The organism is cf. Phormidesmis sp. LEGE 11477 (assembly GCF_015207105.1).
GTDB lineage: Bacteria > Cyanobacteriota > Cyanobacteriia > Phormidesmidales > Phormidesmidaceae > Phormidesmis.
Map to the genome: position 1 here is coordinate 1 of NZ_JADEXO010000020.1, position 57,671 is coordinate 57,671.

Here is a 57,671-nt window from a genome sequence, read left to right on the forward strand (position 1 = left end):
ATTACTCTGGCGGACAAACAGAATACAGCCGCTAGCGCTACTCACTGCCAACACACCCCGCCCGTTGGGCACCCCTCCGGTGGAGGGGATTTACTTCAGGCTTATGCATTTTGTTGCCGAGGTAATATCTCTAGTTATCTATCTCTAGATATCTACAGACATCCATCTCGCTTGCGGTGTGTAACCCAGCTTTTGATATAGGCTAAGCGCAGCGATATTATCTTCAAATACCTGTAAGTTGACCTGCTGATAGTTCTGCTCTTTTGCCCATTGATGAGCGTGTCGCATGAGCGCGCTACCGAGACCTTTGCGACGGTGGGCGGCTTCTACATAGAGTAAAAAAACGTAGGCTTGCCGGTGTCCGTTGCGCTGATCGATAGATTCGCCTAGCCAAAGGCAGCCCACAGGCTGGTGCCGCTGCAGTCCTGGCAATCCCCCTGATAGAAAGGATTGAGGGCCGATCAGCCACCACAGCTTAGAGCTAGCAGTGAAGTGGCGATTGACGGTATCGGCTAGATGGTCACCGGTTTCGGTAGCGCCCAAATCGCGATAGGCGCGCTGCATAAATTTGACTAGGCGAGCTCTATCTAATGTAGAGCCAGATTCTAGCCGATATCCGGGAACAGCAAAGGAGCTAGGCACTAAGTAGTTGGAAAAACTGCGATGTCTACACTTACGCCCGTATGGTCAAGGAGTACGGAGATGGGTTCTTCTATCGGCGCAGGGGCCATCATATCGCTGGGTAGAAAAATTCTGGCGCTGACGGCTAGTAGCGCAACTGCAAAAATCAGTACGATAAACAGCGGTGCAATATATTGACGAAAGAAACCCATGGCGGCGCGACTTAATTGAAGTTATGTAAATTCCTACTTTCATCTTAGCGGGTTAGCTTCGCCAAATTCTAGCCATCTTCGACCCCAGGGCGAGGCGTCGAAAAGGCAGGTCGTTTGGTGAGCTGACGTAGCCAGAAACCACTGATTACCGCAATGGCTAAAGAGAGCCAGCCAGTAAGCGATCGCAACAACAAAAACCCACCCACCGCAAACATCGACCCAAACAGTACTAGCCCTGCCGCCACTGCTTTTTGCCCGTCTAGAGCCAGATTCTGCAATGGCTTTATCCCCGTGCGCTGCTGCTGCTTTTGCCAGCCTGGTCCCCCAGGGCGAACCTTCGCATAAAAGCGATCTAACACCTGATCGCTCTCTGCTGGCGTCAATAGCATCGTCACTACCCATACCAGCGTTGTTACAGCAGTAATAATCATTAGCCGCAAGCCAAACTCCTCTATCACCAGCCAGCTCGGCCCCGCGCTGGTCACCAACCCAACCAAGAAACCAACCACCACCGCTGCTAGCTCAGCCGCCGCGTTGATTCGCCACCAAAACCAGCGCAAGATCAAAACCAGCCCCGGCCCGGTACCGACAGCGATGACTAGCCGAAAAATCGTCGCGATATCGTTCGAAACGAAAGCGGCCATGCCGCCTAAAATCGCTATCAGGATCGAAGCTATCCTGCCTGCTAGCAGCTTCTCACCAGTCGTCGCGGTCGGGCTCAAAAACCGAACATACCAGTCAGTCGTGAGATAGGACGCACCCCAGTTAATCAAGGTTGAGACTGTGCTCAAGAAAGCCGCGATTAAAGAAGTCACCACCACACCCAAAATCACGGGTGGTAGATAGTCCACCAGCAGTAAAGGGTAGCCCAGCTCTTTATCAACCAGATCTGGATAGAGCACAACGGCGGCGAGGGCTGAGATGATCCAGGGCCAAGTCCGTACGACGTAGTGTAAAACGCTAAATAACCAAGCGGCTTTTTCAGCATCCGCCGTCGTTTTCGAGGCAGCTAGTCGCTGAACGAACTCACCGCCGCCATCGCTGCGCCGAAAAGACCACCACTGCAAAAAGCCATAGGCCAGAAAAGTGCTGGAGGGAATCGCCGCCAGAGCGCTCCATTCAATTCCTTGATCGAACCGCAGCGGGGTAAAAGTCAGCAACTCAGGGTTGCTGGCGCTGAGCTGTTCAACCAGCGGGCGCATACCGCCGACTGCATTGACAGAGACAGCCGCAACCACTAGGGAGCCGAGCAGCGCCACGAAAAATTGAAAGAAATCTGTAGCAACTACATTCCAAAGACTAGAGAAGGCAGCGTAGAAGATGACAATGACCGTAAGTGCGATCGCGCTCCAAACCTTCGGTCCGCCTACCGACGCATCCGTTCCATCCCACACTTGCAGCACCGCCATCAGCTTCATCATCGCCAGCATTGCATAGCCAATGCCCAAGCAGTTAATCGGCACCGCGAACAAAAACGCCTTCACTCCCCGCAGCACCGCCGCCCGCTCACCGCCATAGCGCAGCTCAGTTAGCTCCGCGTCCGTGACAATCTCTGAGCGTCGCCACAGCCGCGCGAACAGATAGATCATCAGCACATGGGCAAAGCCAAAGCACCACCATTCCCAATTACCCGCAATCCCGCGATTGGCCACAATCCCAGCAATATAAAGCGGCGTATCCGCAGAAAACGTCGTCGCTGCCATACTGGTGCCTGATAGCCACCAAGAGAGCGATCGCCGCGCAGCAAAAAAATCTATCCGCTCCGGGTTCAGCACTCGGCGAGAGACATACGCACCCAAAACCAGCGTCAAAATTAGGTAGCCAATAACAATCAGCCAGTCGATAGGTTGCATAAGCTCAGTATCCGCAGTCTCTGTGTAGTGCTAGCAGTCTAGTACTGAAAAGACAAGGAATGTTCGAGACTGTTGACTCATCACAAACAACCAGTTCAACTATGGAACTCTACGCCAACGCTCCTTACGCCAACCCTCTTTGTATCTGTTGCACAATGGTTTCATCTTTTATGTTGGCATCGTCCGCTAGCAAAAAGGCTTTGCTCAAAATCAACGATAGCGTTTTATCGCCCTCAAAAGGCAGGAAAAATGACTCGGCGTGAGCGTTATGACTCCTTACAATGCATAAGTATTGATCGTTAGGTTCCATCAGAATATTGCTGCTGCCTAAGTGAATTTTATAGGTACGGATATCGCCTTTAACGATCAAGAAACGGTCTTGAAATGAGCAGCGATCGCGAATTTTCTTTAACTTAGGGACCAAGTTCTCTAACGCCTGCCGCCGGGTTTTCGCAGTGGCAGAAAGATCGCCAAAAGAATAGCTATGCCAGTAGGTTTGGTGCTGATGCCGATTGCCGCTATCAATCCAGTTAGGGTCATTACCAACGCTAGCAACGCCTACAAACAAATCGATATCTCGCATCGCTTCGGTGAAAACGATGGCCGGAATATTAGATAAGCCGAGCGGTTCTATCGCTGCCGGGCTATTAAGAAGCTGAAAGCTGGTGTGATCGGTTGCTACATGCCAAAAAGTACCTGCGTCTGTCGAGTCCTCGCCGTACTCTTCACCCACGCCTTCTACTCTAAATTTTGCTTGGAGATCCCAATGAGGCAGCATTAGAACAGCCGAACTGTCCAAGTTGCAATCTATCATTAGCTGCAATGAGTACCGCCAACCTCTGCGATCACACAGTGCCTTGAACTGATGCTGCTTGAGGATATGGGCTGCAAAGCGGTTGGAGTATGTGCGCGTGGCCTCCTCTGCCGGGGTGAGCAAATAGACCTCTCTGTGCGCTTGCTTAAAGGGCTGTTGGATCTGATATTCCCACAGTTGGCGACGCCATGCCTGGATGGTCTCACTATCGGAGGTGATGGGGTGCCAGAGGCTGACTCGGGTGGTATCATCCAGCTCAGAAATGGGTTGCCCTTCGAGGTTAACTAGCCGATCCGTCTGCCAAATACCTACGGTGTGAGAGGTTTCTTTTTCCTCTGTGCCTGACTCAAACTGCCAGAGCAGCCGTCTTGCTAATGTTCCAACTAAGGGATGATCTAAATAGCGCGATCGCCAGGTTGCAAAGTCCCAGGTTCTGGGCTGAAGATAAATCGATTCGATGCGATCGCGCTGTACAGGCAGCATACGCCTGAGTTCTTTGACGGTCTGCTTTAGATTCTTCAGCGCCTCAGCAGAGTGATCTTTAACCGCCTTAGGAACAGATTTTTGTGATTTTCCGTCGGGTCGAATCCAGCTAATAACAACCCGGTTAGTATCTCTTACTCGTAGCTCAGCCGTATAGTCGCCTAGCGTCTCACGAAGAATCCCGACCTCTGTCAGGCCATAGGTCGGTACAGACATTTCTTCAATTTCTATCCAAGTTAGGCCCTCTCGCTCGGCAACCTGGGTTAGAGCTTTCTCTATTTGTTTCTGAGCGGGCGTGAACTTCACCTTCGCTTTGAGTAAAGATAGCTGTTCTACGGCCTGCGGAATTTGCATTCGTCCCAGCGCCATAACGCAGACGTTGCCAAGACTGATTCTGCGCGAACCGTGCTCGTTATTCTTGCTATAAGCAGCATTGGCCAGGCTCCCGATGGCTTGGGCTAGCTCGGCATTATTTTGCTCAGCACCAAGCCACATTAGCCATTTGAAAATGTAACTGTTGTAGTAGAAGCTGTTCCGCCCTTTTTCGTTCAAAACAATTGGCTGCTGCTCTACCAATGGAAGCCAGCTGAGCAACGCTCGCACAAAAGAGTCTTTTCCGATAATTTCTAACTCTGATGAGACAGCTTTCAACCACGTCTTGGAAGGTTTAGATCCTGGTGCTCTATTACACTGATTCAACAAATGTACCCAGGCAGCTCTTACTTCAATTGGACAGGCTCTAACATATTCAGCGGCTAGGTCAGATTTACTTGTTCTAATTACCTGCGGCATGGTTTCTAGGCCAATAGATGTCAGAACATACAAACCGGCCTTCCAAGCGTATCCGTCTAAATCATTCACTAAAACAGAGCCACTTGCATCGAGATTGGTATATATCCTCTCTATACTTTCTTGCAGGGCTAGTGTCAGGGGATGAGCTTCTAGATAGTGATTTAAGATAACTGAGATGCCGACGTAGCTCGCATGTCTGGCCGTTTTGTCTGACAGGGGTAGAGAGGAGATATGAGATAGCCACTCCATTACTTGTGGGTAGGTAAAAGGTAGCTTCTGGCAGGTTATCCGAGCCATGTCATGGAGAACGTAGCTAATGCTATCAACCCCCTGGCGACGCCCTTTTGTTTCATCTGTCTCAACTCGCGGTAGGTCTGTTTCTATCTGCCTGCGATACCAGCGCTTTATTTCGAGCGAAAGTATAACGTTGTTTTTGGGTGAGAGCGAACGGAGCTGGTCAGCTAGCTTTTGACAATCTTCATAGGCAGAAGGGAAAGAATTCTCAATTTTCTTAATCAGTACATTTCTGTCTTCGGTAGAGCCCGAACGGAGCTGGTCAACTAGCTTTCGTTGACATTTATGGGCAAAGAAGAAAGAGTTTTCAATTTCCTTAATTAGTGCTAAGCACTCTTCTTGGCTCAGCGTAGCGTCTTCACTCATCACTACCCACCTACCAAAGGAACAAGCTTTAAGAAGGCAACAGTCGTCTCAGGTGCTACGACAATTTCATCATCTAAGGCGATTGCCTGCTCGTCATTGACTAGAACAATAAAGCCATTGCTTTGAAAGGATGCGATCGCCTGCTCGAACTGCGCTTCCCAGCTAATCCTTCTAGGCGCTCTCAGCTTGTACCCGTTCAGCATTTTTTCTGTTCCTGACGGCTGTACAAGCCCTGAAAAATACGCTGACGGCTCTGTATTGTAATCCTTGACCTCTTGGTACACCCGCGAGCGAATCAGCTCTCGCACTGTGATTGTCTCAGTCAAAAAATCCAGTACAAATGTAGGTTCTTTCTCATCTAGCGTATTCACATCACAAATATTCAGACTATTAGACACGTTCTACAAGCCTCCTTAAGACGTTACTTACACTGATTGAGGCAGCCTCAACATCAAAACAGTACATTTGAACTCTCTCCCATATTCTAGCGGAGGGATTAAGGAAAGGTAGCTAAGCAGTCGAAGCTTCGCTATCTTCAGCTATGCGATCACGTATCAACGCTTCAGTACATCCGTTTAATCCACAAGATAGGGCGTTAGCTGAGTAATTACTATGTGCTGTCAAAGTTTGCCAGTCACAACGATTAGCTTTTGAGAATCTATTCAGAGTAGGGGCTTTAAAGCGTAGTCACGAGAACCACGTTTGAAGATGGGCATATTAGTGCTACTCCATCTATCGAAGCACATGGCTATCAATCCCTACGAACCTGAGCTAGCAAAGCGAAAAAAGGCATTTGAAATCGCGTATGCCCAGCTTAGTAAGCACATGCATAAGTTAAGAAACCATGGTGCCGAATTTCGCCAACAAATGGAAGCAGCGGATGAAGCGCTAAAAGATTACAGAGCAACAGGCTATGCACTTGCTGAGTGGATAGAGCGGAAACCAGAAGGCTAATAGCCCTAATAGCTGCTTTCCCGAACGAATTTCGCAACCTGCCCTTTGACGTAGAATAAAGGCTATCGCTTGCGAGCATGTCGGCATGGATAGAATTGTGGTTGACCCACTGATTCACTTTGGCAAACCCTGTATCGCCGAGACGCACATTCCCGTTCAGAATGTGCTCGAACTACCCAATGAAGAGCTATCTTTTAGCGATATCATCCGCGACTACTATAGTGAGTAGTGAGCTGCAAACGGAGGATATCCGCGCTTGCCTTCAGTATGCGATCGCATCACTGCAAAACTCTGAAAAAGGCATCAGGCATGACTGATCGACTAGACCGAATTGAAGAAGGACTAGAAACCCTCAGTAACACCATCAACTTGTTGATAATTGAGTTCATTCAGCCCAGCGCCCAGCAAGCTCGCGCTAACTACGAACGGCTAGATCGCCTAGAGGCTGCATTGGAGAGAACAGTCGATGGACAATCTGTTAATGAACAGCAAATCGCGAGGAATGCCGAAGCCTTCTCGGTTCTGACCGAACGGGCTATCGAGAGCGATGACCGATTTAATATTCTGATTCAAGAGATGCGTGCAGATCGGCGTGCTAGTCAGCAAGCTACCCAGGCGCTGCTATTAGCGATGGCGAACATCAATGGGCGCGTAGAAGATTTAGAGCAGGCCAGCTAGAACAGAGATTTCAGTGTTGTGTAATCAGATTGTTTATCCCCTACTGACATCGCTTTAGCTCAAAATGGTGCTTCACCTAGGGGTCTTATCTATCCTTTTTAATCAGACATGCCAAGGCGTTTAGTTAGGCTTGATAATCACGCTGATTTATGACTGAAAAGGCGCGATCACACACCCCTCTATCAACAAAACGGTCATCTAGCTGAGAGGCGATCGCCATCTGTTGTTCGATCTTAGCCATCCACACCTCACGGCCATAGATACCCGCTTTGAGATCGGAGACACGAAAGTCTTGGCCTATCTCATCCCAGTAAACATGCTCCCCGCCTAGATCGACGGCTTCTAGCTGAGCCTCGGTTGCTTCGAGCGGCACCCAATCATTACCCCGTCGTATCTGACCATCTCTAATAGGCGCACTGGCCAGATGCCAGCAGAGCCATCAGCAAACTCCACCACTACCGCCTTACGTTCACGGTCGTAGTGAGCACTGGTCGCTTTATTGTGCAGCATAATATTTTTTGGCCCCTTCTGTGAGTATCTCTAGATTATCTCTGCAAAGTTTGAGTGCTCACCTAGTATGCTTTGCTATCGTCTTCATCCGCTCATCTTTAGCCAGTCGCATCTCCGTTGGTTCAGAGCCAGAGATATCTATTTTTACTTCTAACAAGCGATCTCTAGTAACGACATGAACGTGTATCGGAGGATGGTCACCGGGGTAACCCAAAATACGAAGATCACCTGTTTGCAAAAGTATCGGCACTACACTCTAAACGTTTGGGGTATGGGTACCTAGTTGCACATGAAAGCTCTCGGAACACGTTCGGACGCCGTTAGCGACCTCTAAGATAGTACATGCTAACTGCTCCAAAATTCTTCATTTTTGGAACAAGTAGATGCGTTGACGTAGCGAGAAAAGCAGGTGCTGAGTACTGCTAGTAGAACAAGTAAGCAACAGCGCTACTCAACGTTTCTATATATGTTCTCTTAGCTTCGCTACCATCTCCGTACGAGCGGAAACACCTAACTTCTTGAACATTCGCTTGAGCGCCTGCTTGACAGAATTCTGCGTAATCCATAGTTCTTTCCCAATCGCCGCATTGGTCAATCCTTTGGCCACTAAGTCTACGATTTCAACCTCTCGTGGTGTCAGCCGCTGAAGCAAGATGTTCTGGGCTGTAGCGGAAAGCGATCGCACTTCTGCAAGCCGCGCTGAGAAATGAGCACAGACCGCGCCTAATGCTGCTAGGTCTGATCGTCCAAAAGAGGGAGCGTTACCAATCCGCGCGAAATTTACCGTCCCAACTAAGCGACCTTTGCCGACAATCGGCCCCGTCATTATGTGCTCGTGATTATGGGTTGAACAGCACCTTTTATACAGCTCGCTTTGCTTCCAACCACCTTGTGGCAGAACAATCGCTTCATGGGCCGGTGCATGGTAATGGCGAACGTAGCGTAAGACCGGATCGACCGATGCACCATACTGCTGATAGCGCTCGATGAAAGTGTCTGAGACGCCCTTTGCATCAACACTTTTCAGTTTGTTTTGTTCATTTAATAAATAGATCCCCCAACGCTGTACGCCAAAGCAATCACTAGCGATATCCATAAATCGGTATCGCAAGACTTCTTCAGTAGGCGCGGTTGCGATCACACTGAAGAATGAGTGTAAGTCAGGGGGCATGATGTCGCTGAAGGTGTACCCACTTGAGGTCTATTCAACCTCTAGGCCGAGTTCTACGATCGTTTCACAACCGCAGACTATGAGCAACCGCGTACTATGCCTCCACTACAAATTGGCTTCGTGATTTACCCAGGCGTTATTCAGCTCGACTTGACCGGGCCTTACCAAGTTTTGTCTTTCCCACCGAATACGCAGACTCATCTAGTTTGGAAGGACTTGTCCCCCGTCGAAAGCAATGAAGGGCTAGTGCTCACGCCGACCACTACCTTTTCAGACTGTCCGCCATTGGATGTCATTTGTGTACCAGGTGGTGGATTAGGACAGCTTGACGCGATGAAGGACAAGAGCGTCCTAGCCTTTATAAAACGGCAGGCGGATGTTGCTCAGTATGTAACGAGTGTTTGCATAGGATCTATGATTTTAGCCGCAGCGCAAGTGCTAAACGGATATCGTGCGACTTGTCATTGGGCCTTTCGAGATCAGCTCGCCGCGCTAGGTGTAGAAGTTGTCCCACAGCGAGTAGTTGTGGATCGCAATCGAGTGACAGGTGCAGGCGTCACCTCTGGTATCGACTTTGCGTTCACTCTTTTGAGCCTGCTTTGCAATGAAGAGACCGCACAGGTAACTCAACTGATGATGGAGTACTCTCCAGAGCCCCCTTTCACCGCTGGAACACCGCAGACTGCTGGAAAAAAAGTGATAGCCTCTCTCATGCAGGAGGGTCAATCGTTCGTAGACGCATTTTGGAATCAGACCAGAGAGACGGCTAGTCAGCTATCGAAGTAGATGAACTTTTATCTGCAAAGCAGATCGGAGTTATTGTCGATTGCATCCGCGCTTTGCTGTATCTTTCTCATTGACCATCTTCATCATCTCTAACAAGCCTATGGTTACGGTCTTCCGCCTCGGCGGTATCCTCTATCTGGTGTACACCCGCGACCATCGCCCACCCCATGTGCATGTCAAACCTAGCCCAGTTCGGCCTGAGTGGGAGCTACGCATCTATCTTGGTAAACGAGAGGACGGTAGCGAAGATGCGTATGGTAGATCGCTAGGTGATGCCGAGATCCTGTCAGGTAAGCTCAAAGCTTCTAAAATAGAAGCATACGTCGAAATTCTAGTCGCAAATCTCGATCAGGCATGGGAAATTTGGGACTCAATTTACGGAGAAGACACATGACGCTCAGCCCTCTAACTTATGATGCCGTAATTTCAGCGCCAGAGGCTCTGCCAAGCGATCTAACCAGTGCCCGCTACGATGCAAAGACCAATGAGATTGTAGTTACCTTCAAAGATAACAAAGTTGTCCGTGTGCCTACTTCCGAGTTTGCAGAACTAGCTTCTGCTACTGCCGCCGATTACGAGTTTCTAGAGGGTACGCGCGCAGGCGTTACTTGCCTGAGCAAAGAGATTGACTTTGCCGTGGCCGCTGACTGGTGGCGAGAACAAGCAGGCTAGATTCAGCCATAGCCAGGGCGTCATATCTTTAATATAGAAGTTGCGGCAGCAAGCTAAGAATCTGCCGGGCGCAAATCGAGCCCGACAGTCTCAAAAATAACCGTCTTGCTCAATCTCTTCGATTACCTGGAGCCCGCGAGAGTCGCCTACACCTAAGATCGCAGAACGAGCATCCTCTTTAACGCCAAACTCATCGTCTTCTGCAAACGCCTCGATCAGCGCATCGATGGCCGTCGCATAGACCACATTTGACGGCAGTTCCGCGCAGATCTGTCCGATTGCCCAAGCACAGTTACTGCGAACCGCAGCGACGGCATCGCGGCGCAGTCCACCAATCAGAGCGGGCATCGCCTTAATCATGCAGTCATAGTCAATTTTGGGCGTTTGACCTAGCGCACTTGCCGCCCACAGGCGCACCGCCGCGATGTCATGTTTGAGCGCATCAATTAGCGTATCGATCGTCCTGGCATCATGGCTGTTGCCTAGCGCCCAGATCACCCCTTTGCGGACATAGCCATTCCAGTCTCGATGAAACTGAGCCATCAAAGGCTCCACGGCGGTCGAGCTAGTGTTGTGTCCTAGGGCATTGGCTGCGCTCACTCGCACCAGAGGACAAGGATCACCCAATAGACCGATTAAAAAGGGAATGGCCCGGTTGTCTACTATTTCACAGAAGGCCCTGGCACCTAGCATCCGCTGCTGACTATCAGGATGATATAGCAGCGCCAGCATCACATCCGCGTCCGGCTTCGGCTCATTTTCCTCCCCAGCAAGGGCGATCAGATCGAGCGGATCGTGCGGGCTAGCGCCGCCAATCTCAGCTTCTAGAACGGATAGCTCATCGTCGTATATGTTCACTGCACTTTTCGCTGCACTGTTCACCATATTGTGCTCACTGCATCGTCTAGATCTCTGCAAACACCCGACGCGCCGCAGCAATCGTTTGCTCAATGTCTTCGTCAGTGTGCGCTAGTGAGGTAAAGCCGGCCTCAAACTGAGAAGGTGCCAGGTAAATGCCCTCCTCTAGCATGCCTCGATGGAAGCGACTGAACTTCTCTAGATCGGAGGTCTTGGCATCGTCGTAGTTGTGGACAGGCGAGCCTGTAAAGAACATGCCGAACATGGCGCTGATGCTGCCTCCTGTCACCTCGTGGCCAGCATCGCGAGCGGCTGCTAGCAAGCCTTCGCTGAGCTTTTTAGTGATTCGTTCTAGCTGATCGTAAGCACCGGAGCGACGCAGAATTTCGAGCGTTTTGATCCCGGCGGTCATCGCTAGAGGATTGCCAGAAAGCGTACCAGCTTGATAGACAGGGCCAGCAGGTGCAATCATTTCCATAATTTCGCGGCGACCACCGTACGCGCCAACAGGCAGGCCACCGCCGATGACTTTACCCAGCGTCGTCAAGTCAGGCGTGACGTTGAACTTTTGTTGGGCACCACCATAGGAAATGCGAAAGCCAGTCATTACTTCGTCAAAAACCAACAGCGCACCGTTGTCTTTGGTGATTTCTCTGAGACCTTCGAGGAAGCCAGCGTCTGGCACGACAAAACCAGAGTTGCCGACCACAGGCTCTAAGATTACCCCAGAAATCTCATCGGGATTTTCAGCAAAGAGCTTTTTGACCGCTTCTAAATCGTTGTAGGGGGCGTTTAGCGTATCAGCGGTAGCCGCTTTAGGAACGCCTGGAGAATCAGGCAGGCCGAGTGTCGCCACGCCAGAGCCAGCCTTGACCAAGAACATATCGGCATGGCCGTGGTAGCAGCCTTCAAACTTGATGATCTTGTTGCGGCCTGTAAAGGCACGCATCAGGCGAAGCACGGCCATACAGGCTTCTGTACCAGAGTTAACGAAGCGAACCATCTCGACGCTAGGAACCGCATCAATCACCATTTCAGCCAGCACGTTTTCTAGCTGGCAAGGCGCACCAAAGCTAGTACCGTTATCGAGCGCGGCATGGAGCGCTTCTAAGACCTCTGGATGAGCGTGACCGCAAATCGCAGGCCCCCAAGTACCAACGTAATCAATGTACTTATTCTCGTCTACGTCCCAAACGTACGCGCCTTTGACCCGTTTGAAGACGATGGGCTGGCCGCCGACAGAACGAAAAGCCCGAACGGGAGAGCTGACGCCACCGGGCATGAGAGACTGGGCTGCTGAGAAAATCTCGTCAGACTTGGTTGTTTTTAAGGTCGTGGTGCTAACCAAAGCGCGCTCCTGAATTGAGTGTTTAAAAGCAGTGTTTTTTATCGTAGCGGGTTGGGTTCGCTTTTGTTTTTGAATGGTGTCGTAATGTTACGACTCTATTAATTAGGCAGGTTCAACTGGGCAGATGCTGATTGAGCTAAGAGATTGAGCCAGATATTGATCCCGGATCAAGATTGAAGCGATCGCACTCAGTTCAATGCCCACTCAGCCTGTAGCATGGAGACTATATTTTTGCTAATTCTCGACAAGCTATGACTCCGTTTGTGGGCACTGTTCCAATTGATCGAATCCGCTTTAATCAGCAGGGGTTAGTGCCTGCGATCGCCCAAGACTATCTAGACGGCACCGTGCTAATGATGGCTTGGATGAACGCCGACGCCTTGCAAAAGACGATGGAGACAGGCGAGGTCTGGTACTGGAGCCGTTCGCGCCAAGAGCTGTGGCATAAGGGCGCAACCTCTGGCCACATCCAAAAGGTGAGGAGCTTGCGCTATGACTGCGACAGCGACGCGCTACTGGTGACGATTGAACAGATAGGCGATATTGCCTGCCACACCGGAGCGCGCAGCTGCTTTCATCAGATCGAAAATCCAGAGGGCACTCAGGTGTTGCCACCGCCTGCGGATACGCTCTCACAGGTGTTTGGTGTGATTCGCGATCGCAAGCAAAACCCTCAGCCAGGCTCATATACCAACAAGCTTTTTGAGGGTGGCGACAATAAAATCTTGCAAAAGATTGGCGAAGAAGCGGTCGAGGTCGTCATGGCCTGCAAAGATGATGAGCCCGACGAGATCGCCGGAGAAGTGGCCGATTTGCTCTATCACACGCTCGTGGCGATCGCCCACCACGATGTCGATCTAAAAGAGGTCTATCGCAAACTGCAATCGAGACGATGAAGCGACCAAAAGCTGAGATGAGCGATTGAGTCAAGGTTTAAGCCAACGCTGAGGTTGAATAGCGTAGACAATTGATTGCATAATGAGTGCAGAAAATTTAGTACAAGTGAACTATTTAGAGGTAGAAAGTGGTTCTAGAGCAGGCTGAGCAAGCACCTATCCCAAAAACTGGCACCCAAAAAGCTGACCAGACGCCCGATCAGAAGATCGAAAAGAGGGCGGCTGAACTGCGATCACAGCTGCAAAAAGCCAGCTACGCCTACTACGTGCTTGACGCCCCCGACCTGCCAGATTCTGTCTACGATCGGCTTTATAGAGAGCTACAAGATCTAGAAGAGCAATACCCAGCACTACAGACAGCCGACAGCCCCACCCAAAGAGTCGGAGCCGAGCCCGCCGAACAATTTACCTCCGTTCGCCACAACATCCCGCTCTACAGCCTCGAAAATGCCTTCGACACCGAAGAGTATTTAGACTGGCAGGCCCGTTGGCAGCGGCTAGAGCCCGACGTGGGCGAAGCAACTGCTGTCACCGAACTCAAGATTGACGGTAATGCCCTCGCGCTGACCTATGAAAATGGCATGCTCACACGCGGCGTTACCCGTGGCGACGGCGTTGTCGGCGAAGATATTACCCAGAACGTTCGCACCATCCGCACGATTCCGCTGCGGCTGCATACAGAAGCCGGGCAGACGCCGCCACCCATTGTTGAAGTGCGTGGGGAAGCCTTTTTGCCGCTAGACGTATTCGACGATATCAACCAAAAGCGCGAGGCTGAAGGCACAGCGCTATTTGCTAACCCCCGTAATGCCGCCGCCGGAACGCTGCGTCAGCTAGATGCCAAAGTCGTGGCTGAGCGCCGACTCGATTTCTTTGCCTATACGGTGCTGATGCCCGCTGGCTCAGGTGACTTCAGCGCACCGACCGACCAATGGGCCGCCCTGGAATTCTTACAGACGCTTGGATTTCGGGTCAACCCGAATCGGAAGCGGTGCCAGTCGGCCACAGAAGTCGCTAGCTATTACGACGAGTGGGAAGAAAAGCGCCACGATCTGCCCTATCTCACCGATGGCGTGGTGGTCAAGCTCAACAGCTTTGAATTGCAGGATCGCTTGGGCTTTACTAACAAATTTCCGCGCTGGGCGATCGCACTCAAATACCCCGCCGAAGAAGTCCCCACTATTCTCAATGACGTGACAGTTCAAGTGGGCCGTACCGGAGCCATTACCCCGGTGGCCGAACTCAATCCGGTTCAGCTAGCAGGCACTACCGTATCTCGCGCTACCTTGCACAATGCCGATCGCCTCGCCGAACTAGATTTGCATCTGGGCGATACGGTGATTGTCCGCAAGGCCGGAGAGATTATTCCCGAGGTCGTTCGCGTACTGCCCACGCTGCGGCCCACAGACGCGATCGCCTATCAGCTACCTGCGAACTGTCCTGTCTGTGGCCAGCCTGTGGTCAAACCCGAAGGCGAAGCCGTCACTCGCTGTGTCAATCAATCTTGTCGGGCCATTCTCAGCGGCAGCTTACGGCACTGGGCGAGCCGCGATGCACTAGATATCAGCGGCCTCGGAGAGCGGCTGGTGCAAAGCTGGATTGATCAGAGTGTGGTGAGCTCGATTGCCGATCTGTACGATCTAACCCTAGAAGATCTGCTGCCACTAGAGCGGATGGGCAAGCAGCTAGCCAATAAGCTCTTGCAGGCGATCGCACTTTCAAAGCAGCGGCCTTGGCCAAAGGTGCTCTACGGGCTAGGCATTCGGCTAGTCGGCAGTACCAACGCTCAGATTCTGGCGGATAGCTTTCCGTCGGCAGCAGCATTAGCAGCGGCGGATGAGAGTGCGATCGCCCAGATCTACGGCATTGGCCCAGAGATTGCCCAATCTGTCCGGCAGTGGTTTCAGCTACCGGCCAATCAAGAATTAATCGCTAGGCTCCAGGCGGCGGGGCTGCAGCTAGCGGCGACTACTCAGCCAGCCAGCCAGCAAACCCAGCCCTTAGCAGGGAAAAGTTTTGTACTCACTGGCACCTTACCCACCTTGAAGCGGGCTGAGGCAAAAGCTCAGATTCAAGCGGCTGGTGGCAGGGTAAGTGGATCGGTCAGCACCAAAACAGATTATGTTGTTGTCGGTGAGAATGCTGGGTCTAAGCAGGCCAAGGCAGATGAACTCGGATTGACACAAATTAGCGAAGCAGAGCTGATCGAACTACTTAAGGATTCTTAAAAAGGGTGCTTAAACTGATTTTGAAGCCTGGATTTTAAGCCTGGATTCTCAGCTCAGTAATAACGCTAATGAGCTAATTTAACTATTGGCAGATTGAATTAGCCAGTTGACTATCTATGCGGATCTTGCAATCAGCGCCCTACTCACTATTCTCGTCTTTGTTTAACCAGAGATTGTTCAGGCAGGGGGCATGGGGCCTAGGAATAGGGCTGTTGCAGGCGGTGCTCGCCCTCTCTCCTCAGTCAGCTAGGCCGGGCCAGGCCGCCGAAAAGATCGTCTTTTCTCTCGGTTCGGGGATTGAACGCTCTCTTTCTGTTGATTCTTTGGCGCTATATGCCGAGGAAGGTGTCATCACTGAAGAACTTGCCGCCTATCTACCCTATCTACAACAAGTTGATCCAGCTACTTTGAACCAGGTCCGTGAGATCTTAACAGAGCGGGTAGATACAGATGTGACCGCCGTTGCCCAGTTCAGCTATACCGAACAGGGCGAATATCTCCTGCAGCAAACAGGGGACGTTTTTCGGACCGGGGCACGGCTATCAGGCGCACAGGGACTGCGGGGCGCAGCGATCCTGGCAGCAGCCGACCTAGAAGAAGGGCTGACACTGTTAAACGTGATTCAACGGTTTCCGACCCCGGTGCTGCGGATAGATATTCGCAAAGGCATTGCGATCGCACAGCTGTTCGACGAGGCTTTTCAACAGTCAGATACCGCCCTGGAGCTAGTCGAACAGATCTCTCTAGCCAGAGCGACTGAGGATCTACCCGGCGATACTTCTGGCATTAGGCTGACACAGCTAGTCACAGAACCAGGCCCTTTTAGAGTCAGGCGTCAGCCAATCCGAGTCAAGGCCAGCAATCGACCAGTCGATATCTATACTCCGATCTTATCTACTGACTTGTTTGATCGCTCTATGCAGATGAGTGATTTTGTTTGGCCAGCCGTGGTGATTTCTCACGGTCTGGGCAATGACCGTAATACCTACGCCTACCTGGCAGAGTTCTTGGCTGAGCATGGCTTTGCCGTGATCAACATTGAGCACGGCGGCAGCAGCGATGAACAGATTTCGGCGCTGATTTCTGGCCTGAGAAACGAAGTCGTAGACACCGATGAATTCGTCAGTCGCCCTCAGATGATCTCAGAAGTGCTAGACGAACTAGAACGAAGAGACGACTTTCTAGAGAAAGGGAGTGGACGGATTGATTTCAACAATATCGGCGTTATTGGACAATCTTTTGGGGGCTATACGGCCCTTGCTATTGCGGGTGCGCCGCTCAATCTTCGGCAGCTACGAGCAGACTGCCCGCTCACATCGCTGAGCTTTAACGTTTCGCTGCTGCTCCAGTGTCAGGCGGTCGAACTGTCCGAAGAGAACAGTCTCAACGAAAATCTCAACTTTCGCGATCCTCGTATCCGAGCGGCGATCGCCATCAACCCCATTACCAGTAAATTGTTTGGCCAGGAAAGCTTAGCCGAAATCGACATTCCGCTGATGATGATTTCGGCTAGCAACGACACAATCGCCCCGGCCCTGCCCGAACAGATCCGGCCTTTTACCTGGCTGACGAAGGCCCCTCACTATCTGCTGGTCATGCAGGGGGCGACTCACTTTTCCACCATTGGCATTACCGGCACAGAAACTTTCGAGCTGCCACCCGCCGTTGTCGGCCCCCATCCTGAAATCGCTCAAGACTATACTCAGGCGATGAGTCTGGCATTTCTAAATACCTATCTCAAAGACGAAGAACAATACGCTGCGGTGCTCACCAGCGCCTTTACCACTCGCTTTAGTGAACCAGAAATTCCGCTTAGCCTGATCTCAGAACTTACACCCGAGCAGCTAGCCGAGCAGCTTAGATAAAGACTTTCATGATCCACGGTTTTATCAATCTCAACAAGCCAGTCGGCTGGACCTCACACGATTGCGTTGCCCGTACGCGCGGGCTTTTGAACACCCGAAAAATCGGCCATGGCGGCACGCTTGACCCCCTAGCAACCGGCGTTTTGCCACTGGCGGTGGGGCGAGCGACGCGGCTATTACAGTATCTGCCTGGCGGCAAGGCGTACCGAGCAGTCATTAGATTTGGTCTGACGACTACCACCGACGACCTAGAGGGAGACATCGCCGAACAGCGAGATGCCAGTGAGCTAGAAAAGGCGGCGGTAGAGGCGGCGCTGCCTAGATTCATTGGAGAAATTGAACAAACTCCACCGATGTACAGTGCCATTCAAGTAGACGGACGGCGGCTATACGATCTCGCTAGAGCTGGCAAAACAGCGGCGGTGCCTAAACGGCTAGTGACTATTGAGCGCCTAGTCAGCCAAAGCTGGAAAGCAGGCGCGCAGCCGGAGCTGACAGTAGAAGTCACTTGTGGGGCTGGTACGTACATTCGCTCTCTCGCTAGGGATTTAGGCGAGGCCGTCGGTACCGGGGCGACCCTAGCAGGATTGACGCGCACCTACAGCAGCGGGTTTGAAATTGCCGATAGCATTGGTTTAGAAGAGTTGGAGCAGGCGATCGCACAGGGCACTTTCACCCCTGTTCCAGCCGGAAAAGCCATGGCGCATTTGGATGCGATCGCCCTGCCGCCAGCATTAGCTCGGCGCTGGCAGCTTGGGCAAAAGCTAGCAATTACAGCAGACATTCCTATTCCCGCACCGATCAGCGGCAGCGCCGACTATCCACCCGTCCGCATTCTAGAAGCAGCAACTCAAACGTTTCTAGGCATCAGCGAAATTCGAGTGCTACCTACAGATCACTCATCAACAAATAGCGCCAGCAAAATTCTGGCACCTAAGCGAGTGTTTTTAACAGCAGACTGACGGCACTCATGTTTGTAACTTTTGTTCACACAGTGCTCAACTATTACTTACAAGGTAGAAGATTACGATATGATTAAACTTACTTTTGTAACTGCGTTTGGAAATAAAAAATGGTAACGCTCAAAATCGTCGTATATCTCACGGTTTCATTCTTTGTGGGCCTCTTTATCTTTGGATTTTTGAGCGGTGACCCTGCCCGCAACCCCAGTGGTAGAGATTTCGACTAATCCACAACTCACTAATCTACAATTCTTAGAAATTGAAAACTCAGGACTTAGCGCGACGTCGTTTTTTAGTCCTGAGTTTTTTAGTGAGGATTTTATCAGCCGAAGGCGCTGTGATCGTGCAGGGTCATAGGCACTTTGACCATCTAGACGTATATTTTTAGCCGAGTATGAGGCCAATTGTTAACGTGGTTGGTTGGCAATAGTCAATTCTCATAGCGGTGTGAGAGGGTGTATTGGTCAGTATTGAGAGCAAGGGGGCGGAGCGCAGATGGTTCATATCAACTTACCCCCTCAGCCTCAGCCAGTTGCCGCCATCGAAGCGATCGCAAAACCAACCCAAAGCCCACAGAACTCCATAAATCGATACCTTGACCAGCAGCAGGCGAAGACTGAAAACACTGCGATCGCCGCTCCCAAGGCTCATTTATCGAAGCTGATAGATGGACTAGAGCAGCAAGATCTCAGTCGACAAAAGCCAAGATTGCTATCACCTATCGAAGCAGTTCCTTCCACACCGCTCGCTCAGACTACGACAGATCAACTCCCTGTCGTAGCGCCTAGCGTAGTAGATACCGAACCTGAAGAGAGTTTAGAAACCGAAGAGGGTCTAGGAACCGAAGAGAACGCGGAAATCCAAGACTTAGAGCCCGACGAGAATTTGGGAACCGAAGAAGGCTCAGAGCCTGGAACCATCTTCTTCCTAGAACCGAACGAAGCTGAAACGAATGAGCAGCTTTCCGACGAAGAATTTATTTCGCAGCTATCGCTCACAGCAGATTTTCAAGCCTATAATCCCGCAGCGCAGGTGATCACAGCGCGAGGCGACGTTCGTTTGCAAGTCGGCGATTCTATTATTGAAGCCGACCAGGTCTGGGTCAATCTGACTAATCGCTTTGCCCTAGCAGAAGGTAATGTGCTGCTAACAACAGGCGGACAGCTAGCGCGGGGCGATCGCGCTGAATACAACTTTATCCAGCAGGCAGGGGTAATCGGCGGCGCAGTTGGAACGCTATTTCTACCTGATATTGAGGAGGATTTTGCATCGCCTTTAGCAGGCAACCGTCGCTCTCGGCGCGTTTTTGATCCGGTTAGCCGAGACCCAACGTTCGACGTTATCAATGATGGCAATGTTCAAGTTGGAAGCCGGGCCGACAGCCAGCCATCCGATGGCGATGGCGAATTAGACGGCAATGGACAGCTAAATCAGCTTCGGTTTGAGACTGACGAGCTTTCTTTTGGCGTAGAAGGCTGGCGAGCGGAATCGGTGCGGATTACTAACGATCCCTTTTCTCCACCCGAGGTAGAGCTGCGCGCCGATGGACTGCTGTTACGCAATCTATCGGCGACTCAAGACGAGCTCTTGCTAAAGCGACCGAGGCTGGTCTTTGATCAAGGACTAGCGCTGCCTTTGTTGCGATCGCGCATTCTGATCAGTCGAGGCAGCGGCGTCAACTCCGACGATCTTAATCCGGTGCCGATTGTGATTGGTGTGGATGGACGCGATCGCGGCGGGCTGTATATTGGCCGTCAGATTCCGCTGATCACTAGCCGCAGAACCCGATTCTCGATCACGCCTGAATATTTCGCGGCGCAAGCAGTAAGCGGCAACACGAGCTCACCCGTGGATCTAGAAAATTTTGGCGCTACTGTCAAGCTAGACAATCGGCTTTCACCCACCACTCGGCTTAGCGGCAGAGCCGAAGTCACTGGCCTTGACTTTGTAGACATTACAGAGGATATTCGCGCCCGGCTGAGCATCAATCAGGCGATCGCGCGGCACAGGCTATCGCTCCAATACAGCTACCGCGAGCGTCTCTTTAACGGGTCGCTAGGATTTCAAGATGTTCAGTCGAGCGTGGGAACGGTCCTAGTCTCACCGACCTTTACGCTTGGCAGCACGGGGCTCAAGCTTTCGTACCAGGCCAGCGCTCAGGTGATCAACGCTGAAACCGATCGAGAAGATCTGCTGCTTTCGAGTGGGTCTGATACGGGCCGAGTCACCCTCGGACGCTATCAGGGTAGTATTGCGCTCAAGCGCAGCTTCAACCTTTGGCGCGGCCAGCCCAAGCCCGCCACTCAAGAAGAAGGGCTCCGGTTCACGCCGCGTCCGGTCGTTCCTTATCTCGATCTCAATACAGGCATCCGCACTACGTCCACTCGCTACAGCAGCGGCGACTCGCAAAACAGTCTGCTAGCTGATATCGCCCTAGAAGCTCAGCTCGGCCACTTCTCACGTAACTTTGGCGACTATACTCGCTTGCTCTTGGGCTATTCTCAGTCTTTTATTGGGGACGCAACCTCGCCTTTCTTGTTCGACCGGGAGGTAGATCGCAACATTCTTTCGGTGGGCATCGCCCAGCAGCTATACGGTCCGATTATCGCCGGGTTTGAGACAGCTTTTAGTATCGATTCTGGCGATGCGGTTAGCACCACATATTCTTTAGAGTACAGCCGCCGCACCTATGGCATCCTGCTTCGATACAACGCCACCCAAGAGGCGGGATCTATCGGTCTTCGGCTCAGTAACTTCAACTGGATAGGCGACACTGATCCCTTTGATACGCCCCGGATTAGAGAGGTCGAAGCAGGCGTAATCGAAAGTTTTTGACCCCAAGGACTTGCCCCAAGGCCAGACATCCCTTTCGATCAGAAGGTGCGACTACGCCTAAGCATACTTGCCCATTGTCAAAAGATCAGGCTAAATGGTAAGGGTATTTACTTGTTTAAATCTGCTGAACGCTTTAGTCAGCTCATATATCGATCAGCTTACATCTGGCATCTATCACGCCGCTGAGAACCACGCTTATCGGCCAAAACGGCTGAGATATACCGCAGGTATCGGGGCGTTTGCCACATCGATCGGTCTTTCGCAGTAGGAAGTCACTTCTTGGAATAGGCAGCATTTCTTATGACTCTAGCCACATTTTCCACATCGATAGAGGCACAGCAGGCCGCTGCTCTCTTAGAAAGCTATCGCTTTGAGGTGGGCAATCATGATGCTCGCCAGTGGGTTTCTCTGTGGCTAGAATTCTATCGCCCCGTGTGGATCCGCGATGCGGTGGTTGAAGCGCTCTATCAGGGCCGCTACAAATCGCGCTCTGTCAAACAGATTCTAGAGCTGTGGGAGCGACGCGGACAGCCGGTTCGTCATGCTACTCACGAGTTTGAAGCGGCTGTCTGTCGTGAGTTTGGCGAGGTAAAACTGGTGACAACGCTGCCTCAATCTGCTGTTGAATCGAGTCAAGCGAGTCAAGCAGATCTAACCGAGGAACGTGCCAGAGAACGCGCCAGAGAACGCGCCAGAGAACGTGCTGGTCGCCGTGTTCACCAGTCATTGTCCGCGATCGCCGCCCATTCATCAGCTTCCAAATCATCAACGTTGGCTTCAGCAGAGACAGGCGCTGTAGCCGATACAACTAATACTGAAGGAACTAACGCTAACGAGTCAAACGGCTACAGCGCTAGTAGACAGCAATCGACGTCCGGCCCAGCAGAGACGGCTGATTTATTGCGATCGCACAAACAGCAAAACGGCATCCCCTTCTCCTCAGCTAGAGCCATTCAACCGTTCAAGCCAACCTTGCCCTTCTCCGCCCAGACCCTTCGACTAGCGAAGAAAAAAGCGTTTGCCGCTACCTAACTAGTGCTGGCATTGACCGCTTCTAGATTCAATCAGTTTTCGGCGGCTTTACGCCTAGACGAATCTCCGAACAAAAAGAAGCAATTCGTAGACCATCGGCTAGCTCCGTCATGCCGGTACGCATACGTAAGTTGTCATTGATGAACCACACACGCTCTGTAGATTGCGCCTGATCGTCTTCAGTCACAATCGTTAGAACGTCGTCTTCTAACGTGTAAGTACTTTTCTTTACGCCTTGCCCCGGTCCACCACTGCTAACTAGCCTTCCACGACTCGATGTAGGTGAATCTGGCACAAAAGGCACCATCAAGGTCGTTAATACCGAGGGCTTAGTATCGCCTTCGACGGTGCTACTCTGCTGAACTTGCAGGCCACACAGCGGCTCAGCCTGACTGTCATCGCCTCTTTCCAAGCTTTCGCACAGCGATCGCACCTCATCAGCGTCAGACGCTAGAAATGCGACTTCCAAATCAGACTTTCCCGCCTTGGACTGCTGAGTCGATAAGGCGTGAGTCGTGCGCTGAGAAAACCATCGCCCGGCCAATTTTTCAAAAAAGTTCACAATTTCCATAGGGTCACTTCTGATAGCGCTGAAAATCAGTCTACAGTTCTTTACTTCCTTTAATTTTACGCATAAGTGGCAGCGCTGCCGTTCTAGCGCAAACAAAGCTAAATTCTATTCTTTCCCCGTGCTTCGGGCTCTGTAGCGCCTTTGTAGACACAGCGAATGATAAGCTAGCCAGTGGAAAATAAAACAGATATTAAGAGCGCCTACGCCATGACCGGATCGAACCAAACCCCGCTTCTATTACGGGCAGCCCAAGGCCAGTCGGTTGAACGTCCGCCGGTTTGGATGATGCGTCAGGCAGGCCGCTATATGAAAGCCTACCGAGACCTCAGAGAAAAGTATCCTTCCTTTCGCGACAGATCGGAGATTCCCGAAGTTGCCATCGAAGTCTCGCTTCAGCCGTGGAAAGCATTTAAGCCCGACGGGGTCATTCTTTTTTCAGATATCGTCACGCCGCTACCGGGCATGGGCGTGGGGATGGATGTAGCCGAAGGCAAAGGCCCGGTTATTGACGAGCCGATTCGCTCCCAGGCCCAGATCGATGCGCTCACTACGCTTAATCCTGACGAGTCGATGCCCTATATTCGCAAGATTCTAGGAGCTCTGCGTGAGGAAGTTGGCAACCAGTCAACCGTCCTAGGCTTTGTCGGTGCGCCTTGGACGCTAGCGGCCTACATCGTTGAAGGCAAAGGGTCTAAGACCTATTCTGTGATCAAGCATATGGCCTTTTCTCAGCCTGAGATGCTGCATAGTTTGCTCAGCAAAATCGCCGACAACATCGCCATCTATGTCCAGCATCAGATTGACTGTGGCGCGCAGGTGGTTCAGCTCTTTGATTCTTGGGCTGGGCAGCTTAGCCCACAAGATTACAGAACGTTTGCGCTGCCTTATCAACAGCAAATCGTTCGCCAGGTAAAGGCAACTCACCCAGATACGCCGTTGATTTTGCTTGTGAGCGGTAGTGCAGGTGTGCTAGAGATGATGGGCGAATCGGGCGTAGATATTGTCAGCGTGGACTGGTCGGTAGATATGGCCGATGCGCGGCGGCGGCTAGGGCCAAACATGATGGTGCAGGGCAATGTTGATCCAGGGGTGCTGTTTGGATCTAAGGAAATAATTCGTGATCGCATTATCGACACCGTCCGCAAAGCTGGCAGCAAAGGTCACATCTTGAACCTGGGTCACGGCATTTTGCCCGGTACGCCCGAAGAGAACGGCGCGTACTTCTTTGAGGCAGGCAAGCAAGTAAATGAGCTTTTGGCAGCGGCTGTTTAGTGGGCTACCGCAGCGGGTGCTACGGCTTCAAGGACGGGGAACTCGATAGTTTCATCTTGAGAAAGCGCAAAGAGAGGATGCCGTTAGTCGAGCTTTGTCAAAAAAGATGAAGAGATCAGGCAGCGCATTTATCTTTGCTGATATCAGCGATATTATGCGAATGCAGCCCTCCAATCTGAGGGGGTGAAGCGAACCTTGAAAACCTGATTCTTTCGTTGCCCCCCTCAGATTGCCTGCTGTACATAGCGTATAGGCGTTTTCCACAGGCCGCTATTGAGATTAACTCTTGATAGTTAGAGGGGTTGACCGACCCCCTCAGATTTTGGCTCTGGAGAGCCTGTCTATAAAGGGCTCTAGAACCATAGGGTTCAAATTCCACTACCCCGCGAGGGGACGGAAACTGCAGGGTCTTTTGCAAACTTTTCCTGCTGCTTTTTGTTCAAATTCCACTACCCCGCGAGGGGACGGAAACGCGGGCGAATGGAAGTACGTAGCGTGTGTACGTACAGACTGTTCAAATTCCACTACCCCGCGAGGGGACGGAAACGTGTACACAACGCCATTCACAGGCATTGGCATAAAAGAACGTTCAAATTCCACTACCCCGCGAGGGGACGGAAACGAGCAAGAATGGGTTCACCATTCTCACCAAGATCAACGTTCAAATTCCACTACCCCGCGAGGGGACGGAAACAACATGCCATTTTCTCGCGTGTTCATTTCTGTAAGGTTCAAATTCCACTACCCCGCGAGGGGACGGAAACCCTAAACATATTTTTCAATGCTTGAGCTAGCTTAGGGTTCAAATTCCACTACCCCGCGAGGGGACGGAAACTGTCCATTGGCCTCTAAGTACAATAGTGTAAGAGCCTCGTTCAAATTCCACTACCCCGCGAGGGGACGGAAACTTGCATTACCGTTAGGCAGATAATCACAGTCCTCGCGGGTTCAAATTCCACTACCCCGCGAGGGGACGGAAACTTGTTACTGTTTCAGTAACAGTCCCTGTAGCGCCGCGTTCAAATTCCACTACCCCGTGAACATACAAGGGGATAGAAACTGAAGAAAAATGAGAACGCAGAATGCGCGACGAGGAATCTAAATCAATACGTAGCTAGCCATCATCTCGGGCCGCTATCTTGTCTCCAGCATTCATCCCTGCCGCTCGTGGCTTGACTGAAAACAAAAATCAGCTTATCTTCAGTCTTACGGCTGCGATGCCTATCACAGTCATTTCTACAGAACTCAATTTTGCCGAGCGCCATCGGCAGGTGCGATCAACACCGCACCGATGGCTAAACCCCCACACTGATTAGGCAGTCTGGAGGCATAGGGTAAACTTTACCCTTTAGCCGCCCCGATTTGCACCATGCGCGGGGTGGCTTTGCTCTTTTGGGTTCTGGTTTCCTCTCAAATCTACACAAAAAACCCGGAGACCAGACCTCATGTTTATCCCTGCTTCAGACGCTAGCGCGTCTACAGTGCCTGCTACACCAGCATCCACAGCGCCATCTACAGCCCCATCTACAGAGCCACCCACGCCATCCACAGTCCCCACCACCGAACTCGTGCGGCATCTGCTCTTTGGTAGCCCAGGCGCAGTCCACTCCACCATCCGCAGCCTGCACAAGCTAGGCTACGCCGAAGTCAACGACTGGAGCCAGCCAATCTCTACGGGCAAACCCAATGAGGTCATGGCTATCTTGACTAGACGAGTGACTTTAGAGTCAGCGTATTGGCTAGCGGCCTGCGTTACTGACCCACCCCGACCTCCGTGACGGGGTGGGTCTCGGTGTTTGCGCTAAAGCCGATCAACCAATCGGCCCAGGCACCACAGATGCCTTGGGCTTTTCCGTGTCAAAATAATCAAGCCTTCTATCACAAGACTCATGCGTATCTTCATGACTGGCGCAAGTGGCTGCATCGGCCACTACCTAGTGGAAACCCTGATCGAAAACACTGACCACGAGCTGTTTTTGATGATGCGTAATCCGGCTAAGCTGCAGGTGCCTGTAGACCAGCGCCCTGGTGTCCATGTATTGCAAGGGGACATGCGCGAGGTGGCTCAGTTCTCCGATCTGCTGAAGACGATGGATACGGCCATTTTGGTGGCAACCTCGTGGGGCGATCCAAAAGAGAGCTATGAGATCAACGTCGAGAAGACGCTAGAGATCATGTCTTTGCTAGACGCTGAGCGCTGCCGGCAGGTGATTTATTTTTCTACCGCCAGCATTCTAGATAGAGACAATACGCCGCTCAAAGAAGCGGGTGAGATTGGCACAGACTATGTGCGGACCAAATATATCTGCCATGAGAAAATGCAAGAGTTGGCGATCGCACCCAAAGTCACCACCGTTTTTCCTACCCTGGTCTTTGGCGGCAGCGAGACCAAACCCTACTCTCATATCTCCGGCGGACTGCCCGAAGTCGCCAAATACATCGGCCTAATTCGCTTTCTGAGCGCCGACGGCAGCTTGCACTACATCCACGCCAAAGACATCGCCAAAGTTGTCCGTCATCTAGTTGACAATCCCCCCGGCCCAGAAGATAGCCGAGAAATCGTGATTGGCAACCCGGCTAAGACTGCCGATGAAATTGTCGAAGAGATTGCCACCTACCTAGGTAAGCCACCGATCTTTCGCATCCCGCTATCCTTTGGCCTTGCCGATCTAGTCATCAAAGTCTTCAATATCCGCATGGCCGAATGGGACCGATTCTGCATGGATTACCGCCACTTCACCTACGAAAATCCGGTCACGCCCTCTAGTTTTGGTCTAGAAGACAGCTATCCAACCGTGAAAGATGTCTTTCAATCAGCAGGCGTGACGCCAAAGACCTCCTGAAAATCAAAGAGCATCTTTAAAGACTCAAGGGCCAAGCTAGATAGCAACGACAGATGGCTATTTAGAGTAGGTCACAGCAGCCCATGTCGATTCAAAAGATCTACGATGTCTTTCTTCTTCAACTGAGAATAGTTTTCTAACCCGGCTCGCTTGGCGATCTTGAGCAGTTGCGCCCTCGTTAAACCTTTAGCGCCAGCCTTGACTCGGTACGAAAACGGACCCGGTAGGTTGACAGAGGCTCTTTGAGTCATCGAGTGCCAGTGAACAGGGCCAGCCTCGACGTTAGCCGAAACACCTCGATCAGATAAGACCACAGACACGCCGGGCAGCAGCTTAATCTTTTTTCTTAAACGAAGTCCCATGGTGATTCGCCTGTAATAGATCAACTGTAGTGATTCAATTGTAGCTACACTTGCACTGGGCAAAGCTCCAGGCCCAATCGCGAAAAAAGGCGCTATTTCACTAAACTGCTATAGTACATTTGTCTAGACCTAGATACGACGCGGCGCTGTTCTATGGCGATTATCTCCTCAAAACAATCGGCCTCTGATGACGGTGCTAAAAAGAAGAGGCGGCTGCCAAAAGATCCGGAAACGACTGCGCCCATCCAATCAGAAGCCGCTAACCGCGAGCCGTCAACTCCTAAAAAGACGAGCTTATTAAAAGGGGAGGCGCGAACCACAGAACTAGCGCGCCACGAAGACGGCATTCGCCCAGAAGCCATTGACGACTACATCGGGCAAAAGGCGCTCAAAGAAGTCCTTAGCATTGCGATCCAGGCGGCAAAATCTCGACAAGAACCGCTCGATCATCTTTTACTCTACGGTCCGCCAGGACTCGGCAAGACTACGATGGCGCTGATCCTAGCGCAGGAGATGGAGGTTGACTGCAAAATCACAACAGCCCCAGCCCTAGAACGTCCGCGTGACATTGCCGGGCTGCTAGTAAACCTAAAGGCAGGCGATGTCTTGTTTATCGATGAAATTCATCGGCTCTCACGGGTAACCGAAGAGATTTTGTATCCGGCGATGGAAGATGCCAGATTAGATATCACCATCGGCAAGGGGCAAAGCGCTAGGACCAGGAGCATTCCACTCCAGCCGTTTACGCTAGTAGGGGCCACCACTCGGGTCGGCGCACTGGCATCACCTCTGCGCGATCGCTTTGGCCTGATCCAACGCCTGCGGTTCTATGAGGTAGACGAACTGACTAAAATCGTGCTACGGACTGCTGATGTGCTCAAGACAGAGGTTCTACCCGACGGCGCAGAAGAAATTGCTCGGCGCGCTCGGGGCACACCGCGTATTGCTAACCGTCTGCTAAAACGAGTGCGCGATTATGTGCAAGTCAAACAGCTAGGGCCAGTCAATCGACAGACAGCCGCTGAAGCACTAGAGCTATTTAATGTCGATCCCTGTGGACTAGACTGGACGGATCGCCGACTGCTGAGCCTGATGATCGAAAACTTCAACGGCGGCCCGGTGGGCCTCGATACGATGGCGGCCTCTACAGGCGAAGATCCTCAGACTATCGAAGAAGTCTACGAGCCATATCTATTGCAAATTGGCTATTTGCAGCGAACGCCTCGGGGCCGAGTGGTCACCTCAGCGGCCTGCAAGCATCTTGGCTATCAGGTGCCACACAATCGCTTCTTTATGCCCGATGCGCCACTATTCAACCTGATTGACGCTGAAGAGGTTACCTAGGCTTAAAGCGGCTACGAAGGTTTACACTTGTTGACATCAAGCCTTTTTACGTGACAAGTCCAGCCTACTGATGACACAAAAAATGCACCACCACCGCTTCACAGTAGGGTTTAGCGTTCAGCGCTTTATCATTGGCCTCTGCGCGGTCTTGTGCTTGAGTGGTGCGATCGCAAGCATGGCTGCGCCTGCACCAGCGCTAGCAGAAACAGCCGCTGAGATTAGGATGAACCGGCAAAATACCGCCGGTCTAGACGCGGCAAATCTAGACTGGGGAAAAATTAGCGAGCTGAGAAAGGCGGCGTTTGCGGCGACGCAGGCCGGAGAGTTTGATCAGGCAGAAAAGAAGTGGTCTGCTCTCATAGAGCAACTGCCGGAAACAGCAGCCGTGTGGAGCAATCGCGGTAATGTCCGGGTGCGGCGCAATGATCTAGAGGGTGCGATCGCCGACTACGACCAAGCCATCACACTAGCCCCCGGCGAACCCGATCCCTATCTCAACCGGGGGGCGCTGCGAGAAGCCATGGGTGAATGGGAAGATGCGATCGCCGACTACAACCAGGTTCTACAGATCGATCCAGATGATCCAGCTGCCTATAACAACCGAGGGAACGCAGAAGCTGGCCTAGGCGAATGGGACCTAGCCGTTGCAGATTACCAAGCGGCAATTACTTTGCAGCCTAGCTTTTCTCTAGCTTATGGCAACTACGCTCTAGCGCTCTACGAAATCGGAGAGACCCAAAAGTCTTTGCAGATTATGAAAAGCCTTGTGCGTAAGTATCCTAGCTTTGTAGATATGCGAGCCGCACTCACCGCCGCGCTATGGGAAACCGGACAGCGGGGCGAGGCCGAAAGCAACTGGGTCGCTGTTGTTGGCTTAGATACCCGCTATAAAGACCTCAACTGGGTCAAAAATGTCAGGCGCTGGCCCCCGAAGATGGTAACGGCGCTAGAGCATTTCCTCACACTCTAAAAGCTTCAAACGCCTAGCTCATAAGAGCCTTACGCCAACTTCTTTGAGCTTACTTAGGAACGTAGGCGTACTGAGTAGAGGTGAAATTGACAACACCACTGTACGTAGAAAGTATCAGCGTATGCACGGATCTACGTAAATCCCCGGCAAGCTAACATTACTAGACTCTGTGCATTCACAGACAATGGCTACGTGTCACTGGTATGACTTGTTACCCCCTATTTATGACTTTTCGAGGCAGCATACTGCTTTACGTGACAACCTAGCTAGCTACTAGCGAATGCATTAGGCACCAAGCTGTAAACGGCTCAATACCGACTGTAGAACTTCTTTAGGAAATAAGTGCAGCTACAGACAGACAGATAAGCGCTATTGATCAAACGCTGTATATTTTTTATCTATTTCTGTCAGTTCGACAGAGAGTCATATATAAGCATCTTCAGGTTCCATCCTTTAGATCTATCCAATCTTCGTAGAATCGAGCAGAAAATCCTAGGTCGAAAGAAATTGTCTATACATGTAACTGGAGAAGCCCTTGTACCTTGCAGAATTACGTCTCGCAGAACAATCAGTTCGTCCAGCACGAGCAGACACCACAGCGCCCTATTCAGCAGCAGAAAGTTAGGGAAATTGAGCGCAAAATTAGAAGAACACTCGACTTATCGACAGTCTTAGGGACAGTCGTTGTTGAGATAGCGGCCCTATTTAAGGCCAGTCAGGTCGTACTTATACAATCTGACCGGACGCTTGAAACATACCAACAGGCCACTCGCTATTGCCAGAACCAATCACTGGCTTGGCAGTCGCGCTTTACTTTTTTTCAAGCTGATTTTCCTTCGCTGCTCGAACAGCTATGGCAGGGACAGCCCGTCGATCTATCGCGGGCAGGTGAGCTGACTCAAGCGCATGAGCCAACCGATAAACTCACTGATGGAGCCACGCCGACCGCTTCTCTGTCGGCTTCTCTGCCGGCTTCTCTGCCCACCTCTTTGCGCCAAGATAGACAGCGCTGGCAGTCCCGCTGGTCAGGTAACTGGCTGTTAGTCCCGATCGAAAACGCGCTGCCCGCGATGGCTAGTCGCACGCCCTGGCCCATCGTACGAAACGCTGCTTTGAGCAATGCTGCTCAGTATTGGGGCCTGTTGGCGATCGCGCTGCCAGAGAACCGCAGTTGGGGTGCATCTATGATTGCAGATATTCAAAGTATCGTAACTGAACTAGCGCCTGCGATCGCGCACAGCATTCAATATCAGACTCTCTTGAGCACCAATCAAGAGCTTCAAAAGCTAGCCCTCTCCGATGGGCTCACTAGCATTGCCAACCGTCGCCGATTTGATGAATACATCGAAGACGAATGGCAGCGGCTCGCTAGAGATCAGCAGCCGCTCTCCTTGATTCTGTGCGATATAGACCGGTTCAAACTCTATAACGATACCTTTGGCCACCCAGCGGGCGATCGCTGTCTCATCCACATTGCGAGGGCGCTACTGCAAGTTTCGCAACGCCCCGCAGATTTAGTCGCTCGCTATGGCGGAGAAGAGTTTGCCATCATCTTGCCAAACACAGATACGCATGGCGCATGGCGCGTAGCCCAGAACATCCATGAAAGCATTCGTAAGCTACAGATCGCCCATGCAGCTAGCAATATCGAACCCTATCTAACTGTCACCATTGGCATTTCTACTATTATTCCAGGACATAACAACACCACCCAAATGCTGCTACAAGCATCGGATATCGCGCTCTACTACGCTAAACAGCAGGGTCGCAACCGCACCTATATCAACGGCCACTACAACACGATCAACCGTAGCGACATCGCTCTCAAAGCAATAGCAGTCAACTCCAATCTGAAGCTCACACCTAGGAGCTAGCGCTATGGATTACTGGGCCTAGGAGACTAGTAGTGTTCTATCAAAGCCGATTTCTTAGGATAGTAGGGGATGGGATAGTAGGGGATAGGGTCTTATTGAGCTTGGCCCACATTTTGAGGTTTGACGCTGCACTATGTCATGGCACTATGTCATGGCACTATGTCATGGACCGCTAGACCTGTATCACTAGGCTCGATAGTTCGCTAGCCGCGCAAAGCTGTCTGGCATCAAGCTGGCCCCGCCGACTAGCGCCCCATCAATTTCGCTTTGCGCCATAATCTCATCTACATTCTCGGGCTTTACCGAACCGCCATATTGAATAGACACTTCCTGGTTGTCTAGCAAGCTGCGAATCTTACCAATCACATCATTAGCGTCAGCAGCAGCGCAGGTATCTCCTGTACCAATTGCCCAAATCGGTTCGTAGGCGATAACCAAGTTGAACTGATTGATATCGACTAGCGCCTGTTTAATTTGGTTTACGATCACAGACTCGGTTTCGTTAGCATCGCGCTGCTGTTTGGTTTCGCCCACACACAAAATCGGTGTCAGACCGTTGATCTGAGCCGCCTTTAGCCTGGCATTCACCGTCTCATCCGTCTCGCCAAAGTACTGTCTACGCTCGCTGTGGCCCACCACGACATAACGCACACCGACCTCTTTTAGCATCGGGCCTGAGATTTCTCCGGTGTAAGCGCCCTCTCTCTCCCAGTGGATGTTTTGAGCGCCAACCTGCACTCGGCTGCCCTGCAGTTTATCAACTAATAGACCTAGCGTAGTAAAAGGAGCACAGAGCACGAGCTCTCTTTCGTCAGGGACACCTTCTAGTTGAGGCATCAACTGTTGCACAAAGGCCGAGGCATCTGCCTGGGTCTTATGCATCTTCCAATTACCAGCAATTACAACTTTTCGCACGGATATTCTTCTATAGGCATAGCAGCCTAGATCGTACAGGTAATCGTCCTCGCCACGCAATGATAAGTGTAATAGAAAAGCTCACGGTAGCGCTGTAAAATTGACGAGTCAATCCTATTAACGAGGGATTGACCAAAGACCTCATGTGAATGGCGTGGTAGTAGTTATTGGACAGCGCCCGTGCTTCTTTACGCAGATCTAACTAGTGCTCTACCTCGTAGGAACTGATAGGCTGTCAGTTCCTATAATCATCACTGCGAACGCACTTTAGGAATCATTCGCTTATCATAATCACAGTGGTCAAGCACTAGCTGCGTTCACCCGGCACGGCTGCGAACAGGTAGCAATCTTGTGTTCACTCATGTTACCGGGCCAAAGGGTTCAGCACGATAACTTAGGTGATCGAGGCGAAACTCAACAGTCTCGCGCATATCGCGAAGCGTGAACTCTGCTTCTGAAATTGCTTCACACCGCCTTAAATCTACCGTACCTTCATTTTCGGTTTTCTTGAGAAGCTCTGGAAATTTTTCCTTCAATTTCAGTGCTAGCTGTTTACACATTTCGCAATAATTACTTTCATCAGTTACATGAACAATATTAATCCAAAGTTCATACGGTTCTTTCGGCGAGAGTTCTTCCCTAGGCTCGTAATCAATGTGGAAAGACAGTATCCCGTTAGCATTTTTCTTTCCTTCTTTCTCGATGTACGAAAAAACTTTACTAAGCCGAGCAACTAAGCTGTTCGGTAAAGCATGGCGACGGTATCTAGAAGCTAACCAGCTCTGAAGAATCTGATTGGAACAACTAGGGTAGTAAGTCTCATCCGGACTAACTGCCTCCAGCTTACTTTTCTGTATCACGGACTTTCTTGAAGCAGTTAGTTCAAGGTGAACCGTTTCCTCTCCACATATGTAATCTAGATGCAAAGTACGTGGATTTTTCCCGTAGGTACAGTTACCATCATTTTCAGCAATGATTCGAGCAATGATAAATTCTACAGATGGTTCAACATTCAGATTGTTATTTGCTATGTCGCAGTCATGAGATATCACTACAGCGACTTCAGCTTCCGAGTCATCAGACAAGCCTACTACCTGAAAATCTTTTCGAGCAAGTATGCTGCCCTGTCGCCACACAGTACTTCGAGACCAAGGCATTCCTCGAACTAACCCCTTTCGTAGATAGATGTGGAAGACTCACTTAAAACATCGTCGAGTGATCTCAAGTGCTTGCCGCCACTCTTAAGTTTGCGACGGGTCTGTGCCTCTTTTTCAGCTAGGACTGCAAGAGCGTCTAAAGCTTTTAAAGGATCTTCATCTGTTCTGAGTATGTCAATCAAAGAACGTCCATTTAAAATCGGACGAGATACTAGCTTGTCTAAGCGAAGAATATTTGCTTGACTAAACTTATTAGCGACGTCAGATAAGTACTGAATACGTTTTACAGATTCTCTTTTAGGCTCCTGTCCTTCTAGCCAAGCATAAGTAGTAGGACGTGTGACTCCTAGAATGGAAGCCAAGTCAGACATACTTATAGAAAATACATCACGAATATTTGCAACATGCTTGGCAGGTGACATCACATCCGTTTTTACTTCAGGCCGAGGTTCTTCGACATGGATTCGCCGATTGGGAACTTGGGTTAGTGCCTCGGCTGCACCGTGTACAGTCATCATGCCTCCAGTGCCTGCTGTCCAAATTAATAGCGGAACCGCTGACAGCACAGCGGAAGCACAAGGGCTATAAGTATTGTCAGGATAAGAGGTAATTTCTGGGTATGTTTTTTTAACTACGTTCATACTCTTAAGCCCATCTTTCTCTAGCGTAGTCAGTCACTGAAATCTTGAAAGTCTCCGTGATAATGTCATGAGACCTCGTAAGTTGCTCCTGTATTTCCACAAGATCAAAGTTGCTTCTTTTAACAACGCAATAGTCGGCATCTAAAACAGCATTTCGCCTATTCACTTCTTTAAATCGAGGTTGTAGTTCAAGCTGCAAGGGCGTTAAGTCAGGAGATAGTGCTAATGAACCATCAGTGATAACTGCTCTGACACTTAAATTACCACCAGCGATACCTGTAACCGTCTCCGTGTAGCTATGGCCTAGACAACCTTCTGGGTTGGCAGAAAACCCCATTAAAGAGGGGTTCAAGTATTGTTGTAACGTATCGTCCTCGGCGGGCACTATTGCATCGAGATAACGAAGCCCGATCTTCTCCACATAAGCTAGTTCCACGGTTTCATGAATCAAATTCAAGCCAAGAATAGTCTTCTCCAGAAATTTTGTGAAGGTATCATACTTGGTTGTGTGAAACACTAGAGCATTAGATAAAAGTAAGTATCCTTCAGTCCGCTGGGTATTTGTAAAGCTCCAGCGGACATGCTTTTGAGGTCGAACATCAGGTTGTGGTTCATCCAACCGACGAATTGCCAGTTCGAATAGGTTTTCTTCACGAAAGTCTGGAAATCCATTCCGACGAAGATGCTCCTGCACACGATCAACATAAACCGACATCTGCGCAATGGGATTGAATTGGACTTGAGCCAGCGTGTAGAACACGGGCGCAAGGTTCATTTTAGGTGCTGCTGTTTTCATATATCCTAAAAATGCCCACAACCCTCATTTTACACTTCACTTTACATCTTTGAGAAGATTCTTTCCGTCGCCACGAGGGAACAATATAAAGAATCTCTTTCTAAAACATTCATTCGTAAATCTATTCACAACTGGGTAAAACATCTCTAACAACGTTGATACGGATATCTAGGGTCAGGCTTTAAACACAGCCACTACAGGTAGCGTGGATTGGCGATATTTATCTGATTAGCTTCCATCTTTTTATTTCTTCAAACACATACGCTAAGCTTCCGTCCTTTCGACTAACTAAACTTCATAATCACCTGAAGACAAAAAAGAGATACCGTCCATCGGGTACCTCTTTTTGATTACTAGTGCAGCGTCAGCACTTAGTTTTAGGGTAAGCCTTTTCTAGAGGCACTATCTTACAAGACTTCTAGAGATCGTCTACCCCACTTTTTAGTCTTGACGCTGCACTAGTCTAAGCAAATGCTTCTACTCTACTCAACGCCTGCGGCTTCCTTAGCCTTTTCTGCCTCATCGGGATGAATGCCCAAGCGAGTCAGATTAACGCGGCCACGATTATCGATCTCACGGACCTTAACGAGTACTTCGTCTTCTACGTTCACTTCGTCTTCTACCTTGTTTACTCGGTAGTCGGCTAGCTGAGAGATATGAATCATCCCTTCTTTGCCGGGCATAATTTCGACGAAGGCCCCAATCGGAATCACACGGGTGACTTTACCCATATAGACGTTGCCAGCCTCGGGTATGTGGGTAATGCCTTCGATCATCTTCTGAGCTTGCTTAGCCTTATCAGAATCAACCGCCGAAATGGTGACTGTACCATCGTCTTCGATATCCACTTTGGCACCTGTGGCCTCGGTAATCGCTTTGATTTGCTTACCGCCTGGGCCAATTACCATACCGATTTGATCAGGCTTGACTTGCATGGTCAGCAGGCGAGGGGCATAAGGAGAAACCTCGGTGCGAGGCTTATCTAGTTCGCCCAGCATTTTTTCGAGGATATGAAGCCTAGCAGGACGCGCCTGGTTGATTGCTTTACTGATCACTTCCATCGGCAGGCCAGTAATTTTCATATCGAGCTGCAGGGCAGTGATACCGCTGTCGGTACCCGCTACCTTAAAGTCCATGTCACCAAGGAAGTCTTCAATCCCTTGAATATCGGAAAGGATACGGACTTCATCGCCTTCTCGAATTAGACCCATGGCCGCGCCACTGACGGGCTGCGCGATCGGCACACCCGCGTCCATTAATGACAGGGTCGAGCCGCAGACAGACCCCATTGAGGTAGAGCCGTTGGAAGATAGACACTCAGAAACGACGCGAATGACGTAGGGGAAATCTTCTTGCGAGGGCAAAACTGGAATCAGGGCGCGTTCAGCTAGCGCGCCGTGGCCAACTTCGCGGCGACCGGGCGATCGCATTGGCCGGGTTTCGCCGACAGAATAAGGGGGGAAGTTGTAGTGGTGTAGATACTTCTTCTCGTCGCCAGGATGAAGATCGTCCATCATCTGAGCGTCGCCAGGGGTGCCGAGCGTGGTAACAGAGAGCACCTGAGTCAAGCCTCGGCGGAACAGGCCCGTGCCGTGAACGCGAGTGGGCAATACGCCGGTTCGGCAGGTAATCTTGCGAATTTCGTCGAGCTTGCGACCGTCTACGCGAACGCCTTCTTCTAGGATTTGCGATCGCATCAGCTTTTTAGTCAAACGCTTGAATGACTTTCCTAGTGCCTTGCTACTGCTATCGATCGCGGCGCGCACCGGATCGGACTCGTCTTTAGCGGCAACTTCTTCGGCGATCGCGGCTTTAATCGCGTCAAGTTTATCGTCGCGTTCGGATTTTGATTGATCGAACTGCTTGAGGACTTCTTTGATATCGGCGGTGGCGCGATCGCTCAAGAATGTCTCTAGGCTAGGATCAATCACAGGCTCTGGCTCAGTTGGCCGCTCTAGCCCTAGCTCTTCGACCAGATCTAGCTGCGCCTGAATCAGATCGCGCACTACTTCGTAGCCAAAGTCGATCGCTTCGATCACGTCCTGCTCAGGCAGCTGATTAGCGCCAGCTTCTACCATGATCACGCCATCAGGAGAGCCGGCTACGATCAAATCGAGCTCACCGCTTTCGATCTCTTGATAGGTAGGGTTGATGATAAAGTCATCTCCAACCAACCCTACACGCACCGCTGCCATCGGCCCATTGAATGGAATCTCCGCTAGCAAAACAGCAATGGATGCGCCAGTGGCGGCTAATACATCAGGAGGAACGTCCTCATCCATCGAGAGGGTGGTCGCCACAATTTGAATATCATCGCGAATCCATTGAGGGAACAATGGTCGCATGGGCCGATCGATTAGTCGGCTGGTCAGCGTTGCCCGCTCAGGAGGGCGACCCTCTCTACGCAAAAACCCACCTGGAATACGACCTGCGGCGTACAGTCGTTCCTCGTAATCTACTAGCAAAGGCAGAAAGTCGATCCCTTCTCTGCCGCTAGAGCGTGTAGCTGTAACCAATACAGCCGTATCGCCAGAACTTATCAGCACCGAGCCTCCAGCTTGCGGAGCAAACAGCCCCGTCTTCAGCTGAATATCTCGACCGTCGATTGAAATCGACTTATCAATTTCCTGCATTGATGCGTCCTTACTCTTTTTAGTTTTCTCATTTTGTGCTTTGGCAATCGTATCACTGATGATGAAGGCTTGCGTCTACGGTTATAAAAGCGCTCAAAAACTCGGTATCTCTTGAATATGACGGTGATCTAAATCGCTTTGCAAAGACTTGGAGCCCTGATTTTCCCAAGTCACGACACAATGTTTAATCAACGCTCGATCTTCATTACCTTTTCACCACCTTTTGACTATGGCAATTCTTGTGACTGGCGCTGCCGGATTTATTGGGTTCTACCTCTCTCTACGGCTGTTAGAAGCAGGCATCCCTGTCTATGGCATCGATGTCATGAACGATTATTATGACGTTTCTTTGAAAGAGGGCAGGCTAGCCCAGCTCAAGACGTTTTCAGACTTTAGCTTCGAGCAGATAGACATTGGCGATCGCACTGCCATGAGCCAGCTCTTCGAGCGCCAGTCGTTTGAGCGTGTGGTTCATCTAGCGGCTCAAGCGGGCGTACGCTATTCTCTGCAAAACCCGCTTGCCTATGCAGATAGCAACTTACTCGGCTTTGTCAACATCTTAGAAGGCTGTCGTCAGAGCCAGGTGGAGCATTTGGTCTTCGCCTCCTCTAGCTCTGTCTATGGCAAGAACAAGAAGGTGCCTTTCGCCACAGACGACCGGGTCGACCATCCCGTCTCACTCTACGCCGCCACGAAGAAGTCGAATGAGCTGATGGCCCATGCCTACAGCCACCTGTACGGTCTACCGATAACAGGGCTGAGATTTTTTACGGTGTACGGCCCTTGGGGCAGACCGGATATGGCGTATTTCAAGTTTGTGGATGCGATCGCCAAAGGAAAGCCAATCGATGTCTACAACCACGGCGAAATGAAGCGCGACTTTACCTATATAGATGATGTCGTAGAAGGCATCATCCGCGTTATGGATCACCCGCCGTCTCCATCGACTACAGCAGAGGCCACCGCCCAAAACGAAGCCGCCACCCAAAGCAAAGTCACCAGCGCTTCTGATACGAGTGCTCCGTACAAAATCTACAACATCGGCAACCACAGCCCGGTGACGCTGATGGACTTCATTGCCACTATCGAGACGGCGATGGGCAAAAAAGCAGAAAAAAACATGCTGCCCATGCAGCCAGGCGACGTGCCTGCGACCTACGCCGACGTGCAAGATCTGATGGACGATGTTGGCTTTAAACCTTCAACGCCGCTATCTGTAGGCATTCAGAAATTCGTAGACTGGTACCAAGACCACTATTCAAAATCTTAAAAAATGGAGCTAAGGAGATTCGAACTCCTGACCCCCTCAATGCCATTGAGGTGCGCTACCAGCTGCGCTATAGCCCCTTATTTTTACGCTAGCGTCACTGTATATCGGTGCCGCTTTATGTTTGAGTTGCTAAGCAAATCGACTCAACCGACGTTTGCTTAGACTACTATAATTACGTAGAAACGAGAACTGCGTCAACTCCCTATGGCCGCTACGCCCCCTAGCACATCTAGCACCGAGTTCGGTGGCACCGAATCTGGTGAATCGAACAGCCCTACGAATCAGCCTGAGATTCAAGACATCATCCTAAAGCTACGGCGCAAAGAGGGCAATTGGGTGGACTGGGGCAAAGCCTGTCAGACGCTGCAAAAAGCAAAGATGAGTCCTCAAGACATCTTTGAGGCGACTGGATTTGAGCCCATCCAGCAAAATCAGCTCACCGTCGCCGCTCAGGTCTTTGACTCTATGCTGGCGGGCGGCGTGAGTGAGCAAACCAAAGCCCACTATCAAACCAGGGGCAGCGATAGCCTCTACGAATTTAGAATTCTGCCACAAGAGCGCCGCGCTGCCGCTGCTGATTTTGCCTTTAGCCACGGCCTAGATAGCGAGCAGGTCAAAGAGATTGTCAAAGGGCTTAGAGACTTTTACTACAGCGAAACGCCGCCGCCTGGCTTTGAGAAAAACATGGGTGATGCTGCTGCCTATTACTACTGGCGATTGGCTCGTCAGCAGAGTGATTTGCAGGCCAGATCGCGGCTGATTGCACAGAGTTTGCGATTTGCGGCCTCTAATAGCGCTCGCAGCAAAATCGAAAAGCTGCTAACTGACTTCACGGTCATATCGACCAAATCGGCCCCTAGACTGCCTATCTTTCGTTTAGAAGATGAGGCAGACTCTCCAGTCATCGTGCCCGTAGCCGGACAAATGCCGCTGGCAACAGAAGACTATAAGCAGGTGCCAATGGTCGAACCAGAGGACACCTTTGGACTGGTGAAATTTTCGGGAACAGGAGCCTGGGTACCCGTGCCTGGATGGCAGGTGATTCTAAAAGCCGAAGATCCGATCGCGCTACTCGCAAAATATGAACAACTGCCCAACCCACCCGAGGGCTATAAAAACGAAGATGTGCTGATCGTGGTTGACCGCGCTAAGCGAAAGTGGGACGAATTCAGCTATTACGTGATCGATGCGGGCGGACAGCTAGAGATTCGCTGGTTTGAGGCAGAGCCTGACGTTCAACTTTTGGGCGGCATCGCGTTGATTATGCGTCCTAAGAAGATATTTGATCAAAGCTACACCCAAGAGTACTGGCAGACAGACGAATAGGCAGAACGCAGGAGAAACGCGCTATGGCCCTTGAACGCCGCTTATCTAGAGAGATATTTGCTGAGACTGAAATCGTTGAGCTTCGCCAGGTGTGTATGACGCCTAGCGGACTGTTTGAACCTGGTAAGTACTTAGCAGGTCAGCTACCCGATGCCGCCTTTGAAATGGGCCTGGTAGAAAGCCTGCCGCCCGTTCGCGGTAAAAGCGAAGAAGTCGGCCCGCCATCGCCGCCGCCAGAAACTGAAGTAGACAGCCCACGCACTTGAAGATCCCCTGCGCTTGTTTCACCTTGTCGCTCACCCCTCATCGTCCACAACTTTCCTTGGAGTCCTCCTATTTACACCCGTCCCCTCGCCAAACTGATTGAAGAATTTCAGCGCCTGCCCGGTATCGGCCCGAAATCGGCGCAGCGGCTGGCTATGCACATGCTAAAGCGGCCCGAAGCTGAGGTCAGGGCATTGGCCAATGCCTTAGTGGATGCTAAAAAGCAGGTGGGTCAGTGTTCACAGTGCTTTCATCTGTCGGCTGAGCCAGTCTGCAATATCTGTCGGGCTCAGTCACGCGATCGCACCACCATTTGCGTAGTCGCCGAATCTAGAGATGTGATTGCCCTAGAAAAAACCCGCGAGTACAAGGGCAGATATCACGTACTGGGCGGTTTGATTTCACCGATGGACGGCATTGGCCCAGAGCAGCTGAATGTAGGGCAGCTAGTACACCGGGTGAACAAAGAAGATATTAGTGAAGTGATTTTGGCAATTAGCCCGAGTATTGAAGGGGACACCACGACGCTGTATGTAGGTCAGCTGCTGAAACCCTTCACCAAAGTGACTCGAATTGCGTTTGGCCTGCCGATGGGTGGCGACCTAGAATATGCAGATGAGGTGACCCTAGCTAGAGCTTTGGAAGGGCGAAGAGAGTTAGATGCTTAAGCAATGACAGGCGTGAACGTAGATTTGTCTGAGCGAGCCTAGAACCAGACGCACGAAGGTCGAAACCGCAGCCTCGCCAAAAACAAATCAATACGCTCAGATTAATACGCCAGCGTTTCTAGCGTTTCACGCAGGTACAGCCTCACCATATTGTCTGTAGAGGTACTAGTCGTTACAGCGCTAGATTGCTCAGAGCACCAGCTCTGAAAACCGGAGCTATTTGCGATCGCACTCTTCAAACTCTGCCAAAGCTCAGCATCTGGCGCGGCGTAAGCGGGGTTAGTAGATGATGAATTTGTCATAGGTGGTTCTCCAGTTCAAGCAGCTAGGGGGCATCAAGAGTGGGCATCAAGTATCGAATCTACTCGCTTCCCCTAATCAATCAAGCGTAGCCTATATATTCGATACAGATTGTAAGAAAAGCCACAGTTTTACGCATGGTAGCGTCTGCTTCTAGTTTCGTGGCCGCCATCATCGAGCCGTTTGGCCGCAGGGGTAAGTAAGCTCTAGAATCTCTCTTAATAAGACGTAGTATCCCATTAGGGCACATACAAAAGACACATAGCTCCACCATGCCTGATTCCTCATTAGCAGTTGCTCAGCCCGTCAAAATTATCCTCGACACCGATCCTGGTGGTGACGATATCTTTGCCTTTCTGTGGGTGCTGAGCTTAGTCAAACAACAGCACGCTAGCCTCGTTGCCGTCACCGCCGCAGAAGGAAATGTCACGGCTCGTCAGACCTTTACTAACAGTAAGCAAATCCTTGAGCTGACTGGCTTTGCCGACATACCGGTAGGGCGCGGAGTCTCACTCCAGCAAGATTTAAAGGGAGATTCAAGAGCTGAACACATTCATGGAGCAGATGGGATGGGAAATTTGTCCCAAACGCTGCCACCAGCAACCTGTGACTATTCGTCTGCTATTCAGGCCGACGAACTGCTCATAGAACAATTGAATAGCAACCCTGGCACCATTACCATTGTTGCTATTGGGCCTTTGACTAATTTGGCAGCCGCTGAGATCAAACAACCTGGCATTCTTCAGAAAGCTAAAGAGATTATCGTCATGGGCGGGGCGTTTTACTCTGCAGGAAATGTCACACCAACCGCAGAATTTAATATCTGGTTCAATCCTGAAGCCGCTAACGTGGTGTTCGATAGCCGCGATGATATTGTTGTACTTCCCCTAAACGTGACCCGAAAGTTGGTATTCACTCAAGACATGGCTGAAACAGTCATCCAGTCTAATCCTCACAGCCCTCTAGCTCAGTTTGTTGTTCAGCTTTGTCAGTTTATGATAGGCACCACTCTAGAGTATCGAGAAACTTCTGGAGAACCTGGCTTTTTAGTCCACGACGCCGCAACGCTTGGCTATCTCTTTTATCCTGATACGCTAATGATGCAAAGGGCTAGGGTGCAGATCGAAACCCAAGGCGAATGGACAAAAGGACAAACCTTAATCGATGCTCGACAGTGTGCGAAACCGCAGTCGAATGCTTGGGTTGCCCTGCAGGTCAATGCGCCAAGCTTTTTTACCAATTTTATCGAAGACTTGAAGTATCTAATAGCCGAATCCGATAGCTGAGTAGATGACTGACGTAGCGAGCATTCATCGCCTTCTAAGAGGTTCTAAGAGAAAATTGAAGGGTGCATCCCACTTTCGTAAGTCATTTGCTCGCCCTCACCCTAAATCCCTCTCCCGATGGGAGAAAGACTTTGAATCCGGTTCCCCTTCTCCCCACTCTACGAGAAAAGCAAGCTCTACGGGAGCAAGGGGTTAGGGGATGAGGGCTCGATAGCTCTGCATAAGTGGGATGCACCCAGCTGCTCAGACTAGCTTTTGAGACCAGTCTTCAATTAAGGGAGTATTACTTGGTGCGAGCATCAAGGCTATCTAGACGAGCATCTTGAACGTTTTCAATGGCCTTGGTTTGGGTATCTAGAAATTCGAGGCGAGCATCTTGAATGTTTTCAATGGCCTTGGTCTGGCTGTCTAAGTGCTCTAGACGAACCTTTTGGATATTACCCACTGCTTTGGTCTGACTATCTAGAAATTCGAGGCGAGCATCTTGAATGTTTTCAATGGCCTTGGTTTGAGTGTCTAGATGCCCCAAACGAGTTTTTTGGATGTTGTCTACTGCTTTAGTCTGACTGTCGAGAAACTCTAGACGAGCATCTTGAACGCTTTCAATAGCTTTGGTTTGAGTGTCTAGATGCTCCAAGCGAGCTTTTTGGATATTTTCCACTGCTTTAGTCTGGGTATCAAGAAACTCTAGACGGCGTTGCTGAATAGAAGAAGAGGTGATTTCAGTAGCGTTAGCAACAGGTGCAAAAGTTAGGGCAGCAGCGGTCAATGCGAGAGTAGAGAAGATTAGGTTTTTCATGAGTTGGCTCCTTTGGAATCAATGCGTTTGTTTCATTGATCTAAGAATGCCATTGCTCAGCGGCCAGCTCGTGAGAGTCAATTAAGAGGTATCTGAGAAAAGATAGAAGAGTCTAGAAGAGAGAACACAGTTAGTTCTCAGGCTCTGCTCATGTAGTGTCGTTCATAGTGTCAGTCACTGGGCTTCAGATTCAAGCTTCAATGGGGAGTTCGCTGCGTCAGTTGAGCGACGACTTCTGCAATATCTTTTAGTCCAATAGGCTTGGCAATATGCATCTGAAAACCTGCTAGGAGTGCTTTGGCTCTGTATTGACTTTCTATGAAGGCAGTCAGGGCGATCGCAGGTACATCACCCCCGTCTTCAGCCCTTCGAGCGCGGATCTTTCTGAGCAGCGCATACCCATCCGAGTCAGGGAGGCTGATGTCGCTAACGAGAACATCTGGCTGGCAGCTTTCAAAAGCCTCCATGGCTGATTCAACGGTGGTCGCAACGCTGACCTGCGCGCCGTATGTCTCTAGCATCAACTTATACATATCTAGCGCATCTATATAGTCTTCTACCACTAACACTTTTACTCCCTGAAGGAGGGAATCATCCCTCTCTTGAGACCTTTGGTCACTAATGCCTAACTCAGATGGAGTATTACTACTCTCTTCCTGCGAATATAGAACTGACATTGCCTCTGAAGATAGCGTTGGCAGCTCAATTGTAAAGGTGCTTCCTTTCCCGACTCCTGCACTCTGCGCTCTGATGCTGCCATAATGAAGGCCCATGATGTAGTGAGAAATCGAAAGTCCTATACCCAGTCCTTTTGTTCGTTGACTCTTCTCTGATGGAGTGTCTCGTGCTTGCCAAAAGCGCTCAAAAAGATGGGGGATCTCTGTCTCCTTTAGTCCTTTGCCTGTGTCTTTGACTGAAATTGAGAGTGTATCTTCTTCACCGCTCAAGGAAATATCTATCGAGCCTTTCTCGGGAGTAAATTTGATGGCATTCGAGAGTAAATTTCGGATGACCTGCTGTAGCCTGACACCATCGGCCATTACATAGTTCGATAGCAAGTCGCCTTCTAGAGAGGGTGGTTTATCAGCTATCTCTTCAGACGACTTTTCCTCTTTAGAGGTCATACTACCTGCCCGTATAGGTAGAGACTGAGTATGAAATGAGATTTGGAGCTGTTTTGTGATAGCGACTATGCTTAGCGCCTCTATGGCACAAGCAACTATTTGCCCTATCTGTTCGAAAGACAGGAGCTCTGGAGTAAACGAAAGCTTCCCCTTTCTAATACGTGAAACGTCTAGAAGATCTTCAATGAGATTTTCTAGCAGTACTGTGTTCTTTTCGATCACCTTGAAGGCTTTTGGCACCATATCCGCTTCAGGTTGAACTTCCGTAAGACCTACCCAGCCTTTAATCACTGAAAGTGGAGACCTCAGCTCATGAGAGACGGTTGATAAGAAATCATCTTTGAATTGATTGGCTTGTTCCGCCTCATTACGCGCAGCTTCAGCCTCAGCCAAGAGCTGCTGACGCTGCTGCGCGGTTTGATATTTCTCGGTGACATCACGCCATGTCAGGACAAGGCCATCGTTTAGCTTGGCAGCCCGCAAATCTATAACAACTTTCTGAGCGACCGACTCGTGCCCCTCCAATATGACTTCCTTTTCTAGAGGGCGACCTGTGACTAGAACGCTAGAAAGCTGGTTCAAAAAGTCGATATTACCCTCTCCTACTTTTGCGTCTCTAAAGGCTGGAACGGCAGCGTATATAGATTTATCGATAGCCTCTTCTACAGAGATAGAAAGATAATTACAGGCAGCCTTATTGAGATAAGTGATGGTAAAGTCTCTAACAATGCCGTCCTCTCTGTTAGCAACAACCACAGCAAGAGGGTCTGCCATGGTTTGAGTCAGCGTATGAAAACGCTTCTCACTTTCTTCTCTCTCAAGCGTTGCTAGTCGAAGTGCTTGTCTCTCTTCTTGTTCTCTAACTGCTCTTTCAACAGCCGGAGCTAATAGCTCCAAGCGCTGTTTAACGATATAGTCTGTTGCTCCCGCCTTGAGGGCTTCTACGGCTCTCTCTTCACCTAGGACGGCTGATACTAAGATGCATGGAATATCTGGGCGGATGTCTTGAGCAATTTTGATAGCGCTAAGACCGTCAAAGGTAGGAAGCGAATAGTCTGCTAATATCAAGCTGATATGCTCAGATTCTAGTATTGAACGAAACTCAGATTCGGTTTCAACTCGCGTGAACTCACAGTCCATCTGCGCTTTGGTGAGCAGCGTACTAATAAGCTCGGCATCAGCAGCGTCGTCTTCTAGTAGTAAAAACCGCAGTCGCTCAAAGCCAGTCGATAACTGATCCATATCCCCATCGAAAACACACTTGCTATTGTGTGGGTATTAAAACCTTAGATTTTTTACTTTTATTACAAAATACTATACTAGCGTTTTGGTCGAATAACTATCCCCAATCTAAGACCTCTGACAATCTATAGAGATATGCATGAGCTTTTGTACAGAGCCATACCTCAGCGCGCGCTCCGTGCGGACACAGGTCTTATCTCTTTGGATAGATGCATTTCACTTACCTTCGCGCGGCAGAAGCAATTGGTAAAGAGAAGTAGAAAGTAGCCCCTTCACTCACTAGACCCTCAGCCCATACGTCGCCTCGATGACGAGCCACTATACGCTTAACGCTCGCTAGTCCAATGCCCGTGCCCTCAATGACTTCATCACTGTGTGCTTTTTGAAACATGCCAAACATCCGCTCGCTCTGTTTAGCGTCAAAGCCGATGCCATTATCTTCGATAAAAAAGACAATCTTTTCTGGTAGCGTCTGCGTAGAAGGTTCTAAATCACCCATCTTTAAATCACCTGTCGTAGTGCCGATACGAATGTGAGTATCTGTCCGGCTTTGCGTGAACTTGAGCGCGTTGTCGATTAAATTTTGCCAAACGGTGACTATCAGTGTGCGATCGCAAATGACCGTTGGTAGCGGTGAAATACGCCAGTGAACACTGCGCTCTGGCATGTTGTCGGCTGCTTGAGAGACTAACTGCTGCACAACTTTGTCCATATCTACGGGCTCGTAGACCATCTCAGCGCGTCCGGTCCGAGAAAACTCTAGCAAAGCGTCAATCATTATATTTGCTCGATCAGCTAAGTCCAAGATGACTTCGAGATAGTTCCCCGCCCGCTTACCTGCTTCGTTTTGGCCAATGTCAAACTGGCTAGACTGGCTGAGCGTTTCTCCAAGTAAGTCTGCAAACCCCCTAATCTGTCTTATAGGCGTCCGCAAGTCATGAGAGACAGAATAGGCAAATAGCTCTAACTCCCTATTGATTCCTGCTAGCTGCTCAGTACGCTGTTCTACCTGCAATTCCAGGGTCTGATTTAGCTGATTTAGCGCTTGCTCTGCTTGCTTTTTCGCTGAGATATCTTCAATTAGGCCGTTGATAATCACTTTGTCATTGACCTGGCTAGGTGTGGCGATTATCTTTAGCCATAGCGACCGTTCAACTCTAGAAGATTCACTAAGCGGGGTTAGCTCAATTTCGCGAGTGTAAGGAACCCTAATGGGGCGATCGGCAGCAGCAAGTCCTTGGCCTAATGCTAGCTGCGCTGCCTCTATCGACTCTATTCCTAGCATGTTGAGCGTAGCCGCATTCGCCTCAAGCAACTGCCCTGATTGATTGGCTGTAAAGATCCCAATATCTAACTGATTGAGCAAAGACTGAAGCTGCTGCTCTAGCTCAGTGGCTTTGCGCTGAGTTTGGAACTTTCGCCAGGCAGAGCGCACCGCCTGACGGAGGCGGACAAAATGCTGTGGGGCCTTAATCACATAATCATCCAGGCCGGACTTCATCGCCTCAACAGCAATCTCCTGCGTGCCCGTATTGGTGAACATAATGACAGGACACTCAGGCAGACGTTCTTTGATGGCGCTCAGCGTCTTTAGTCCATTTGACCAACCTAGCTGAAAATCAGTAATAACAAAGTCAAAATCTGCTTTCCCTAACGCTAGGTCAAACTGCTTTTGATCGATGATTTCTTGTATAGCGATGTCTTCAAACTCGCGGTTAAGCTCGCGTTTTACGATTAGGCGATCGTTGGGATTGTCATCTATCAATAGGATGGTCTGAAGGCGAGCCTTATACATTGGTAAATTGCAGCCTTTGCTGACATAGATGCAAAACTGTTAATAATCTAAAAGCTAATAATCTAAAAAGGTCATTTATTTATTAACGCTACCTCACGTAGACACGTTATTTTAAATCGGTCAGCCTCGGTACACCATGTAATCTAACACTATGTAATATGTAATCTATCAGTGACGATGACTGCCCGGCCTAGTCCAATGAAGGATATAAACAACCCGATATCAGCGATCAAGTTCAACAGCTTAAGACAAGTCTTCTATGTCTGATCACCTGCCTGCTTTATCATCTCCTGCCAATACGACTAACTCAGCAGTGTCGGTCGAAGTCACGCTGACAAACTGCGATCGCGAGCCCATTCGTATTCCAGGCCAGATTCAGCCCCATGGACTGCTGCTAGTGCTAGCGGAAAAGACCTTAGATATTTTGCAGGTAAGTGAAAACGTTGAATCTTTTCTAGGCTTAGAACCGTCCGAATTACTAGGTCAGCCCCTTAGTCACATAGTAGAAGAACAGCAGTGTCGAGCTATTCAGCAAGCGCTACAAACGTCTGAACCATCTTCTGAACAAAGCAAGTCTATCTCTCTAGGGTTAGTAGTCTTATCTAGTGCTGCTAGACAAACTAGCGTGGTAGAAAAAGAAAAGCCGATATCCTCATTGCGTGGGCTTTTGCATGTGAGTGCAGATGCCGTCATTCTAGAGCTTGTTCTAGAAGCGGATACCATAGCGGCTTCTACTGCAAAGCATGAAGATGCAGAATCTGACGATCTATCCGCTAAGCTGCACCAAAAAGTTAGACAGTTTCAAACGGCAGATAGTCTAACAGCGCTGACCGATCAGATCGCGCAGGCGGTATCCGACTTAACCGGATTTGATCGGGTCATGGTGTATCAGTTCGCCACCGACTACAGCGGTACGGTCATTGCAGAGACAGTAGCATCGTCATTAAAAGGCTCCAGCTTTCTTGGTCTAAGGTATCCGGCGACTGATATTCCGTCCCAGGCCCGTGAACTCTACCTTCAGAACTGGTCGCGGACAATTCCTGATGTCGAGTACGAGCCAGTTAGGATCGTTCCAGAGCGGCATCCGCTGACGCACAGTCCACTCGATCTAAGCTCAGCCGTGCTAAGAAGTGTATCGCCGATGCACATAGAGTATCTACAGAACATGGGCGTGCGGGCGGCGATGTCAATTTCGCTAATCGTAGAGAACCGGCTGTGGGGCTTGATCGCTTGCCATCACTGTCAGACTAGATCAGTGAGCTTAGAAGTCCGCAATGCCTGCGAGCTGCTTGGACAGATAGCTTCTCTAGAGCTATTTCGTCAGCAGACGCTGATAGAAAAGCACTATCTAGCAGAGGTTCGTAGCATTCAGCAGCAGATTCGACAGACGTTGACGCGATCGCCTCTTGCCTATGCAATCGACTCTGCGCTCAGGCGGCACCAGCAGTCGCTATTAGCGCTAGTTCGCGCCACGGGTGCGGCTGTTGTCTTTAACGATCATAACGACCGGTTAACGTTAATAGGGGATACTCCTGCTGCCGAGAGCGTTCAAGCGCTAGCAACGTGGCTAGTACAGAAGCGACAGGAGGTTTACTGTACCCACTCGCTTGTACAAGATTTTGTGCTGCCTGAGCCTGAACAGAACTGTGCTTGTGGATTGCTTAGTATCTCCATCTTTTTATCTCAATCTTCTTACCACGTGCTGTGGTTTAGGCCCGAGCTAGTTCAATCAGTCGAATGGGGTGGCGACCCCTCAAAGCCATCGACTGTCGCTGAAGACGGCAGCTTGAATCTGACGCCGCGTCAGTCGTTCGAGCGCTGGAAAGAATCAGTACATGGTCAATCGCTCCCTTGGCAAAGTAATGAAGTCGCCGCCGCGCAAGAGCTGCGTTCGACGTTGCTATTAGCGGCGCTAGAATTCTCTCAAGCATCGCTAAAACAAGCTGCTAGCAGAGCGCATATTGCCAGTCAGGCGAAGAGCCAGTTTCTAGCAAAGATGAGCCATGAGCTGAGGACGCCGCTCAACGCGATTCTAGGCTTTACCCAACTGCTGCACTATCACGAATCACTGTCTCCTGAACAGCGTGATCGTCTAAATATCATCAACCGTAGCGGCGAGCATTTGCTATCGCTGATTAACGACGTTCTAGAAACTTCTCGAATCGAGGCCGGGCAGCTCAGACTGAACGAGAGCTGTTTTGACCTGCATCAGTTTATCAAGTCGATACGAGAGATGCTGACGCTGCGAGCCAGCAATAGGAATCTCCTATTTAAGGTAGACCAAACTCCTCAAGTTCCTAAATATGTATGGGGAGATGAGATCAAGCTCAAGCAAGTGGTGATCAATCTTGTCGGCAATGCAATTAAGTTCACCAACCACGGAGAAGTCAAACTGAGCGTTTCCCGCTTGTCAGAAGCGGATGAATCGCCCGTTGCAAAGCCAACAGAGACGCAAGAAGAAGAACTAACTAGTGAGATAGAAGGCGCAAGCACATCTGACAGAATACCTGAAACTGCTTGCATTCAATTCGAGGTGAATGATACTGGCTGTGGCATCAAAGCTGAGAATATCGAGACTATCTTCGAGCCCTTCAAACAGACTGAGGCAGGTCGCCAGGCACACGAAGGTACAGGGCTAGGGCTTTTGATTAGTCGCCAAAATGCGCGGCTGATGGGCGGAGATATCAAAGTACACTCTCAACTGGGCCAAGGCTCATCGTTTGTTTGCCAAGTTCAACTGGGCTTGCGAACAGCGAACGATCTCACCACGCCAAAGCAGCCGCTACGCCGAGTTGTGGCGCTAGCCAAAGATCAAAGAAACTATCGGATTCTAGTCGTCGAAGATGTGGTTGAGAATCGACAATTGCTAGTCTCTCTGCTGACGACTGTAGGCTTTGATGTCCGAACTGCTAACAATGGTAAAGAGGCCGTAGACATCTGGCGGCAATGGCATCCTGACTGCATTTGGATGGATCTGTACATGCCTAAGATGAATGGATACGAGGCAGCTCAGCAGATTCGCGCCGAGCAAGCGGCTACCGACTCTACTTCTCCCCCGGTGATCATCGCGCTGAGTGCTTCTGTGATCGATCACTTTCGCAGCGATTTAGTCAATCTTGGGTTTGATGACTATATATCCAAACCCTTCAAAATCAATGTTATTTTTGAGAAAATGGCCGACCATATGGGCGTTCGCTACCAATATGCAGACAAAGATAGTAGCGCCACGGCTATCGATACATTGCCAGCGGTAGTCCTGCCGACAGAACCAGAACAGATGGCAGCATTGCGATCGCAGTTGCTAGCCCAACCCAGAGATTGGCAAACTGACTTCCATCGTGCGGTCCTAGGCGCTAGAGAGAGCCGGATAGAACAGCTAACCCAGCAGCTATCATCGAAAGCCCTCGCCGATTCACTGCGAGCCTGTTTAGAACAGCTCCGATTTGACTTACTACAGCAGCTAGTTGAACCGCTATCGCGTTAGCCCTGACCAAAAGCTAATCTCAGCCAAAAGGAGCTTGTAATCTACCTAGTGCTACCCCGTATACTCGTTTGATAATGTTCAATCTTAATACATGACTTCGGCCCGCGATTTGCGAACGATTGGCGATATCTTGATCGTTGACGATCAGCCTGAGAACTTACAGCTGCTCTCCGATACCTTGAGTCGTCAAAGCTATGAACTACGCCGCGTACTAAGTGGACAGCTAGCGATTCAGGTAGCGCAGTTCGACCCGCCTGACTTGATCTTGCTAGATATTCGTATGCCAGGTATGGATGGGTACGAAGTTTGCCGTCAGCTTAAAGCTAATGAGCAAACACAAGATATTCCTATCATCTTTTTGAGCGCCCTAGATGACCCGATCGACAAGGTAAAAGCATTCGATGCTGGTGGCGCTGACTATGTATCTAAGCCCTTTCAGATTCCTGAAGTGCTGGCTCGGGTACGCCATCAGCTACAGATTAGACAGCTTCGGGCGCAAGCCGAAGAGCAGCAGCAGCAGCTTCTAGAGAAAGCTCAAGCGCTAGAGACGGCAAATCAAGAGCTAGAGTTCTTTTCCTCATCCGCTTCCCACGATCTCACCGCACCTTTGCGAGGGCTTCAGAGCCTATCAGAAGTTCTCATAGAAGACTATGGCGATCGCCTCGACGAGATTGGTCAAACGTATCTACATCGGATCAGATCGACTGCTATTGAGATGGACTTATTGCTGAAGACGCTGTTGGACTACAGCCGGATGAGCCGCACCGAGTTTTCAGTCGGCCCAGTTTCACTGCAAACTGTTGTCGATAACACGCTCCATGCTCTGCGCTCTAACATTGAGAGCAGTGGGGCTAGCATTGAAGTTCAGCCGAATCTACCTGTTGTTGTTGGATTCTCTTTAATTCTAGAAAGGATGGCTATCAATCTGTTGAATAATGCGCTGAAGTACGTCGAACCAGGCAACTCGCCGAGAGTTTATATCGGGGCAGAAAAGAATCAACAAACCGTTCGCTGGTTTTTCCAAGATAATGGCATTGGCATCAACGAAGAGGATCAGGCTCGGATCTTTAAGCCATTTGAGCGCTTACACGGTCGCGAGTCCTATCCGGGTACAGGGTTTGGACTCGCTATCGTACAGCGTGGAATCGTCCGGCTAGGCGGTTGCTGTGGAGTGGACTCTACGGTAGGGGAGGGCAGTCGTTTTTGGATAGAGCTACCGGCCAGCTAGGATAGCTGAAGTGAAGAACCGGTACGGCAAATTGCTGTATCAATAACCTTAATAGAGAGTTTTCTATTCATTCTGTAGTCGGAAAATCTTCTTCTGGTTCAGGCGGAAGCTTTTCAGGAATGATAACCTCTATTTCATCATCTTCATCTAGTGCTGGTTTATCCACTGTTGATTCTAGAACTTCTGTCGGTTCGTCCGATTCGTCAGTAGGTTCTGTATTTTCTGGAATCTCTTCGCTTAGGGCTTCTGACTCTAGCAAAACTGAGTTTGGCTCAATTTCTGATGTAGTCGACTCATGCACTGCTTGGGTCGGTTTATCAGAGTCTTCTTCTGATTCTTCTGGTTTTAACTCTTCTATTTCCGGCGCTTCTATTTTTGGTTCATCTATTTCTGGTTCTTTTAATTGTTCTTCTAGTTTAATGTCCTTTGATTCTTTTTCTTCTAATTCAAGTTCTTTCGATTCGAGAGGAGCAGATTCAGGTAAAAGTTTGTTGAGTCTAATCCCTAGAATGAGAAAGTCGGTGGCGATCGCACCTTCCTCAACCGCAGGCACCCGCTTCAAAGCATCTGGGCCAATCAGCAGCGCTCTACCAGCACTAACCGAAATTTGCATAAATGTAGAGGCGATGAAAAACGCGATCGCACCCCAGAACAAACCAGCCCTAGGCTTCAGCATCGGACTAACCTGCGGCAGCATCACATAGATTTTCACCAGCAGCCACAGCGAAAAGGCAGCGACTAGGACAGCTAGCGCTTTGATTTGCCAAGACTTAAAGATCTGTAGGCAACGCCGCTGGTCTTCGGTGAGAGCAGCGGGCCTTAGCGCCGATGGCGGCAGGCTAAAGATATAAAAGGGCTTGAGCCACTGCATCGCTAGAGCTGGGAGAATACCGAGCAGTGCGATCGCCCAAAACTGCCATCCAAAAGGCAAAGCAGGCCCCGCCGAAGCAAGCCCTGCTAAGCAAACGTCTAGCAGCAGGGGTACAAACGCCAGACCGGCAAAATGTACCCAAAGATAGCGATTTTGCTGCAACTCAATCATCGCCATGCAGACGCTTTACGCCCGCGCTAACGTCCGTCGCTGCGACACCATCTTGAAGGCGTCAATGATATCGCCTTCCTTCCAGTTATTAAAGCCGCCAACCGCGATACCACACTCAAAGCCAGCATTGACCTCTTTAGCATCGTCCTTCATCCGCTTCAGCGAATCGAGGTTGCCTTCGTAGACAACTTCACTTCCCCTAGTCACTCGGACTCGGCAGTTGCGAGTTACCTTGCCAGAGAGCACGTAGCAGCCAGCCACTGTACCTTTCCGAACTGGGAAGACCGCGCGAACTTCTACCTGACCCAGTGGCTCTTCAACCAGCTCGGGCTCTAGCAGACCTTCCATCGCGCCTTCGATATCTTCTAACAGCTTGTAGATGATGTCGTAGTCTTGGATGTCCACGCCCATATTGTCGGCTTCTAGGCGGGCACTGTTTGAAACCGTCGTGTTGAAGCCAATAATCACCGCGCCGCTAGCTGCCGCCAAATCGACATCAGTCTCACTGATTTCACCTGGCGCAGCCATCAGCACCCGAATTTGCACCTCATTTTGAGGCAGCTGCTGCAAGGAACCTAGAATCGCTTCCAAAGAACCCTGTACGTCTGCTTTGAGGATTAAATTCAATTCCTTGAGCTCACCTTCCTTGGCCTGCTCAGATAGAGAGTTGAGCGTAACTCGGCGAGACGCCATTGTCTGCGCTAGGCGAGACTGACGCTGCTCAATTGCCTTTTCATCGGCAGCCGCACGGGCATCGCGCTCTTCTGAATACACCTCGAACTCTTCACCCGCTGGCGGCACGTCGTTTAGACCTAGCACCTCCACCGCAAAAGAAGGATTCACCGCTTCAGAGCGATGGCCGCGATCGTCCACCATGGCTTTGACCCGGCCAAAGACAGGGCCTGCCGCAAAGGCGTCGCCGATCTTCAGCGTGCCGTTTTGAACTAGCAGCGTCGCCACTGGGCCACGCGCTTTGTCTAGGTGCGCCTCGATCACGGTACCGCGAGCTAGACGCTCAGGGTTGGCCTGCAAGTCCTCGACTTCAGCGACTAGCAGCAACATCTCTAGGATGGTGTCTACGTTCTCGCCGGTAATCGCACTGACTGGCACCATAATGGTGTCACCGCCATATTCTTCAGGCACTAGCTCATATTCCATCAGCTCTTGCTTGACTCGATCGGGGTTGGCGGCTTCTTTGTCGATTTTGTTGATAGCAACCACAATCGGCACGCCTGCGGCCTTAGCGTGGCTAATGGCCTCAATTGTCTGTGGCCTGACACCGTCATCGGCAGCCACGACCAGAATCGCAATGTCAGTAACCCGCGTACCCCGCGCTCGCATCGCGGTAAAAGCTTCGTGACCCGGCGTATCTAGAAAGACAATTTGGCCAGACTTGCGATCGCTGTTGGGGTTGGACTTTAGATCGACGTGATAAGCACCGATATGTTGCGTGATACCACCGGCTTCACCTTCTGTGACCTTGGCCTGACGGATGTAGTCGAGCAGACTGGTTTTGCCGTGGTCTACGTGGCCCATAATGGTGACCACAGGCGGACGAGCTACCAGGTTGTCGAAGTCGGCATCGTCAATCATCTCGGTGACTTTGCGAGCCTCCGGCGCTTCTTCAGCGGTGACCGCTTCGACATCAAACTCAGTAGCCACCATTTCAGCGGTCGGCATGTCTAAAGTCTGGTTGACGTTGGTTGCGATTCCTTTAAAGAACAGCAGCTTGATGATGTCGGTCTGAGGAACTGCGAGCTGCTCGGCTAGATCGTGGACGCTGATTCCACCTGTCAAGACGATCATCTCCGGCTTCTCAGGCACGGCCTCCTGTCTACGCTCGCGGCGTTCACGACGAGAAGGCGTCCGCTGCTTTGACTTTTTGGTAGTCGGCGCAGGTTTCGCCTGACGCTGCCCTTTGGGTTTGGGCGGACGCATCAGCGAGATGCTCATCTGCTCTTGTGAAACATCGGTGCTAGCTGACTCTAGGTCTTCAAAGTCATCGTCGTCGTCAATGATGACCCGCTGACGCTTGGTCTTAGTGACCTTCTTGGGCCGAATTTCTTCTTCCTCTTCTTCTCCAGCAGTGCGATCGCGTCGCTTAGGAGGACGAGGCGCACTAGGCCGGCGCAGCTCTAGCGTCGGATCGGCAAACGACTGATCGTCATCACCGTCGGTTTCTTCATCGGTATCAGTGCTCTCAACTGCCGTCTTTCTAGAGACCGGACGCCGCAGTTCCAAGACGGGCTTTTTAGGCGCGGGCGGCGCAGATGAGCCGTTGTCTCCACCCCCATCTAGCCGAGGGCGACCCGGACGAGACTCTCTAGGAGCATCCTCATCAGAGCGGCCAGAACCACTGCGATCGCGTTTCAAAACAGGCCGAGCCACCCGGCTGCTTCTATCGTCGTCATCGCTTCTGTCTGCAGCAGGCTTGTTTGCAGGGCGTGAAGGTGGCGCGACCAAACGGGGCTTGAGCTGATCTGGGCGAGTAGCCCCAGAAGTCGTAACGATCCGCTCTGGCGACGGTGCGGCTGGCTTAGAAACTTCGCGCGGCGGAGCGGCTGGCGCAACTGGCGTAGCCACATTATTAGCACTATCGGCAGACGGGTCAGCAGACGAGCTGCTAGCAACGGTGGCGCTACTGCCCGGCCTAGGCGGTGGGGCCGATAGCGTTGGAGCTTTAGGCGCAGCTGGCTTGGCGGCAGAGCTACTAGGCTTAGCTGACGAAGCCGATGAGGATGAGGCTGAACGATTCGCGTCAGGCGGCGTCGCTGGCTTAGGATAGCGGCGAATTTCTAAGATCTGCTGCTCGCGAGGACGAACGGGCTTGGCTACTGGTTTGGCACCGGGGCTGCGAGTAGGCTTATTGACTTTGGAAGGACGCGCGGCGCGGCTGGCGGGCTTATAGTCAGATGAAGTTGCCACTTTTCTAATCTGATCGGCATCTTCATCGGAAATCGTGCTGCTATGGCTTTTGACCGCAATATTCAAATTTTTCGCGATCGCCAAAATATCCTTGTTTTCTAGTTCTAAATCCTTTGAAAGCTCATAAATTCTCACTTTGCCTTTGTTCATCCTTATCCTCTTAAGACCTGACTTGACGAATGTGTTTTACATAAGACCTTTTGCCCTTATCGAATCAACACGCTTGGCCCTTTAGCATAAATCAAAAGCATAGAGTAAAGCGGTTGCTGCTCTATAACTTTAATACAGCAATGTACTTTGACTCATGCTCTCGTGCTTGATTGGCGAGCACTTATTCTAATCAATACATTCCGTAATGTGGGCTAGCGTTATCCTAATTTGCCTGATGACTGGCTTTGCAGTCTGTTTTCTAAGGTTTGATAGATTTCGGACGGGACTGCTGTTCTTAGCGCTTTGGCTAAGCGGTTTTTCTTCTTGGCAGCGCCAAGACAGTTAGCGTTAGGACAAAGGTAAGCAGAGCGCCCTATCCCATAGTCTAGCTGTATTTTACGGTGGGGGTAGGTGCGGACTACTCGCCATAAATGATTGCGGTGAGCCGTCTGCCGGCAGCTCACACACAGACGATGATTTTTCTCTGCCATTTCTCTCTACCGTCCTTTGGCATCTACTCTGCTTCAACAGCGTCTGCTTCAACAGCGTCTGCTTCAACAGCGTCAGCAACCTCAACGATAGGCTCAGCGTCTGCTTGCGAATCGGCGATCGCAGCTTCTACCTCACTTTCTTCAGAGACTGCCTCTGCTGCCGACTCTTCTGAGACTACCCCTGTCTCTTCGACACTAGCTGGCGCTACCTCTTCAGCATACAGACCGTCGCTTTCATACCCAGCCGCTTCATAATCTGCCGCAGTCGCCTCTGCCGATTCCGCCTGTGCTGCTGCTTCCGCAGCTTGCGTAGCTGCCCGGATAGCTCTTAGCTCCTCCACATCAATTCCCGCTTCAGCCGCCTCAGCCGCCAGCTTTTTCTCTTCGGCCACCGCTCTAGCTTTTGCTCGCCATTCTTCTGCCTCTGCAATTTCTGCGGCCTCTTCTGCCGCCAGCCTTTCGGCTTCTTCGGCTGCTAGCCTTCTCGTTTCAGCAATTTCAGCCATCTTCTGGTTTTCAGCCTCGTAGTCATACTTAGCCGAATCTTTGATGTCTATCTTCCAGCCGGTCAGCCGCGCCGCTAGGCGAACGTTCTGGCCTTCTTTACCAATCGCTAAGCTCAGCTGATCTTCAGGAACTAATACATGGGCCTGTCGACCTTCAGAATCC

General features: G+C 50.6%; 52 protein-coding genes, 1 tRNA gene and 1 CRISPR repeat array (1 of these 54 running past the window's edge). Of the genes, 27 read left to right on the forward strand and 26 right to left on the reverse strand.

Annotation, left to right across the window (positions count from 1 at the left end; translation table 11 throughout):
* Window positions 1-144 precede the first annotated feature (144 nt).
* The 5 genes from IQ256_RS08295 to IQ256_RS08315 all read right to left on the reverse strand — a co-directional run bounded on the left by IQ256_RS08295 (window position 145) and on the right by IQ256_RS08315 (window position 5,833).
* Window positions 145-642 (reverse strand): GNAT family N-acetyltransferase, encoded by a 498-nt coding sequence (locus IQ256_RS08295; protein ID WP_193855073.1) that lies wholly within the window; start codon window positions 640-642, stop codon window positions 145-147.
* A complete protein-coding gene (locus tag IQ256_RS08300; protein ID WP_193855074.1) occupies window positions 642-833 on the reverse strand; it encodes a hypothetical protein in 192 nt (63 codons plus the stop codon). Before IQ256_RS08300 ends, IQ256_RS08295 begins: the two co-directional genes overlap by 1 nt.
* A 68-nt stretch (window positions 834-901) precedes the next feature.
* Window positions 902-2,686, reverse strand: coding sequence for a sodium:solute symporter family protein (locus IQ256_RS08305; RefSeq protein WP_193855075.1), 1,785 nt, complete (start codon window positions 2,684-2,686; stop codon window positions 902-904).
* A 124-nt stretch (window positions 2,687-2,810) separates the two neighbouring features.
* The gene (locus IQ256_RS08310) at window positions 2,811-5,435 is read right to left on the reverse strand and encodes a DUF4132 domain-containing protein (RefSeq protein WP_193855076.1); all 2,625 of its coding nucleotides are present in this window, start codon (window positions 5,433-5,435) and stop codon (window positions 2,811-2,813) included.
* 2 nt (window positions 5,436-5,437) lie between these two features.
* A complete protein-coding gene (locus tag IQ256_RS08315) occupies window positions 5,438-5,833 on the reverse strand; it encodes a hypothetical protein (RefSeq protein WP_193855077.1) in 396 nt (131 codons plus the stop codon).
* A 346-nt stretch (window positions 5,834-6,179) separates the two neighbouring features.
* On the opposite strand from IQ256_RS08315, the gene IQ256_RS08320 reads away from it, so the two are divergent.
* From IQ256_RS08320 to IQ256_RS08330, 3 genes are all read left to right on the forward strand, one after another.
* Window positions 6,180-6,389 carry a hypothetical protein gene (locus IQ256_RS08320; RefSeq protein WP_193855078.1) on the forward strand — a complete coding sequence of 70 codons (210 nt, stop codon included), beginning with the start codon at window positions 6,180-6,182 and terminating at the stop codon, window positions 6,387-6,389.
* A gap of 85 nt (window positions 6,390-6,474) precedes the next feature.
* Window positions 6,475-6,618 carry a DUF433 domain-containing protein gene (locus IQ256_RS29520; RefSeq protein WP_228024687.1) on the forward strand — a complete coding sequence of 48 codons (144 nt, stop codon included), beginning with the start codon at window positions 6,475-6,477 and terminating at the stop codon, window positions 6,616-6,618.
* An 80-nt stretch (window positions 6,619-6,698) separates the two neighbouring features.
* Window positions 6,699-7,067: a hypothetical protein gene (locus IQ256_RS08330; protein ID WP_193855079.1), complete on the forward strand. Its 369-nt coding sequence runs from the start codon at window positions 6,699-6,701 to the stop codon at window positions 7,065-7,067.
* Between the two features lie 124 nt (window positions 7,068-7,191).
* Here IQ256_RS08330 and IQ256_RS08335 read toward each other — a convergent pair whose 3' ends face one another.
* From IQ256_RS08335 to IQ256_RS08345, 3 genes are all read right to left on the reverse strand, one after another.
* Window positions 7,192-7,440 carry a hypothetical protein gene (locus IQ256_RS08335; RefSeq protein WP_193855080.1) on the reverse strand — a complete coding sequence of 83 codons (249 nt, stop codon included), beginning with the start codon at window positions 7,438-7,440 and terminating at the stop codon, window positions 7,192-7,194.
* Window positions 7,410-7,577, reverse strand: a complete 168-nt coding sequence (locus tag IQ256_RS08340) for a hypothetical protein (protein WP_193855081.1) — start codon at window positions 7,575-7,577, stop codon at window positions 7,410-7,412. The genes IQ256_RS08335 and IQ256_RS08340 overlap by 31 nt, the downstream gene beginning before the upstream one ends.
* Window positions 7,578-8,037: 460 nt before the next feature.
* Window positions 8,038-8,748, reverse strand: coding sequence for a LuxR C-terminal-related transcriptional regulator (locus IQ256_RS08345; protein ID WP_193855082.1), 711 nt, complete (start codon window positions 8,746-8,748; stop codon window positions 8,038-8,040).
* A gap of 96 nt (window positions 8,749-8,844) precedes the next feature.
* On the opposite strand from IQ256_RS08345, the gene IQ256_RS08350 reads away from it, so the two are divergent.
* The 3 genes from IQ256_RS08350 (at window position 8,845) to IQ256_RS08360 (ending at window position 10,206) form a co-directional block, all read left to right on the forward strand.
* A complete protein-coding gene (locus tag IQ256_RS08350; protein ID WP_193855083.1) occupies window positions 8,845-9,534 on the forward strand; it encodes a DJ-1/PfpI family protein in 690 nt (229 codons plus the stop codon).
* Window positions 9,535-9,634: 100 nt separating this feature from the next.
* Window positions 9,635-9,928, forward strand: a complete 294-nt coding sequence (locus IQ256_RS08355) for a DUF4160 domain-containing protein (RefSeq protein ID WP_193855084.1) — start codon at window positions 9,635-9,637, stop codon at window positions 9,926-9,928.
* Window positions 9,925-10,206: a hypothetical protein gene (locus IQ256_RS08360; RefSeq protein ID WP_193855085.1), complete on the forward strand. Its 282-nt coding sequence runs from the start codon at window positions 9,925-9,927 to the stop codon at window positions 10,204-10,206. Before IQ256_RS08355 ends, IQ256_RS08360 begins: the two co-directional genes overlap by 4 nt.
* Window positions 10,207-10,296: 90 nt before the next feature.
* Here the strand turns inward: IQ256_RS08360 and IQ256_RS08365 are convergent, their stop codons facing one another.
* Together IQ256_RS08365 and hemL are read right to left on the reverse strand one after the other, a co-directional pair.
* On the reverse strand, window positions 10,297-11,091 hold the full coding sequence (locus IQ256_RS08365) for a HEAT repeat domain-containing protein (RefSeq protein ID WP_228024688.1): 795 nt from the start codon (window positions 11,089-11,091) through the stop codon (window positions 10,297-10,299).
* A 19-nt stretch (window positions 11,092-11,110) separates the two neighbouring features.
* The gene (hemL, locus tag IQ256_RS08370; protein ID WP_193855086.1) at window positions 11,111-12,412 is read right to left on the reverse strand and encodes a glutamate-1-semialdehyde 2,1-aminomutase; all 1,302 of its coding nucleotides are present in this window, start codon (window positions 12,410-12,412) and stop codon (window positions 11,111-11,113) included.
* A gap of 251 nt (window positions 12,413-12,663) precedes the next feature.
* On the opposite strand from hemL, the gene hisIE reads away from it, so the two are divergent.
* The 7 genes from hisIE (at window position 12,664) to IQ256_RS08405 (ending at window position 22,230) form a co-directional block, all read left to right on the forward strand.
* Window positions 12,664-13,308 carry a bifunctional phosphoribosyl-AMP cyclohydrolase/phosphoribosyl-ATP diphosphatase HisIE gene (gene hisIE, locus IQ256_RS08375; RefSeq protein WP_193855087.1) on the forward strand — a complete coding sequence of 215 codons (645 nt, stop codon included), beginning with the start codon at window positions 12,664-12,666 and terminating at the stop codon, window positions 13,306-13,308.
* Window positions 13,309-13,436: 128 nt separating this feature from the next.
* Window positions 13,437-15,536 (forward strand): NAD-dependent DNA ligase LigA, encoded by a 2,100-nt coding sequence (gene ligA / locus IQ256_RS08380; protein WP_370623380.1) that lies wholly within the window; start codon window positions 13,437-13,439, stop codon window positions 15,534-15,536.
* 116 nt (window positions 15,537-15,652) lie between these two features.
* Complete coding sequence (locus IQ256_RS08385; RefSeq protein ID WP_193855088.1) at window positions 15,653-17,401, forward strand: alpha/beta hydrolase; 1,749 nt, start codon at window positions 15,653-15,655, stop codon at window positions 17,399-17,401.
* Window positions 17,402-17,409: 8 nt separating this feature from the next.
* Window positions 17,410-18,363: a tRNA pseudouridine(55) synthase TruB gene (truB, locus tag IQ256_RS08390; protein WP_193855089.1), complete on the forward strand. Its 954-nt coding sequence runs from the start codon at window positions 17,410-17,412 to the stop codon at window positions 18,361-18,363.
* Between the two features lie 110 nt (window positions 18,364-18,473).
* A complete protein-coding gene (locus IQ256_RS08395; RefSeq protein ID WP_006455505.1) occupies window positions 18,474-18,590 on the forward strand; it encodes a photosystem II reaction center protein I in 117 nt (38 codons plus the stop codon).
* 268 nt (window positions 18,591-18,858) lie between these two features.
* Window positions 18,859-21,198, forward strand: a complete 2,340-nt coding sequence (locus IQ256_RS08400; protein ID WP_193855090.1) for a DUF3769 domain-containing protein — start codon at window positions 18,859-18,861, stop codon at window positions 21,196-21,198.
* A gap of 300 nt (window positions 21,199-21,498) precedes the next feature.
* On the forward strand, window positions 21,499-22,230 hold the full coding sequence (locus IQ256_RS08405) for a hypothetical protein (protein WP_193855091.1): 732 nt from the start codon (window positions 21,499-21,501) through the stop codon (window positions 22,228-22,230).
* A gap of 28 nt (window positions 22,231-22,258) precedes the next feature.
* On the opposite strand, the gene IQ256_RS08410 is transcribed toward IQ256_RS08405, so the two are convergent.
* A complete protein-coding gene (locus tag IQ256_RS08410) occupies window positions 22,259-22,801 on the reverse strand; it encodes a phycobiliprotein lyase (RefSeq protein WP_193855092.1) in 543 nt (180 codons plus the stop codon).
* Between the two features lie 207 nt (window positions 22,802-23,008).
* Here IQ256_RS08410 and hemE point away from each other — a divergent pair, with 207 nt between their 5' ends.
* The 4 genes from hemE (at window position 23,009) to IQ256_RS08430 (ending at window position 26,916) form a co-directional block, all read left to right on the forward strand.
* Window positions 23,009-24,073 (forward strand): uroporphyrinogen decarboxylase, encoded by a 1,065-nt coding sequence (gene hemE / locus IQ256_RS08415; RefSeq protein WP_193855093.1) that lies wholly within the window; start codon window positions 23,009-23,011, stop codon window positions 24,071-24,073.
* Between the two features lie 366 nt (window positions 24,074-24,439).
* Window positions 24,440-25,125: direct repeats of the CRISPR family, unit length 35 nt; unit sequence GTTCAAATTCCACTACCCCGCGAGGGGACGGAAAC.
* Between the two features lie 87 nt (window positions 25,126-25,212).
* On the forward strand, window positions 25,213-25,389 hold the full coding sequence (locus IQ256_RS08420) for a hypothetical protein (RefSeq protein ID WP_193855094.1): 177 nt from the start codon (window positions 25,213-25,215) through the stop codon (window positions 25,387-25,389).
* Window positions 25,390-25,518: 129 nt separating this feature from the next.
* Entirely contained in the window at window positions 25,519-25,851 is a 333-nt protein-coding gene (locus IQ256_RS08425) for a hypothetical protein (RefSeq protein ID WP_193855095.1), read from the forward strand.
* 111 nt (window positions 25,852-25,962) lie between these two features.
* Entirely contained in the window at window positions 25,963-26,916 is a 954-nt protein-coding gene (locus tag IQ256_RS08430) for an NAD(P)-dependent oxidoreductase (RefSeq protein WP_193855096.1), read from the forward strand.
* Between the two features lie 71 nt (window positions 26,917-26,987).
* Here the strand turns inward: IQ256_RS08430 and IQ256_RS08435 are convergent, their stop codons facing one another.
* Window positions 26,988-27,278, reverse strand: a complete 291-nt coding sequence (locus tag IQ256_RS08435; RefSeq protein WP_193855097.1) for a DUF4236 domain-containing protein — start codon at window positions 27,276-27,278, stop codon at window positions 26,988-26,990.
* A gap of 153 nt (window positions 27,279-27,431) precedes the next feature.
* Here IQ256_RS08435 and ruvB point away from each other — a divergent pair, with 153 nt between their 5' ends.
* The 3 genes from ruvB to IQ256_RS08450 all read left to right on the forward strand — a co-directional run bounded on the left by ruvB (window position 27,432) and on the right by IQ256_RS08450 (window position 31,466).
* Window positions 27,432-28,622, forward strand: coding sequence for a Holliday junction branch migration DNA helicase RuvB (gene ruvB, locus IQ256_RS08440; RefSeq protein ID WP_193855098.1), 1,191 nt, complete (start codon window positions 27,432-27,434; stop codon window positions 28,620-28,622).
* 70 nt (window positions 28,623-28,692) lie between these two features.
* Window positions 28,693-29,592, forward strand: a complete 900-nt coding sequence (locus tag IQ256_RS08445) for a tetratricopeptide repeat protein (RefSeq protein WP_228024689.1) — start codon at window positions 28,693-28,695, stop codon at window positions 29,590-29,592.
* A 542-nt stretch (window positions 29,593-30,134) separates the two neighbouring features.
* Window positions 30,135-31,466 carry a diguanylate cyclase domain-containing protein gene (locus IQ256_RS08450; RefSeq protein WP_193855099.1) on the forward strand — a complete coding sequence of 444 codons (1,332 nt, stop codon included), beginning with the start codon at window positions 30,135-30,137 and terminating at the stop codon, window positions 31,464-31,466.
* Window positions 31,467-31,652: 186 nt separating this feature from the next.
* Here the strand turns inward: IQ256_RS08450 and tpiA are convergent, their stop codons facing one another.
* From tpiA to IQ256_RS08475, 5 genes are all read right to left on the reverse strand, one after another.
* Window positions 31,653-32,381, reverse strand: a complete 729-nt coding sequence (gene tpiA / locus IQ256_RS08455) for a triose-phosphate isomerase (protein ID WP_193855100.1) — start codon at window positions 32,379-32,381, stop codon at window positions 31,653-31,655.
* 359 nt (window positions 32,382-32,740) lie between these two features.
* Complete coding sequence (locus IQ256_RS08460) at window positions 32,741-33,538, reverse strand: hypothetical protein (RefSeq protein WP_193855101.1); 798 nt, start codon at window positions 33,536-33,538, stop codon at window positions 32,741-32,743.
* An 8-nt stretch (window positions 33,539-33,546) separates the two neighbouring features.
* Window positions 33,547-34,179, reverse strand: coding sequence for a hypothetical protein (locus IQ256_RS08465; protein ID WP_228024691.1), 633 nt, complete (start codon window positions 34,177-34,179; stop codon window positions 33,547-33,549).
* 4 nt (window positions 34,180-34,183) lie between these two features.
* Window positions 34,184-34,975 carry a TIGR04255 family protein gene (locus IQ256_RS08470; protein ID WP_193855102.1) on the reverse strand — a complete coding sequence of 264 codons (792 nt, stop codon included), beginning with the start codon at window positions 34,973-34,975 and terminating at the stop codon, window positions 34,184-34,186.
* 482 nt (window positions 34,976-35,457) lie between these two features.
* Window positions 35,458-37,608, reverse strand: coding sequence for a polyribonucleotide nucleotidyltransferase (locus tag IQ256_RS08475; RefSeq protein ID WP_193855103.1), 2,151 nt, complete (start codon window positions 37,606-37,608; stop codon window positions 35,458-35,460).
* A 229-nt stretch (window positions 37,609-37,837) separates the two neighbouring features.
* Here IQ256_RS08475 and IQ256_RS08480 point away from each other — a divergent pair, with 229 nt between their 5' ends.
* The gene (locus IQ256_RS08480; protein WP_193855104.1) at window positions 37,838-38,878 is read left to right on the forward strand and encodes an NAD-dependent epimerase; all 1,041 of its coding nucleotides are present in this window, start codon (window positions 37,838-37,840) and stop codon (window positions 38,876-38,878) included.
* A gap of 4 nt (window positions 38,879-38,882) precedes the next feature.
* Here the strand turns inward: IQ256_RS08480 and IQ256_RS08485 are convergent.
* Window positions 38,883-38,955 (reverse strand) — tRNA-Ala (locus IQ256_RS08485).
* Window positions 38,956-39,082: 127 nt separating this feature from the next.
* Between IQ256_RS08485 and IQ256_RS08490 the strand changes: the two genes are divergently transcribed.
* The 3 genes from IQ256_RS08490 (at window position 39,083) to recR (ending at window position 41,136) form a co-directional block, all read left to right on the forward strand.
* On the forward strand, window positions 39,083-40,204 hold the full coding sequence (locus IQ256_RS08490) for a RuBisCO accumulation factor 1 (protein ID WP_193855105.1): 1,122 nt from the start codon (window positions 39,083-39,085) through the stop codon (window positions 40,202-40,204).
* 23 nt (window positions 40,205-40,227) lie between these two features.
* A complete protein-coding gene (locus tag IQ256_RS08495; protein ID WP_193855106.1) occupies window positions 40,228-40,470 on the forward strand; it encodes a hypothetical protein in 243 nt (80 codons plus the stop codon).
* A gap of 69 nt (window positions 40,471-40,539) precedes the next feature.
* The gene (recR, locus tag IQ256_RS08500) at window positions 40,540-41,136 is read left to right on the forward strand and encodes a recombination mediator RecR (protein WP_193855126.1); all 597 of its coding nucleotides are present in this window, start codon (window positions 40,540-40,542) and stop codon (window positions 41,134-41,136) included.
* A 101-nt stretch (window positions 41,137-41,237) separates the two neighbouring features.
* Here the strand turns inward: recR and IQ256_RS08505 are convergent, their stop codons facing one another.
* The gene (locus IQ256_RS08505) at window positions 41,238-41,438 is read right to left on the reverse strand and encodes a hypothetical protein (protein ID WP_193855107.1); all 201 of its coding nucleotides are present in this window, start codon (window positions 41,436-41,438) and stop codon (window positions 41,238-41,240) included.
* Between the two features lie 270 nt (window positions 41,439-41,708).
* On the opposite strand from IQ256_RS08505, the gene IQ256_RS08510 reads away from it, so the two are divergent.
* Window positions 41,709-42,722 (forward strand): nucleoside hydrolase, encoded by a 1,014-nt coding sequence (locus IQ256_RS08510; RefSeq protein WP_193855108.1) that lies wholly within the window; start codon window positions 41,709-41,711, stop codon window positions 42,720-42,722.
* A gap of 283 nt (window positions 42,723-43,005) precedes the next feature.
* Here the strand turns inward: IQ256_RS08510 and IQ256_RS08515 are convergent, their stop codons facing one another.
* The 3 genes from IQ256_RS08515 to IQ256_RS08525 form a co-directional block, all read right to left on the reverse strand.
* Entirely contained in the window at window positions 43,006-43,521 is a 516-nt protein-coding gene (locus tag IQ256_RS08515; RefSeq protein WP_193855109.1) for a hypothetical protein, read from the reverse strand.
* Window positions 43,522-43,718: 197 nt separating this feature from the next.
* The gene (locus IQ256_RS08520; protein WP_193855110.1) at window positions 43,719-45,887 is read right to left on the reverse strand and encodes a response regulator; all 2,169 of its coding nucleotides are present in this window, start codon (window positions 45,885-45,887) and stop codon (window positions 43,719-43,721) included.
* Window positions 45,888-46,107: 220 nt separating this feature from the next.
* Window positions 46,108-47,682: a hybrid sensor histidine kinase/response regulator gene (locus IQ256_RS08525; RefSeq protein ID WP_193855111.1), complete on the reverse strand. Its 1,575-nt coding sequence runs from the start codon at window positions 47,680-47,682 to the stop codon at window positions 46,108-46,110.
* A gap of 259 nt (window positions 47,683-47,941) precedes the next feature.
* On the opposite strand from IQ256_RS08525, the gene IQ256_RS08530 reads away from it, so the two are divergent.
* Together IQ256_RS08530 and IQ256_RS08535 are read left to right on the forward strand one after the other, a co-directional pair.
* Window positions 47,942-51,166: a response regulator gene (locus IQ256_RS08530; protein WP_193855112.1), complete on the forward strand. Its 3,225-nt coding sequence runs from the start codon at window positions 47,942-47,944 to the stop codon at window positions 51,164-51,166.
* 91 nt (window positions 51,167-51,257) lie between these two features.
* Window positions 51,258-52,394 carry a response regulator gene (locus IQ256_RS08535; RefSeq protein ID WP_193855113.1) on the forward strand — a complete coding sequence of 379 codons (1,137 nt, stop codon included), beginning with the start codon at window positions 51,258-51,260 and terminating at the stop codon, window positions 52,392-52,394.
* A 67-nt stretch (window positions 52,395-52,461) separates the two neighbouring features.
* Here the strand turns inward: IQ256_RS08535 and IQ256_RS08540 are convergent, their stop codons facing one another.
* The 4 genes from IQ256_RS08540 to nusA form a co-directional block, all read right to left on the reverse strand.
* Entirely contained in the window at window positions 52,462-53,436 is a 975-nt protein-coding gene (locus IQ256_RS08540; protein WP_193855114.1) for a low-complexity tail membrane protein, read from the reverse strand.
* Window positions 53,437-53,451: 15 nt separating this feature from the next.
* Window positions 53,452-56,511 carry a translation initiation factor IF-2 gene (infB, locus tag IQ256_RS08545; protein WP_193855115.1) on the reverse strand — a complete coding sequence of 1,020 codons (3,060 nt, stop codon included), beginning with the start codon at window positions 56,509-56,511 and terminating at the stop codon, window positions 53,452-53,454.
* Window positions 56,512-56,729: 218 nt separating this feature from the next.
* Window positions 56,730-57,002 (reverse strand): YlxR family protein, encoded by a 273-nt coding sequence (locus tag IQ256_RS08550; protein WP_193855116.1) that lies wholly within the window; start codon window positions 57,000-57,002, stop codon window positions 56,730-56,732.
* A 23-nt stretch (window positions 57,003-57,025) separates the two neighbouring features.
* Window positions 57,026-57,671 carry the 3' end of a transcription termination factor NusA gene (gene nusA / locus IQ256_RS08555; protein WP_228024692.1) on the reverse strand. The gene runs 989 nt beyond the window's last position, so only the last 646 of its 1,635 coding nucleotides appear in the window; its start codon lies off the right edge, out of view; it ends in the stop codon at window positions 57,026-57,028.

Excerpts from the sequence above, each read along its gene's own strand:
- IQ256_RS08365 (WP_228024688.1), bottom strand. The coding sequence starts at position 11,091 with ATGGTGAACAGTGCAGCGAAAAGTGCAGTGAACATATACGACGATGAG.
- IQ256_RS29520 (WP_228024687.1), top strand. The coding sequence starts at position 6,475 with ATGGATAGAATTGTGGTTGACCCACTGATTCACTTTGGCAAACCCTGT.
- IQ256_RS08410 (WP_193855092.1), bottom strand. The coding sequence starts at position 22,801 with ATGGAAATTGTGAACTTTTTTGAAAAATTGGCCGGGCGATGGTTTTCT.
- hemE (WP_193855093.1), top strand. The coding sequence starts at position 23,009 with ATGACCGGATCGAACCAAACCCCGCTTCTATTACGGGCAGCCCAAGGC.
- IQ256_RS08475 (WP_193855103.1), bottom strand. The coding sequence starts at position 37,608 with ATGCAGGAAATTGATAAGTCGATTTCAATCGACGGTCGAGATATTCAG.
- IQ256_RS08340 (WP_193855081.1), bottom strand. The coding sequence starts at position 7,577 with ATGCTGCACAATAAAGCGACCAGTGCTCACTACGACCGTGAACGTAAG.
- IQ256_RS08445 (WP_228024689.1), top strand. The coding sequence starts at position 28,693 with ATGACACAAAAAATGCACCACCACCGCTTCACAGTAGGGTTTAGCGTT.
- IQ256_RS08345 (WP_193855082.1), bottom strand. The coding sequence starts at position 8,748 with ATGCCCCCTGACTTACACTCATTCTTCAGTGTGATCGCAACCGCGCCT.
- truB (WP_193855089.1), top strand. The coding sequence starts at position 17,410 with ATGATCCACGGTTTTATCAATCTCAACAAGCCAGTCGGCTGGACCTCA.
- IQ256_RS08360 (WP_193855085.1), top strand. The coding sequence starts at position 9,925 with ATGACGCTCAGCCCTCTAACTTATGATGCCGTAATTTCAGCGCCAGAG.
- IQ256_RS08460 (WP_193855101.1), bottom strand. The coding sequence starts at position 33,538 with ATGCCTTGGTCTCGAAGTACTGTGTGGCGACAGGGCAGCATACTTGCT.
- IQ256_RS08385 (WP_193855088.1), top strand. The coding sequence starts at position 15,653 with ATGCGGATCTTGCAATCAGCGCCCTACTCACTATTCTCGTCTTTGTTT.
- IQ256_RS08305 (WP_193855075.1), bottom strand. The coding sequence starts at position 2,686 with ATGCAACCTATCGACTGGCTGATTGTTATTGGCTACCTAATTTTGACG.
- IQ256_RS08520 (WP_193855110.1), bottom strand. The coding sequence starts at position 45,887 with ATGGATCAGTTATCGACTGGCTTTGAGCGACTGCGGTTTTTACTACTA.
- IQ256_RS08430 (WP_193855096.1), top strand. The coding sequence starts at position 25,963 with ATGCGTATCTTCATGACTGGCGCAAGTGGCTGCATCGGCCACTACCTA.
- IQ256_RS08490 (WP_193855105.1), top strand. The coding sequence starts at position 39,083 with ATGGCCGCTACGCCCCCTAGCACATCTAGCACCGAGTTCGGTGGCACC.
- IQ256_RS08525 (WP_193855111.1), bottom strand. The coding sequence starts at position 47,682 with ATGTATAAGGCTCGCCTTCAGACCATCCTATTGATAGATGACAATCCC.
- IQ256_RS08435 (WP_193855097.1), bottom strand. The coding sequence starts at position 27,278 with ATGGGACTTCGTTTAAGAAAAAAGATTAAGCTGCTGCCCGGCGTGTCT.
- infB (WP_193855115.1), bottom strand. The coding sequence starts at position 56,511 with ATGAACAAAGGCAAAGTGAGAATTTATGAGCTTTCAAAGGATTTAGAA.
- IQ256_RS08350 (WP_193855083.1), top strand. The coding sequence starts at position 8,845 with ATGCCTCCACTACAAATTGGCTTCGTGATTTACCCAGGCGTTATTCAG.
- IQ256_RS08505 (WP_193855107.1), bottom strand. The coding sequence starts at position 41,438 with ATGACAAATTCATCATCTACTAACCCCGCTTACGCCGCGCCAGATGCT.
- IQ256_RS08300 (WP_193855074.1), bottom strand. The coding sequence starts at position 833 with ATGGGTTTCTTTCGTCAATATATTGCACCGCTGTTTATCGTACTGATT.
- IQ256_RS08465 (WP_228024691.1), bottom strand. The coding sequence starts at position 34,179 with ATGAACGTAGTTAAAAAAACATACCCAGAAATTACCTCTTATCCTGAC.
- IQ256_RS08405 (WP_193855091.1), top strand. The coding sequence starts at position 21,499 with ATGACTCTAGCCACATTTTCCACATCGATAGAGGCACAGCAGGCCGCT.
- IQ256_RS08395 (WP_006455505.1), top strand. The coding sequence starts at position 18,474 with ATGGTAACGCTCAAAATCGTCGTATATCTCACGGTTTCATTCTTTGTG.
- IQ256_RS08480 (WP_193855104.1), top strand. The coding sequence starts at position 37,838 with ATGGCAATTCTTGTGACTGGCGCTGCCGGATTTATTGGGTTCTACCTC.
- IQ256_RS08540 (WP_193855114.1), bottom strand. The coding sequence starts at position 53,436 with ATGATTGAGTTGCAGCAAAATCGCTATCTTTGGGTACATTTTGCCGGT.
- IQ256_RS08530 (WP_193855112.1), top strand. The coding sequence starts at position 47,942 with ATGTCTGATCACCTGCCTGCTTTATCATCTCCTGCCAATACGACTAAC.
- IQ256_RS08320 (WP_193855078.1), top strand. The coding sequence starts at position 6,180 with ATGGCTATCAATCCCTACGAACCTGAGCTAGCAAAGCGAAAAAAGGCA.
- IQ256_RS08535 (WP_193855113.1), top strand. The coding sequence starts at position 51,258 with ATGACTTCGGCCCGCGATTTGCGAACGATTGGCGATATCTTGATCGTT.
- IQ256_RS08550 (WP_193855116.1), bottom strand. The coding sequence starts at position 57,002 with ATGGCAGAGAAAAATCATCGTCTGTGTGTGAGCTGCCGGCAGACGGCT.
- IQ256_RS08515 (WP_193855109.1), bottom strand. The coding sequence starts at position 43,521 with ATGAAAAACCTAATCTTCTCTACTCTCGCATTGACCGCTGCTGCCCTA.
- IQ256_RS08510 (WP_193855108.1), top strand. The coding sequence starts at position 41,709 with ATGCCTGATTCCTCATTAGCAGTTGCTCAGCCCGTCAAAATTATCCTC.
- ruvB (WP_193855098.1), top strand. The coding sequence starts at position 27,432 with ATGGCGATTATCTCCTCAAAACAATCGGCCTCTGATGACGGTGCTAAA.
- IQ256_RS08425 (WP_193855095.1), top strand. The coding sequence starts at position 25,519 with ATGTTTATCCCTGCTTCAGACGCTAGCGCGTCTACAGTGCCTGCTACA.
- IQ256_RS08355 (WP_193855084.1), top strand. The coding sequence starts at position 9,635 with ATGGTTACGGTCTTCCGCCTCGGCGGTATCCTCTATCTGGTGTACACC.
- IQ256_RS08400 (WP_193855090.1), top strand. The coding sequence starts at position 18,859 with ATGGTTCATATCAACTTACCCCCTCAGCCTCAGCCAGTTGCCGCCATC.
- hisIE (WP_193855087.1), top strand. The coding sequence starts at position 12,664 with ATGACTCCGTTTGTGGGCACTGTTCCAATTGATCGAATCCGCTTTAAT.
- IQ256_RS08330 (WP_193855079.1), top strand. The coding sequence starts at position 6,699 with ATGACTGATCGACTAGACCGAATTGAAGAAGGACTAGAAACCCTCAGT.
- IQ256_RS08470 (WP_193855102.1), bottom strand. The coding sequence starts at position 34,975 with ATGAAAACAGCAGCACCTAAAATGAACCTTGCGCCCGTGTTCTACACG.
- IQ256_RS08495 (WP_193855106.1), top strand. The coding sequence starts at position 40,228 with ATGGCCCTTGAACGCCGCTTATCTAGAGAGATATTTGCTGAGACTGAA.
- IQ256_RS08310 (WP_193855076.1), bottom strand. The coding sequence starts at position 5,435 with ATGAGTGAAGACGCTACGCTGAGCCAAGAAGAGTGCTTAGCACTAATT.